The organism is Dyella silvae (assembly GCF_026421305.1).
Taxonomy (GTDB): domain Bacteria; phylum Pseudomonadota; class Gammaproteobacteria; order Xanthomonadales; family Rhodanobacteraceae; genus Dyella; species Dyella silvae.
On sequence record NZ_JAPJBQ010000001.1, the window covers coordinates 56,329 to 113,749 of the forward strand.

Annotated in this window: 49 protein-coding genes, 1 tRNA gene, 2 pseudogenes and 1 riboswitch (2 of these 53 running past the window's edge); of the genes and pseudogenes, 35 read left to right on the plus strand and 17 right to left on the minus strand. The window is 62.7% G+C overall.

What is annotated here, in order from left to right; genetic code table 11:
* The 6 genes from acnD to OQE56_RS00295 form a co-directional block, all read left to right on the plus strand.
* Window positions 1-1,239, plus strand: the 3' portion of a protein-coding gene (gene acnD / locus OQE56_RS00270; RefSeq protein ID WP_267220429.1) for a Fe/S-dependent 2-methylisocitrate dehydratase AcnD. 1,356 nt of this gene lie to the left of the window's left edge; the window shows 1,239 of its 2,595 coding nt (coding positions 1,357-2,595); the start codon falls outside the window, past its left edge; it ends in the stop codon at window positions 1,237-1,239.
* A gap of 64 nt (window positions 1,240-1,303) precedes the next feature.
* Window positions 1,304-2,488, plus strand: coding sequence for a 2-methylaconitate cis-trans isomerase PrpF (gene prpF / locus OQE56_RS00275; protein WP_267220430.1), 1,185 nt, complete (start codon window positions 1,304-1,306; stop codon window positions 2,486-2,488).
* A 140-nt stretch (window positions 2,489-2,628) separates the two neighbouring features.
* Window positions 2,629-4,080, plus strand: coding sequence for a bifunctional 2-methylcitrate dehydratase/aconitate hydratase (locus OQE56_RS00280; protein ID WP_267220432.1), 1,452 nt, complete (start codon window positions 2,629-2,631; stop codon window positions 4,078-4,080).
* Window positions 4,081-4,287: 207 nt separating this feature from the next.
* Window positions 4,288-5,418 carry an OmpA family protein gene (locus OQE56_RS00285; RefSeq protein ID WP_267220434.1) on the plus strand — a complete coding sequence of 377 codons (1,131 nt, stop codon included), beginning with the start codon at window positions 4,288-4,290 and terminating at the stop codon, window positions 5,416-5,418.
* Window positions 5,419-5,956: 538 nt separating this feature from the next.
* Complete coding sequence (locus tag OQE56_RS00290; RefSeq protein ID WP_267220437.1) at window positions 5,957-7,057, plus strand: OmpA family protein; 1,101 nt, start codon at window positions 5,957-5,959, stop codon at window positions 7,055-7,057.
* Window positions 7,058-7,152: 95 nt separating this feature from the next.
* Window positions 7,153-7,920 (plus strand): pseudouridine synthase, encoded by a 768-nt coding sequence (locus OQE56_RS00295; RefSeq protein ID WP_267220439.1) that lies wholly within the window; start codon window positions 7,153-7,155, stop codon window positions 7,918-7,920.
* Between the two features lie 141 nt (window positions 7,921-8,061).
* Here OQE56_RS00295 and kbl read toward each other — a convergent pair whose 3' ends face one another.
* The 3 genes from kbl to tdh all read right to left on the minus strand — a co-directional run bounded on the left by kbl (window position 8,062) and on the right by tdh (window position 14,251).
* Window positions 8,062-9,255, minus strand: coding sequence for a glycine C-acetyltransferase (gene kbl / locus OQE56_RS00300; RefSeq protein WP_267221825.1), 1,194 nt, complete (start codon window positions 9,253-9,255; stop codon window positions 8,062-8,064).
* A 123-nt stretch (window positions 9,256-9,378) separates the two neighbouring features.
* Entirely contained in the window at window positions 9,379-13,071 is a 3,693-nt protein-coding gene (locus tag OQE56_RS00305; RefSeq protein WP_486599062.1) for a DUF748 domain-containing protein, read from the minus strand.
* A gap of 145 nt (window positions 13,072-13,216) precedes the next feature.
* Window positions 13,217-14,251: an L-threonine 3-dehydrogenase gene (gene tdh / locus OQE56_RS00310; RefSeq protein WP_267220443.1), complete on the minus strand. Its 1,035-nt coding sequence runs from the start codon at window positions 14,249-14,251 to the stop codon at window positions 13,217-13,219.
* A gap of 146 nt (window positions 14,252-14,397) precedes the next feature.
* Between tdh and OQE56_RS00315 the strand changes: the two genes are divergently transcribed.
* From OQE56_RS00315 to OQE56_RS00355, 9 genes are all read left to right on the plus strand, one after another.
* Window positions 14,398-16,548 carry a S46 family peptidase gene (locus OQE56_RS00315; protein WP_267220444.1) on the plus strand — a complete coding sequence of 717 codons (2,151 nt, stop codon included), beginning with the start codon at window positions 14,398-14,400 and terminating at the stop codon, window positions 16,546-16,548.
* 183 nt (window positions 16,549-16,731) lie between these two features.
* Entirely contained in the window at window positions 16,732-17,487 is a 756-nt protein-coding gene (locus OQE56_RS00320) for a carbonic anhydrase family protein (RefSeq protein ID WP_267220445.1), read from the plus strand.
* Window positions 17,488-17,536: 49 nt separating this feature from the next.
* Window positions 17,537-18,487: a tRNA (adenosine(37)-N6)-dimethylallyltransferase MiaA gene (miaA, locus tag OQE56_RS00325; RefSeq protein WP_267220448.1), complete on the plus strand. Its 951-nt coding sequence runs from the start codon at window positions 17,537-17,539 to the stop codon at window positions 18,485-18,487.
* A gap of 162 nt (window positions 18,488-18,649) precedes the next feature.
* Window positions 18,650-18,919, plus strand: a complete 270-nt coding sequence (gene hfq, locus OQE56_RS00330) for an RNA chaperone Hfq (protein WP_267220450.1) — start codon at window positions 18,650-18,652, stop codon at window positions 18,917-18,919.
* Between the two features lie 138 nt (window positions 18,920-19,057).
* The gene (gene hflX, locus OQE56_RS00335) at window positions 19,058-20,374 is read left to right on the plus strand and encodes a ribosome rescue GTPase HflX (protein WP_267220452.1); all 1,317 of its coding nucleotides are present in this window, start codon (window positions 19,058-19,060) and stop codon (window positions 20,372-20,374) included.
* 177 nt (window positions 20,375-20,551) lie between these two features.
* Window positions 20,552-21,706 carry an FtsH protease activity modulator HflK gene (gene hflK, locus OQE56_RS00340; protein WP_267220454.1) on the plus strand — a complete coding sequence of 385 codons (1,155 nt, stop codon included), beginning with the start codon at window positions 20,552-20,554 and terminating at the stop codon, window positions 21,704-21,706.
* The gene (hflC, locus tag OQE56_RS00345; RefSeq protein WP_267220455.1) at window positions 21,703-22,572 is read left to right on the plus strand and encodes a protease modulator HflC; all 870 of its coding nucleotides are present in this window, start codon (window positions 21,703-21,705) and stop codon (window positions 22,570-22,572) included. The genes hflK and hflC overlap by 4 nt, the downstream gene beginning before the upstream one ends.
* 13 nt (window positions 22,573-22,585) lie before the next feature.
* Window positions 22,586-22,771 (plus strand): DUF2065 domain-containing protein, encoded by a 186-nt coding sequence (locus OQE56_RS00350; protein ID WP_267220457.1) that lies wholly within the window; start codon window positions 22,586-22,588, stop codon window positions 22,769-22,771.
* Between the two features lie 152 nt (window positions 22,772-22,923).
* Complete coding sequence (locus OQE56_RS00355; RefSeq protein ID WP_267220459.1) at window positions 22,924-24,216, plus strand: adenylosuccinate synthase; 1,293 nt, start codon at window positions 22,924-22,926, stop codon at window positions 24,214-24,216.
* Between the two features lie 114 nt (window positions 24,217-24,330).
* On the opposite strand, the gene OQE56_RS00360 is transcribed toward OQE56_RS00355, so the two are convergent.
* Window positions 24,331-25,917, minus strand: a complete 1,587-nt coding sequence (locus OQE56_RS00360; protein ID WP_267220460.1) for a carbohydrate-binding protein — start codon at window positions 25,915-25,917, stop codon at window positions 24,331-24,333.
* A gap of 478 nt (window positions 25,918-26,395) precedes the next feature.
* Between OQE56_RS00360 and OQE56_RS00365 the strand changes: the two genes are divergently transcribed.
* The gene (locus OQE56_RS00365; protein WP_267220462.1) at window positions 26,396-26,806 is read left to right on the plus strand and encodes a hypothetical protein; all 411 of its coding nucleotides are present in this window, start codon (window positions 26,396-26,398) and stop codon (window positions 26,804-26,806) included.
* Window positions 26,807-26,891: 85 nt separating this feature from the next.
* Here the strand turns inward: OQE56_RS00365 and gcvP are convergent, their stop codons facing one another.
* Window positions 26,892-29,783, minus strand: coding sequence for an aminomethyl-transferring glycine dehydrogenase (gcvP, locus tag OQE56_RS00370; RefSeq protein WP_267220464.1), 2,892 nt, complete (start codon window positions 29,781-29,783; stop codon window positions 26,892-26,894).
* Window positions 29,784-29,821: 38 nt separating this feature from the next.
* A riboswitch (glycine riboswitch) is annotated at window positions 29,822-29,915 on the minus strand.
* A gap of 198 nt (window positions 29,916-30,113) precedes the next feature.
* On the opposite strand from gcvP, the gene OQE56_RS00375 reads away from it, so the two are divergent.
* Window positions 30,114-30,533: a VOC family protein gene (locus tag OQE56_RS00375; RefSeq protein ID WP_267220466.1), complete on the plus strand. Its 420-nt coding sequence runs from the start codon at window positions 30,114-30,116 to the stop codon at window positions 30,531-30,533.
* A gap of 211 nt (window positions 30,534-30,744) precedes the next feature.
* Window positions 30,745-31,038 carry a GYD domain-containing protein gene (locus OQE56_RS00380; protein WP_267220468.1) on the plus strand — a complete coding sequence of 98 codons (294 nt, stop codon included), beginning with the start codon at window positions 30,745-30,747 and terminating at the stop codon, window positions 31,036-31,038.
* 83 nt (window positions 31,039-31,121) lie between these two features.
* Here the strand turns inward: OQE56_RS00380 and OQE56_RS00385 are convergent, their stop codons facing one another.
* From OQE56_RS00385 to OQE56_RS00410, 6 genes are all read right to left on the minus strand, one after another.
* A complete protein-coding gene (locus OQE56_RS00385) occupies window positions 31,122-31,928 on the minus strand; it encodes a hypothetical protein (protein ID WP_267220470.1) in 807 nt (268 codons plus the stop codon).
* Window positions 31,929-32,159: 231 nt separating this feature from the next.
* The gene (locus OQE56_RS00390) at window positions 32,160-32,759 is read right to left on the minus strand and encodes a cytochrome c3 family protein (protein WP_323748545.1); all 600 of its coding nucleotides are present in this window, start codon (window positions 32,757-32,759) and stop codon (window positions 32,160-32,162) included.
* A 2-nt stretch (window positions 32,760-32,761) separates the two neighbouring features.
* Window positions 32,762-33,340 (minus strand): nitrate reductase cytochrome c-type subunit, encoded by a 579-nt coding sequence (locus OQE56_RS00395; protein ID WP_267220472.1) that lies wholly within the window; start codon window positions 33,338-33,340, stop codon window positions 32,762-32,764.
* 12 nt (window positions 33,341-33,352) lie between these two features.
* Window positions 33,353-35,854, minus strand: a complete 2,502-nt coding sequence (napA, locus tag OQE56_RS00400; protein ID WP_267220474.1) for a periplasmic nitrate reductase subunit alpha — start codon at window positions 35,852-35,854, stop codon at window positions 33,353-33,355.
* Window positions 35,851-36,138 (minus strand): chaperone NapD, encoded by a 288-nt coding sequence (locus OQE56_RS00405; protein WP_267220476.1) that lies wholly within the window; start codon window positions 36,136-36,138, stop codon window positions 35,851-35,853. The genes napA and OQE56_RS00405 overlap by 4 nt, the downstream gene beginning before the upstream one ends.
* 27 nt (window positions 36,139-36,165) lie before the next feature.
* Window positions 36,166-36,324, minus strand: a complete 159-nt coding sequence (locus OQE56_RS00410) for a nitrate reductase (protein WP_345781163.1) — start codon at window positions 36,322-36,324, stop codon at window positions 36,166-36,168.
* 212 nt (window positions 36,325-36,536) lie between these two features.
* On the opposite strand from OQE56_RS00410, the gene OQE56_RS00415 reads away from it, so the two are divergent.
* The gene (locus tag OQE56_RS00415; RefSeq protein ID WP_267220478.1) at window positions 36,537-37,073 is read left to right on the plus strand and encodes a molybdopterin-dependent oxidoreductase; all 537 of its coding nucleotides are present in this window, start codon (window positions 36,537-36,539) and stop codon (window positions 37,071-37,073) included.
* Between the two features lie 12 nt (window positions 37,074-37,085).
* Here OQE56_RS00415 and OQE56_RS00420 read toward each other — a convergent pair whose 3' ends face one another.
* The 5 genes from OQE56_RS00420 to OQE56_RS00440 are packed head-to-tail and all read right to left on the minus strand — an operon-like array spanning window position 37,086 to window position 43,103.
* Window positions 37,086-37,316 (minus strand): formate dehydrogenase subunit delta, encoded by a 231-nt coding sequence (locus OQE56_RS00420; RefSeq protein WP_267220480.1) that lies wholly within the window; start codon window positions 37,314-37,316, stop codon window positions 37,086-37,088.
* A complete protein-coding gene (gene fdhD, locus OQE56_RS00425) occupies window positions 37,313-38,155 on the minus strand; it encodes a formate dehydrogenase accessory sulfurtransferase FdhD (RefSeq protein WP_425601584.1) in 843 nt (280 codons plus the stop codon). The genes OQE56_RS00420 and fdhD overlap by 4 nt, the downstream gene beginning before the upstream one ends.
* A complete protein-coding gene (gene fdhF / locus OQE56_RS00430; protein WP_267220482.1) occupies window positions 38,152-41,034 on the minus strand; it encodes a formate dehydrogenase subunit alpha in 2,883 nt (960 codons plus the stop codon). Before fdhF ends, fdhD begins: the two co-directional genes overlap by 4 nt.
* A 15-nt stretch (window positions 41,035-41,049) precedes the next feature.
* Window positions 41,050-42,606 carry a formate dehydrogenase beta subunit gene (locus tag OQE56_RS00435; protein ID WP_267220484.1) on the minus strand — a complete coding sequence of 519 codons (1,557 nt, stop codon included), beginning with the start codon at window positions 42,604-42,606 and terminating at the stop codon, window positions 41,050-41,052.
* Window positions 42,603-43,103, minus strand: a complete 501-nt coding sequence (locus tag OQE56_RS00440) for a formate dehydrogenase subunit gamma (RefSeq protein WP_267220486.1) — start codon at window positions 43,101-43,103, stop codon at window positions 42,603-42,605. The genes OQE56_RS00435 and OQE56_RS00440 overlap by 4 nt, the downstream gene beginning before the upstream one ends.
* A 415-nt stretch (window positions 43,104-43,518) precedes the next feature.
* Here OQE56_RS00440 and OQE56_RS00445 point away from each other — a divergent pair, with 415 nt between their 5' ends.
* The 12 genes and pseudogenes from OQE56_RS00445 to OQE56_RS00500 all read left to right on the plus strand — a co-directional run.
* Window positions 43,519-44,787, plus strand: a complete 1,269-nt coding sequence (locus tag OQE56_RS00445) for a molybdopterin molybdotransferase MoeA (protein WP_267220488.1) — start codon at window positions 43,519-43,521, stop codon at window positions 44,785-44,787.
* Window positions 44,784-45,128, plus strand: coding sequence for a hypothetical protein (locus tag OQE56_RS00450; RefSeq protein WP_267220490.1), 345 nt, complete (start codon window positions 44,784-44,786; stop codon window positions 45,126-45,128). Before OQE56_RS00445 ends, OQE56_RS00450 begins: the two co-directional genes overlap by 4 nt.
* Window positions 45,129-45,198: 70 nt before the next feature.
* Window positions 45,199-45,975, plus strand: coding sequence for a molybdate ABC transporter substrate-binding protein (modA, locus tag OQE56_RS00455; protein WP_267220492.1), 777 nt, complete (start codon window positions 45,199-45,201; stop codon window positions 45,973-45,975).
* A 9-nt stretch (window positions 45,976-45,984) separates the two neighbouring features.
* Complete coding sequence (gene modB / locus OQE56_RS00460) at window positions 45,985-46,668, plus strand: molybdate ABC transporter permease subunit (RefSeq protein WP_267220493.1); 684 nt, start codon at window positions 45,985-45,987, stop codon at window positions 46,666-46,668.
* On the plus strand, window positions 46,661-47,746 hold the full coding sequence (gene modC / locus OQE56_RS00465) for a molybdenum ABC transporter ATP-binding protein (protein ID WP_267220494.1): 1,086 nt from the start codon (window positions 46,661-46,663) through the stop codon (window positions 47,744-47,746). Before modB ends, modC begins: the two co-directional genes overlap by 8 nt.
* Window positions 47,747-47,840: 94 nt before the next feature.
* Entirely contained in the window at window positions 47,841-49,043 is a 1,203-nt protein-coding gene (locus OQE56_RS00470; protein ID WP_267220495.1) for a molybdopterin molybdotransferase MoeA, read from the plus strand.
* A 1-nt stretch (window position 49,044) separates the two neighbouring features.
* Window positions 49,045-50,094, plus strand: a complete 1,050-nt coding sequence (gene moaA, locus OQE56_RS00475) for a GTP 3',8-cyclase MoaA (protein WP_267220497.1) — start codon at window positions 49,045-49,047, stop codon at window positions 50,092-50,094.
* Between the two features lie 88 nt (window positions 50,095-50,182).
* On the plus strand, window positions 50,183-50,677 hold the full coding sequence (gene moaC, locus OQE56_RS00480) for a cyclic pyranopterin monophosphate synthase MoaC (protein ID WP_267220499.1): 495 nt from the start codon (window positions 50,183-50,185) through the stop codon (window positions 50,675-50,677).
* Window positions 50,674-51,273 (plus strand): NTP transferase domain-containing protein, encoded by a 600-nt coding sequence (locus OQE56_RS00485; protein ID WP_267220501.1) that lies wholly within the window; start codon window positions 50,674-50,676, stop codon window positions 51,271-51,273. The genes moaC and OQE56_RS00485 overlap by 4 nt, the downstream gene beginning before the upstream one ends.
* On the plus strand, window positions 51,270-51,512 hold the full coding sequence (locus tag OQE56_RS00490; protein ID WP_267220503.1) for a MoaD/ThiS family protein: 243 nt from the start codon (window positions 51,270-51,272) through the stop codon (window positions 51,510-51,512). The genes OQE56_RS00485 and OQE56_RS00490 overlap by 4 nt, the downstream gene beginning before the upstream one ends.
* Window positions 51,512-51,913, plus strand: a pseudogene (locus OQE56_RS20110) (molybdenum cofactor biosynthesis protein MoaE); the annotation flags it as partial. The gene OQE56_RS00490 and the pseudogene OQE56_RS20110, both read left to right, overlap by 1 nt.
* Before the next feature lie 105 nt (window positions 51,914-52,018).
* Window positions 52,019-53,068 (plus strand): annotated as a pseudogene (locus OQE56_RS00500) (ThiF family adenylyltransferase); the annotation flags it as partial.
* Between the two features lie 81 nt (window positions 53,069-53,149).
* Here OQE56_RS00500 and OQE56_RS00505 read toward each other — a convergent pair.
* Window positions 53,150-53,234 (minus strand) — tRNA-Leu (locus tag OQE56_RS00505).
* Between the two features lie 146 nt (window positions 53,235-53,380).
* Here OQE56_RS00505 and rnr point away from each other — a divergent pair.
* The 4 genes from rnr to sugE form a co-directional block, all read left to right on the plus strand.
* Complete coding sequence (gene rnr, locus OQE56_RS00510) at window positions 53,381-55,945, plus strand: ribonuclease R (protein WP_267220504.1); 2,565 nt, start codon at window positions 53,381-53,383, stop codon at window positions 55,943-55,945.
* Window positions 55,942-56,688, plus strand: coding sequence for a 23S rRNA (guanosine(2251)-2'-O)-methyltransferase RlmB (rlmB, locus tag OQE56_RS00515; protein WP_267220505.1), 747 nt, complete (start codon window positions 55,942-55,944; stop codon window positions 56,686-56,688). Before rnr ends, rlmB begins: the two co-directional genes overlap by 4 nt.
* Entirely contained in the window at window positions 56,685-56,972 is a 288-nt protein-coding gene (locus OQE56_RS00520) for a CBU_0592 family membrane protein (RefSeq protein ID WP_267220507.1), read from the plus strand. The genes rlmB and OQE56_RS00520 overlap by 4 nt, the downstream gene beginning before the upstream one ends.
* Window positions 56,973-57,100: 128 nt before the next feature.
* On the plus strand, window positions 57,101-57,421 hold the 5' portion of the coding sequence (gene sugE, locus OQE56_RS00525) for a quaternary ammonium compound efflux SMR transporter SugE (RefSeq protein ID WP_267220509.1). The gene runs 3 nt beyond the window's last position; the window shows 321 of its 324 coding nt (coding positions 1-321); its start codon is at window positions 57,101-57,103; its stop codon lies off the right edge, out of view.

A 57,421-nucleotide genomic window follows, 5' to 3' on the forward strand; every position in this document is an offset into this window, starting at 1 on the left:
GAGGCGAACCTGCTGCCGGATCTGGAGAAGCTCGGCTTCGGCATCGTCGCGTTCGCATGCACCACCTGCAATGGCATGTCCGGCGCGCTCGATCCGGCGATCCAGCAGGAGATCATCGACCGCGACTTGTATGCCACTGCCGTACTGTCCGGTAATCGCAATTTCGACGGCCGCATCCATCCGTATGCCAAGCAGGCTTTCCTGGCCTCGCCGCCGCTGGTGGTGGCTTACGCCATCGCCGGCACCATCCGGTTCGACATCGAGAAGGACGTGCTTGGCGTTGACGCCAACGGCCAGCCGGTGACGCTCAAGGACATCTGGCCCAGCGACGAAGAGATCGACGCGATCGTGTCCTCCAGCGTGAAGCCGGAGCAGTTCCGCAAGGTCTATGAGCCGATGTTCGCGCGTACCGGCCACGTCGGCACGAGTGCTGCGCCGCTGTACGACTGGCGCGCGCAGAGCACCTACATTCGCCGTCCGCCGTATTGGGAAGGCGCACTTGCGGGCGAGCGCACGCTCAAGGGCATGCGTCCGCTGGCAGTGCTCGGCGACAACATCACCACCGACCATCTGTCGCCGTCGAACGCGATCCTGCTCGATAGTGCCGCGGGCGAGTACCTCGCCAAGATGGGCCTGCCGGAAGAGGACTTCAATTCGTACGCAACGCACCGCGGCGATCACCTCACCGCGCAGCGTGCCACCTTCGCCAATCCCACGCTGCTCAATGAGATGGCGGTGGTCAATGGCGAAGTGAAGAAGGGTTCGCTGGCGCGCGTGGAGCCGGAAGGCAACGTCATGCGCATGTGGGAAGCGATCGAGACCTACATGGATCGCAAGCAGCCGCTGATCGTGATCGCCGGTGCCGACTACGGCCAGGGCTCGTCGCGTGACTGGGCGGCGAAGGGCGTGCGTCTGGCAGGCGTGGAAGCCATCGCAGCCGAAGGCTTCGAGCGCATCCATCGCACCAACCTGATCGGCATGGGCGTGCTGCCGCTGGAGTTCAAGCCAGGCACCAACCGCAAGACGCTCGGCATCGACGGCACCGAAACCTTCGATGTGGTCGGCGCTCGCACACCGCGTGCGGATCTCACGCTGGTCATCCATCGCAAGAATGGCGAGCGGGTGGATGTTCCGGTGACGTGCCGTCTCGATACCGCTGAAGAAGTGTCGATCTACGAAGCGGGCGGCGTGCTGCAACGCTTCGCACAGGACTTCATCGAAGCTTCCCAGGCGGCCTGACTAGAAGCCCCTCTCCGAGAAAAGGAGAGGGGAGGCGACAGCGTTGCACCGATACAGGATTCCCATGAGTCATAAACCCCAGATTCGCATTCCCGCCACTTACATGCGCGGCGGTACCAGCAAGGGCGTGTTTTTCCGCCTTGAGGATCTGCCTGCCGCAGCTCAGGCGCCGGGTGCGGCGCGTGATGCGCTGCTGCTGCGCGTGATCGGCAGCCCCGATCCCTACGCCAAGCAGATCGACGGCATGGGCGGCGCCACCTCCAGCACCAGCAAGACGGTGATCGTGTCCAAGAGCACGCGTCCGGACCACGACGTGGATTACCTGTTCGGTCAAGTGGCCATCGACAAGGCCTTCGTCGACTGGAGCGGCAACTGCGGAAACCTCTCGGCAGCCGTCGGTCCGTTCGCCATCACGGGTGGCCTGATGGATCCCGCGCGGGTGCCTCGCGATGGCATCGCCACCGTGCGCATCTGGCAGGCCAACATCGGCAAGACGATCATCGCCCATGTACCGGTGACTGACGGCGCAGTGCAGGAAACCGGTGATTTCGAACTGGATGGCGTGACGTTTCCTGCGGCCGAAGTGCAGCTGGAGTTCATGGATCCGGCCGCCGAAGAAGAGGGCGCGGGTGGGGCGATGTTCCCGACCGGGAACCTGGTCGACGATCTGGAGGTGCCGGGAGTCGGCACGCTCAAGGCGACCATGATCAATGCCGGCATTCCCACGATCTTTGTCGAGGCTTCCGCCATCGGTTACAACGGCACGGAGCTGCAGGACGCCATCAATAGCGATGCCAAGGCGCTGGCAAAGTTCGAGACCATTCGCGCGCACGGCGCACTGCGGATGGGCCTGATCCGTTCGCTCGACGAAATCGCCACGCGCCAGCACACGCCCAAGGTGGCCTTTGTCGCCAAACCTGCCGATTACCTCGCGTCGAGCGGCAAGCTGGTTGCGGCAGGCGATATCGACTTGCTGGTGCGCGCGATGTCGATGGGCAAGCTGCATCACGCGATGATGGGTACGGCGGCGGTGGCCATCGGCACCGCTGCAGCCATTCCAGGCACGCTGGTGAACATGGCTGCAGGTGGCGGTGAACGTCAGGCCGTGCGCTTTGGCCATCCATCGGGGACGTTGCGGGTGGGGGCCGAGGCGTCGCTTGTTGACGGTACGTGGAGTGTCACCAAGGCGATCATGAGCCGAAGCGCGCGCGTGCTGATGGAAGGCTGGGTGCGTGTGCCTGTGGCGTGAGCCCGCAGAGGAGGGCGCTGACTCTCTTCTGTCGCAGCAGCGTGGTTAGGTAGGTAGCGTCGACAAGGTTTGCGTCATACGACGGGGTTGAGCCATCGCGATGCCATGGCGATTCCCCGTGCCGCCAGGAGACAAGCCTCATGAGTGCGCATGACATCCGCTCCGCCAGGCGCCCTGATCCCGATCAGCCGATGGTCGACGTCGCCAACTACGTCGTCGACTACACCATCAATTCCACCGAGGCGTACGACACCGCGCGCTACATGCTGCTGGACTCGTTGGCCACGGCGATGATGGCCATGAAGTTCCCCGAGTGCGTCAAGCATCTCGGCCCGGTCGTGCCCGGCGCCAACCTGCCGGGTGGCGCCCGCGTGCCGGGCACCAGCCACGAACTGGATCCGGTGCAGGCGGCGTTCGCCATTGGCACCCAGATCCGCTGGCTCGACTTCAACGACACATGGCTGGCTGCCGAGTGGGGTCATCCCTCGGACAATCTCGGCAGCATTTTGGCGGTGGCCGACTACCTGAGCCGCAAGGCGGAGCGCGAGGGCGGCACGCCCCTGACGGTCCGCGACGTGCTGACCTGGGCCATCAAGGCTCATGAGATCCAGGGCTGCTACGCCCTCAAGAACAGCTTTAATCGCGCCGGCCAGGACCACGTGATCCTGGTGCGCCTGGCCTCTACGGCGGTCGCCACGGCCATGCTGGGCGGCACCAAGGAGCAGATCATCACTGCGGTGTCGCACAGCTGGATCGACAACGGCGCCCTGCGTACCTACCGTCATGCCCCGAACACGGGCCCGCGCAAGAGCTGGGCCGCCGGTGACGCCTGCCGCCGCGCCGTCACCCACGCTATTAATGCCGTATACCGGGGCGTCGTCGGGTACCCGTCGGCCCTCAGTGCCCGGACCTGGGGCTATTACGACGCCGCATTCCAGGGCAATGCTTTCCAGTTCGAGCGCCCGTTTGGCAGCTATGTCATGGAAAATGTGCTATTCAAGATCAGTTTCCCGGCCGAATTCCACGCCCAGACGGCGGTGGAGTGCGCCATGACGCTGCACGGCGCCGTGGCTGGCAAGATCGACCAGATCGATAAGGTGGTGATCGAGACCCAGGAAGCGGGCAGGCGCATCATCGACAAGACCGGCCCGCTGGCCAACTACGCCGACCGCGACCACTGCATTCAGTACATGGTGGCCGTACCGCTGATTTTCGGCCGTCTCACCGCCGATGATTACAACGACGAAGTCGCCGCCGACCTCCGTATCGACGCCCTGAGGGAAAAAATGGTGGTCAGCGAGAACCCGCAGTTCACCAAGGACTATTTCGACCCCGAGAAGCGCTACATCGGCAATTCGGTCCAGGTGTTCTTCAGGGATGGCACCCGCACGGAAAAGGTCTCCGTGGACTACCCGATCGGCCACCGCAAGCGCCGCGCCGAGGGTATCCCATTGCTTCTGAAGAAGTTCGAGGGCGCATTGCGCGGCCACTTGCCAGCGCACCGTGTGAAGGCCATTCTCATGGCCACGGCAGACCCGGCTAAGCTGGATGCCACGCCCGTTCAGGATTTTCTGGGTCTCTTCACGCTGTAAAGACGGCGTGAGCAGAAAATGAACGGGCGTTTGGGGTCGATTTGCAATTGCTTAACTTTTGCTAAACTACTCCGCGCCCGTTTCGGGTAAAAAGTTGTTAGGTTCTAAGTCATGTTAGGGGGTTCGTAAGGAGTTGGAGCCCCTGGCTGATTGCTTTTCCCGTCTGGGGTGAACGGACGCGTACACCAATAAACGAGGAGACACCTGATGAAACGTAAGGGCCTGTACATTCTTATTGCCCTCGCCCTGGGCGGCGCCGGCGCCGTTCACGCGCAGGACAACACTGCTTCTGGCAGCTCTGCACCGACCACAACGTCCACGACCACCTTCGACGATCGCTGGTATATCGCACCGACCGTCGGTGGCTACTACAACGACACCGACCGAAACACCAACAGCCGTCAGTTCTACTACGGCCTGGGCTTCGGTAAGTTCTGGACGCCCAACTTCTCGGTGGATGCCTTTGGTGATCGCACCAAGCGCACGGTCGACACCGCCGTCGGCCATGGCCGCTGGTCGAACAACGTCTACGGTCTTGCTGCTCGCTACTACTTCCTTGATTGGAACGCATGGCGTCCGTACATCCTGGGCGGTGTGATGGGAAGCCAGCACATCAGCAGCTATGGAAATAATGGCTGGTCGCCTGCCGCTGAAATCGGCGTGGGTGTATCCAAGACTGTCACCGACAGTGCGGACATCCGCATTGAAGGCGGCTACCGTTACGACTGGGACGACAGCACGCAGCCGGCCCCGGCCAAGAACAACGGTTACGGCGACTGGTTCCTGGGCTTCAGCATCGTGCAGCGCTTCGGTGCACCGCCGGCTGCGCCGGTTGCAGCGGTGGCACCGCCGCCGCCGGACTGCTCCAAGCAGTTCCGCAATGGCGTGAACCTGTGTGACAACAAGTGCCCGGATCTGCCGGAAGGCACGATCGTTGGTCCGGATGGCTGCCCGCAGAAGGTTGTGATCGACCTGCGCGGCGTCAACTTCAAGTTCGATCGTCCGAAGAAGGGCGAGAAGGACATCAAGAAGGCGCTGGCTGAGCCGACCGCTGACTCCTTGGCCGTTCTCGACCAGGCTGTCGACACCCTGCAGCGTTATCCGCAGGTCAAGGTTACCGTCGCTGGCTACACCGACTCGGTGGGTAAGGACGCGTACAACCAGGATCTGTCGGAGCGTCGCGCGAAGATCGTGTACGACTACCTCACCGCGCACGGCATCACCGCCGACCGTCTGGTTGGTCCGATCGGTCACGGCAAGAACGATCCGATCGACTCCAACGACACGGAATCCGGTCGCGCTCGCAACCGTCGTACGGAACTGCAAGTTCAGCAGTAATCGAACTTTGTCAGGTAACACTGAAAAGCCCGGCGTATGCCGGGCTTTTCTTTTTATAAGTGATCACACACAGACAACCTGAGAAACGTGTACGTCGATGCGCGACACGGAATCCGGTCGCGCGCGCAACCGTCGTACGGAACTACAAGTTCAGCAGTAATCGAACTTTGTCAGGTAACACTGAAAAGCCCAGCGTATGCCGGGCTTTCTTTTTGTAAGTGATCACACACAGGCAACCTAAGATTTCAACTGCTAATCGTGTACGTCGATGCGCGACACGTTGCCGCATCTCAAGTGATTGCGTGCAACACACGCATGGTCTGCCTGAACCTTCGTTCACCAAGCTCGTCTCTTAATGCGTGCGATGAACTTAACGGTTTTGCTACACTTCGCGGCGCTTTGGATCTTGTGACACTTTTTAGATCGGGACGCAAAGCAAGGGACGGCAATTGTCCCTGGACGTAGAAGCAGTTTTTATGCGCGTTTTCCGTCTGGGGTGGAACGGACGCGAATACCAATAAAAGTGAGGAGACACCTGATGAATCGTAAGGGCCTGTATTTTGTTATCGCCCTAGCCCTGGGCGGCGTTGGTGCCGCACACGCGCAAGACAACGCTGCCGGTGCGACCACACCGAGCTATGACGGCCGTTGGTACATCGCTCCGACGGTGGGCGGCTACTACAACGACTCCGATCGCAACACCAACAGCCGCCAGGTCTACTACGGTCTGGGCGTTGGTCGTTTCATTAACTCGTACACCTCGATCGACCTGTTCTTCGACCGCACCAAGCGTGACGTCGACAACGCCGTCGGCGGTGGTCGCTGGTCCAACAACAATGCTGGCGTGACCGCTCGCTTCTACTACGGCGACTGGAATGCATGGCGTCCGTACGCCCTCGTTGGCGTGATGGGCAGCTACCACCAGAACCCGGGTGACCACGGCTGGTCGCCGGCTGCTCAGCTGGGCGCTGGTATCTCCAAGACCATCACCGATAGCACCGACTTCCGCGCTGAAGCCGGCTACCGCTACGACTGGGACGACAAGAGCCAGCCGAGCAAGAACGGTTACGGCGACTGGTTCCTGGGCTTCAGCATCGTTGCCCGCTTCGGCGAGCCGGCTGCTGCTCCGGCCCCGGCTCCGGTGGCTCCGGCCGCTCCGGACTGCTCCAAGCAGATCCGCAACGGCGTGAACCTGTGCGACAACAAGTGCCCGGATCTGCCGGAAGGCACGATCGTTGGTCCGGACGGCTGCCCGCAGAAGGTCGTGATCGACCTGCGTGGCGTCAACTTCAAGTTCGACCGTCCGAAGAAGGGCGAGAAGGACATCAAGAAGGCGCTGGCTGAGCCGACCGCTGACTCCGTGGCCATCCTCGACCAGGCTGTCGACACCCTGCAGCGTTACCCGCAGGTCAAGGTCACGGTTGCCGGTTACTCCGACGCTGTCGGTAAGGACCAGTACAACCAGGATCTGTCGGAGCGTCGCGCGAAGATCGTGTACGACTACCTGACCGCTCATGGCATCACCGCCGACCGTCTGGCGGGTCCGTTCGGTCATGGCAAGAACGATCCGATCGGCAGCAACGACACGGAAGCTGGCCGCGCCCAGAACCGTCGTACGGAACTGCAGGTCCAGCAGTAATCGGATCTGTTCGCAGTACCGAAAAGCCCGGCGCAAGCCGGGCTTTTCTTTTTGGCGTGGCGTATGGCGCACGCCGATCATCTACCATCAATCGCATGCGTCCCTCCCGACCTTATCCTCCCAAGCGTCCTGTTGCTGGCGTACCGAAGCACGGCTTGGCTCGCGTGCTTAGCAAGGCGGGCGTGTGCTCACGCAGCCAGGCGGAGAAAGCGATACGCGAAGGGCGCGTGACCGTGGATGGCAAGGTCGTGCTCGATCCTGAGCGGCCGGCCGATGCGCAGCGTCAACGCATTGCACTGGATGGCGTCCCCGTGGCGGAGGCATCGCGTGTCTACATTGTGCTCAACAAACCTCGCGGCATCGTTGTCAGTGCAGCTGACGAGCGTGGACGCGATACGGTGTACGACCTGCTGAAAGACGCGGGCCTGCCGTGGTTGGGGCCAGTGGGCCGCCTCGACAAGGCCAGCGAAGGCTTATTGCTGTTGAGCAATGACAGCGTGTGGGCAGCGCATCTGACCGAACCGAAACACCACGTGGACAAGACGTATCACGTGCAGGTGGACAGTGTGCCCGATCAGACATTGCTCGACGCACTGCTCGGTGGCGTAGTGGAGCAGGGCGAGCGCCTTGCCGCGCGTAAAGCCACGTTGTTGCGGCATGGCGAGAAGAATGCGTGGCTGGAGATTGTGCTCGACGAAGGACGCAACCGGCATATTCGCCGCTTGTTGGCAGCGCACGATGTGGCTGTGCTGCGACTGATACGCGTAGCTATCGGGCCGTTGGCGCTGGGTGAACTGCCCAAGGGGCAGTGGCGGCATTTGTCGCCGGAAGAGGTTCGGTTGCTGGGGCCGAAGCCGCGCTAACAGCTGGAATGGGTTTCTGTAAGAGCGCACGTGTGCGCGACCTGCGACAGGCTGGACGCCACGCTTCGCAGGGTCGCGCACAAGTGCGCTCCTGCAGAGAGGCATCGCCTTGCCGCGGAGGGCAAGGCGATGCGTTGATGCTCAGATCACGCCCAACTTCTTGCCGACCTTGGTGAAGGCAGCAATCGCCTGATCGAGATGCTCACGCGTGTGCGCCGCACTCATCTGCGTACGAATGCGCGCCTGGCCCTGTGGCACCACCGGGTAGAAGAAGCCGGTGACATAGATGCCTTCATCGAGCAGCTCAGTCGCCATCGACTGCGCTTTCTTCGCGTCGTAAATCATCACCGGCACGATCGGATGCACGCCTGGCTTGATGTCGAAGCCGGCCTTGGTCATCTGCTCGCGGAAGTAGCGCGTGTTCTCCTTAACCTGATCGCGCAGGTCACCCGCGGCAGCCAGCATGTCGAACACCTTGATGCCGGCAGCCACGACGTGCGGCGGCAACGAGTTGGAGAACAGATAGGGACGCGAGCGCTGGCGCAGCATTTCGATCACTTCGCGGGGGCCTGTGGTGAAGCCGCCCAAGGCGCCGCCGAGGGCCTTGCCCAGGGTGCCGGTGATGATGTCGATCTTGTTGAGCACGCCGTTGACTTCAGCCGAGCCGCGGCCGGTGTCGCCGAGGAAGCCGGTGCAATGGCATTCGTCGATATGCACGAGGGCGTTGTACTTCTCGGCCAGCGCGGTGATCTTGTCGAGTGGCGCGATGAAGCCGTCCATCGAGAACGCGCCATCGGTGGTGATCAACTTGGTGCGCGCACCGGCGGCATCAGCCGCCTGCAGCTGCTTTTCCAGATCGGCCATGTCGCAATTGGCGTAGCGGAAGCGCTTGGCCTTGCACAGGCGGATGCCGTCGATGATCGAGGCGTGATTGAGCGCGTCGGAGATGATCGCGTCCTCTTCGCCGAGCAGCGGTTCAAACAGGCCACCGTTGGCGTCGAAGCAGGCGGCGTAGAGGATGGTGTCCTCAGTGCCGAAGAAGTCGGCGATCTTCTTCTCCAGCTGCTTGTGCAGATCCTGCGTTCCGCAGATGAAGCGTACCGACGCCATGCCGAAGCCGTGGGTGTCCAGCGCGTCCTTCGCGGCCTGGATCACTTCCGGGTGGTCGGCGAGGCCGAGGTAGTTGTTGGCGCAGAAGTTGAGCACTTCCTTGCCGCTGTCCAGGCGGATCTTTGCCGACTGCGGCGAGGTGATGATGCGCTCGGCCTTGAACAGGCCTTGCTCACGGATCGATTCGAGTTCGCTGGCAAAGCGCGACTGGCCGGGGTAGCTCATGGGGATATTCCAGCTGGGCAAAGCCATATTTTGATCCCTCTGGGCGGTGCTGTGAAGAAAGCACAACGAAAAAGGGCGCCCGATGTATCCGGGCGCCCTTGGGGATGGAGAGAGTGAATGCGGTCAGCCCTGATGCAGACCGAACTCCGCCCTCGTGGTCTTGCCCTTGTCGTCAATGCCTTCGGTATTGAGCTTGGGATCCTTGATGGCGACGCGCTTGTCGTCCAGCTTGCCCTTCAGCCAGGCCTGTACGGCGGCGGCACGCCGGCTGGCCAGGTCACGCATGGCCTGGTCATCGACCGAGACGTTAGTTTCCATCAGGCTGCGCATTTCGTCGGGTTCGAGGGACTTTTTCAGGCCCAGAACGTTCTTGGGCTTGCCCTTGAAGTCGTCGTCTTTGTAAGCGCGCTTGAGGTACTTCTCGTACTCGTCGGGCGTCACGTTCACCTCGGCCAGGGCGGCGTCCGAGGTATCGGCGTTCTTGCCCGACTGGTCCAGCACCTTCTGGCGGCGAACCAGGTTGTCGACGGTGACCTTGCGCAAGCCATCCTGGTCCTTGCTCGGGTCGACACGGCCGATGATGTCGAGATTCAGGGCGGTCTTCTGATTCAGCATAGTCACGATCTTGCCGAGCCTTTCCTGCGCACCCTTGTCGAGCACGGCCGAGCCCGGGTCGAATTCGACGTAGCCCAGATCCTCATGACTGCCACCGCCGAAGGCTGCACCGAGGAGGCGGAACGGGGCAGTGGCCGCCTTGGCGATCAGATTGCCGATGGCGCGCCAGATCAAGCCGCCCATGCTGAATTGCGGATCGTCCAGTGATCCGGAAACCGGCACGTTCACATCGATGTTGCCCTGCGTGTCCTTCAGCAAGGCAACCGCCAGTTTCACCGGCAGATGCTGGACACCCGGGCTTTCGTCGCGCTCGCCAAAGGTCAACTGGGTGATGAAGATGTGGTTTTCAGCGTTGAGCTTGCGCTGGTCCAGCATGTAGTGGACGTCCACCGTCAACTTGCCGGCCGTAATCGGATAGCCGGTGTACTTGGTGGAGTAGGCGGTAAGGTTGGTCAGCTCGACCTCGTTCGCCTTGCCCTTGATGTCGAGGAATGCCACCGGCTGCAGCGGATTGATGGTGCCGTCGATGTCGACGGGCGAGTTGTCATCGAGTGCAGCCTGCACCGATAGGTCGGCAGGCGGATCGCCGGGTGTGGTGCCAAAACCGCCGATCTTGCCGGTGAGCTTGGTCAGGTTGGCGGTGTAGTTGGGCTTGATGAAGTTATCGGTGTAATTGAGCTGGCCGTTCAGCAGTGTGATGCCACCAATGTGGATGTCGGCGGCGGGCGCTGCGGGTGCGCTCGGGGCTGCTGCTACAGTCGTGGCTGGCGTCGTCGCTGCCGGAGCAGGTGCTTGCGGCTTGGGCGCCGTCGCCGCAGCAGCAGGCTGATTGTTCTCGGTACGCGTCACCGAGACCGGCGCCTCCTCGGGCTTGGCCACCACATCCGATAGATTCAGCTTGCCGCTCGGGTTGACGATCATGCGCGCATAGAACGAGCTCAGTACCAGAGCACCCACGTGCATGCGCGGCGTGCCAGGCCCGTACACCACATCAAGGTTGGACCCGCTGAGCGTGCGCCAGCGCAGAAAGTCGTCGCCAGTGAGCTTGTCCTGAATTCGCACCTGCTCCAGTGCGGCATTGCCTTTGTACGTGAACGCCAGTTCGGCGCCGCGGCCGTCGTAATGCACCTTACCGTTGCTGCTGATGCGTGCGCTGGAGATGGTGACGTTGAGCGGTACGCTGATATACGGCTGGAAGTTGGAGATATCGAGCTGCTTGGTGGTCAACTGGATGTCGGCCAGCATGGGCATTGGCTGCAGCTTGCCCGTGGCAGAAAAGCTGCCCTTGCCGATGTTGCCGTCGAACTTGAGATCACGCGGCTCATTGAGCTTGTCGCTCAGGTTGTCCATGCCGCCGCTGAGCGAGTCCACCTTGATCTTCACTGGCTTGTCGCCAACGGCCATATCAGTGAATGCGACGGCGGCTTTCTCAAAGCCAAGGTGAGCAATGCTCCAGTGCCAGGGTGGGCTGTTGGCCGCGGGTTTCTTGTTCTTGGCGTCCTTGGCCGCGAACAGCTGAAGCAGGCTGATGTACTTTTTACTGTCACGTTGCACGTCGAGGCTGAGGCCAGTGGCCGTGACTTTGCCCAACTCGGCTTGCTGGGTGGTCATGTCGACCTGATGGATCTCGGCCTCCAGCGTGTTCCAGGCCACCGGCGAACCCTGGCCTTTGAACTGGGGCTCCATCGCGAAGTCCGTCACGGTCGCATGCGCATTGCTAAGGTGCACATTGACGGTTTTGGCCCAGTCGACCTGAAGTTGCCCCGTGGCATCCAGCTTGCCCTTGGTGAGGCGGGCTGCCAGGCCCTGATAGGCGGCAGCCTGCAGGGAGGCCAGGTCGACATGCTTCTGATCCAATGTCGCTGCCAATTTGCTCGCCGCCAGATCCACCGTTCCGCGCATGGCGAGTTCGCCACCAAAGAACGTCGCCGCCGTGTCGAGTTTTGCTGGCGGTGCAGGCAGCATGCTCAGCCCCTGCATGCTGCCATGCACGTTGCTCAGGTCGATCTTGTTCTGATCGGCATTGGTGTAGTGGATGGCGCTGCCAGCGAGCACCATCGAGGCAATGCGCATATCGGTAGGCGTCGCCTTCTTGTTGGCTTCCGCGGGCGCGGAAGGCGCCAGCAGCGTGTCGAAGTTGCTGTGGCCGCCTTCGCCGGACGTGTAGTGCAGCTGGGCCTGATCGAGCTTCAGCGCACCAAGGTAATAGCGTGAAATCAGCGGCTGCACATCGGTCAGTTCAGCCGTGCCGTGACCGAGGTTGAGAATGGCCTCACCCTTGCTGCTGTTGAGCGTGAACTCATCGAGCTGCAAGTTGCCGGTGAGTTTCAGCTCAGGGGTGGGCTTGGCCTGCACGAAGTGCAGTGCCAGTGCGCCGCTCAGGAAACCCTTGGGAATAGCCACCGGGAGCTGGGTGGGCACGTAGCCCATGTAGCGCCCCAGATCCAGTCGGTTGAGTTGAAAGTCGATGGTTGATTCGCGATTGTCAGCGAAGGGTTTGGTGCGGCCCTCGATGCGCAGCGGACTGCCATCCACATTCATGGAAAGCAGCGGTTGCACAAAGATGTCGGTATCGCTGGGCAAGTTGGCGATAAATGGAATGCCCAGCTCCAGTTGCTGCACGTGGTGGCTGGCTTTCAGTGCCTCGTCGTCAAACTGAATGTCGCCGTTGTGTACGTGAATGTTTGACAACGCATAGCGTGTGGGCGGCGCGTTCGGATCCGAGGTGGCGGCGAAGCGATCGACGATGTCGCTGAAGTTGAAGCGCTGATCCCCGGTGCGCACGATGCGGATGCGCGGGTGTTGCAGGGCAAGCTCGTCCAGTACCGGTTTCAGGCGGAACACGGATGACCATGACGCATTGATGACGGTCTGGTCGATATCCACGAAAGCGGATTTGCCATCGCGATCGGCAATGTGCAGCTGGTCCAGCTGTAGCCGCAGCGTGTATGGATTGAGATGCACGCCGCCCAATGTCACCGGGCGCTGCAATGCAGCGCTGGCGCGCGTTTCAATTTGACTTCGAATCAGTGAGGGGGCGGCGAAAAAGCCGATCAGGCCAAAGATCACCAGCACAATGGCGGTGATCAACAGCCATTTGCGCATCCGATGTGATCGGTATATGGCCAGGGCGCGGTCGCGTCCCGCGGCCAGGTGAGGGTTGCTGAGTAAGTCAGCCATCCGACGATGCTCCCATGACATCGCGCGCCGACCGTGCACGGCCCTCGGGCCCTACACCTTCACAATCCCAGCGATTCTGTCGGCCGCCCTGGCAGAAGTGTACTAGGGCGGCCGAGATTTCAGCATGGCATTCCGTGTGAATATGCCAAGGTGTGACAGGTTACGCTCAGGTCCAGGAGCAGACGACCTTGCCGCACTTGCCGGCGTCCATCAGGTCGAAGCCCTTCTGGAAATCGTCGATATGGATTTGGTGCGTGAGCACCTTCTGCAGCGGGAAGCCGGTCAACACCATCTGGGTCATCTTGTACCAGGTCTCGTACATGCGGCGGCCATAGATGCCCTGCATGGTGAGGCCCTTGAAGATCACCTTGTCCCAGTCGATGCCGGCGCCCTTGGGCAGGATGCCGAGCAGGGCGATCTTGCCGCCGTGGTACATGCAGTCGAGCATGTCGTTGAAGGCGCGCGGGTTGCCGCTCATCTCCAGGCCCACGTCGAAGCCTTCCATGTGCAGATCTTTCATCACGTCCTTCAGCGACTGGTTGGCCACGTTCACCACGCGTGTGGCGCCCATGTCCGCCGCCAGCTTGAGGCGGTAATCGTTGATATCGGTGACCACCACGTTGCGGGCACCCACGTGCTTGGCGATGCCGGCGGCGATGATGCCGATCGGGCCGGCGCCGGTGATCAGCACGTCTTCGCCGATCAGGTCGAACTCCAGCGCGCAATGCGCGGCATTGCCGTAAGGGTCGAAGAACGCAGCCAGCTCCGACGGGATCTGGTCGGGAATCGGCCACAGGTTCGAGGCCGGCATCGTCATGTATTCGGCGAACGCACCATTGCGGTTCACGCCGATGCCGACGGTGTTGGGGCACAAATGCTGGCGGCCGGCGCGACAGTTGCGGCAGTGGCCGCAGACGATATGGCCTTCGGCCGAAACGCGGTCGCCGATCTTGTAGCCGGTCACGCCCGGGCCGATCTCCACGATGCGTCCGACGAACTCGTGGCCGATGGTCAGGCCCGGCTTGATGGTGCGCTGGGACCAGTCGTCCCACTTATAGATATGCAGGTCGGTACCGCAGATCGCGGTCTTTTCCATCTTGATCAGCACCTCATTGGGGCCGACCTCGGGAACAGGCACTTCTTCCATCCAGATGCCCTGTTCGGGGTTGCGCTTGACCAGGGCTTTCATCATCTGAGGCATGGGATTTCCGTGGGGAAGGGCGGGAAAACATTCATTATAGGACGCCGCGCGAGACTGACCTCTTGCACTGCAGCGTTGCCCGGGGAGCCGTCAGGGATTATGGTCGCAATTTTTTGCGATGGCCCGAGGGCAAGACGATGCGAGCAATGAACAAACTGCTGGCTGCAGCGATAGGACTGGCCATGGCGACCGCCGCGCAAGCCGATGAAGGTATGTGGATGCCCTCGCAGTTGCCGGCCATTGGCAAGCAGCTGCGTGCGGCTGGCTACCAGGGCAACCCTGCCGATCTGGCCGACCTGACCAAGGCGCCGCTGAACGCGGTGGTGAAAGTGGGCGGCGCCACGGGTGCCTTTGTCAGCAGCGATGGCCTGGTGCTTACCAATCACCACGTGGCGTTCGGGGTCATTCAGTACAACAGCAATGCGCAGCGCGACCTGATCCAGAACGGCTTCGTGTCGCACGAGCGCGCGGAAGAGCTGCCCGCCAATCCGGATTTCCGTCTGCGCGTCACCACCGGTTTCGACAAGGTCACCGACAAGGTGCTGGCCACCTCCAGAGGCAAGAGCGGGCGGGCCTATTTCGATGCGGTCGACGCCAGCAGCAAGGCGCTGGTGGCCGAGTGCGAGCGTGAGCCGGGCATGCGCTGCAGCGTGGTCAACATGTTCTACGGGCGCGACTTCTATCTGGTCAAACAGCTCGAGCTGCGGGACGTGCGACTGGTCTATGCGCCGCCGCGTGCCATCGGCAACTACGGCGACGAGGTCGACAACTTCGTTTGGCCGCGTCATGCCGGCGACTTCACTCTGCTGCGTGCCTACGTCGGACCCGACGGCAAGCCGGCGGATTACGCCAAGGACAACGTGCCTTATCACCCTCCGGCCCATCTGCAGGTGGCCACGCAGGGCGTCCGCGAAGGGGATTTCGTGATGCTGGCCGGCTACCCGGGCATCACCTATCGCCACCGTACGGCCGCCGAGTTCGCAGATCAGGTGCAATGGCGCTTGCCGACGACGGTCCAGGTGATGCAGCAACTGCAGGCGGTGATCGAGGACACCGGGCGGGAGGACCGTCAGGCAGCTATCCGCTACGCCTCTCAACTGCAATCGCTGAAGAACGGCATTAAGCGTTTCATCGGTGAACTGGATGGCCTTAAGCGCAGTGATGCTGTCGCTATCCGGCGCAAGGACGAGGATGCGATGCTGGCCTGGCTTGCGTCGCAGCAAGAGGCAAGTACCTTGCGTCCGCAGATTGACCAGATGAATCAGCTCATCGCAACGGCCAATGCCATGCGCGAACGCGATTTGTTGCTGGGGCTGCTGCAATCGCAGACGCAGCTGATGCGCTCGGCGCTGACCTTGCAGCGGCTCGCCCACGAGCGCGGCAAGCCGGATGCGCAACGCGAAGCGGGTTATCAGCAACGTGACGAGGATCTGATCGCCGGCATGTTGCGTCAGGTGCAGCGTCGCTACGATTCGGCGGTCGAAAAGCAGCTGCTGAGCGCTTTGCTCATTCGCTACCAGAAGCTGCCCGATGCACAGCGGGTGCCCGAATTCGACGCCGCCTTCGGGCGCACGCCTGCCGAGCTGAAAGCGAAACTGGATCATGTGTACGCAGCCACTCGACTGGGTGACGAGGCACAGCGGCTGCAATGGTTGAAGGCCGATGCGATGGCGTTCCATCAGTCGGACGATGCGCTGTTGGAGCTGGCCGCACAGCTGCAGCCGGCACTGCTGCGCATGGACGATGAGCGCAAAGCGCGCGAAGGCGATCTGCTGCGTCTGCGACCGGCTTACATGGAGGCGTTGATCGCGTATCGTGAAAAGCAGGGGCGCGCGGTGTATCCGGACGCGAACGCCACGCTGCGCGTGAGCTACGGCAAGGTGACGCCGCTGAAGGCGCGTGATGGCGTTTCGTACGAACCGCTGACCACCACCCGGGGCATCGTTGAAAAGAACACCGGCGCCGAGCCGTTCGACGCACCCAAGCCGTTGCTGGACGCCATTGCGAAGGGCGATTACCGGGGCTATGCCGACGCCGGGAGCGGCGTCATGCCGGTGGACTTCCTCAGCAACCTCGACACGACGGGCGGCAACTCCGGTTCGCCCGTGCTCAATGCCAAGGGCGAACTGGTGGGCCTCAACTTTGACAGCAACTGGGAAGCGGTCAGCGCCAGCTGGATGTTCGACCCCCGCTACAAGCGCGCCATCCACGTTGACCTGCGCTACATGCGCTGGCTGATGGACAAGGTCTACCCGGCGCCGCGGCTGCTTGAAGAGTTGGGCGTGCCCGCGCACTGAGCAGAACGTAACTCCCTTAGGTAAGGGCGCACTTGTGCGCGACCGGTGCGTAATGGTCTGCCCCGGTCGCGCACACGTGCGCTCCTGCAAGCGGAAGGATTGGCAGGAGTTCACACCGGTTTCATCGCTGGAGGCGTCCAGTTAACGTCTCTTTTGGGGGCCATACAGGCCTTTGGGGGCGTTATGAATCTCCACGAGAATGACTGCTGTACGACACAGGCAGACGCCGGGCGCCGCACGCTTTTGAAATCCGCTCTAGGCCTCACTGCCTTAGGGCTCCTGGGAGGCGTACCCGCGCTTATCCCGGGTGTGGCGGAAGCGGCTGCGTTGACCAAGGAGCAACGCGACCGTCTGTCGCCTGATCAGATCATCGCGCTGATGAAGGAAGGCAACGAGCGCTTCCGTACCGGCAAAATGCAGTCGCACGACTATCTTGCACAGAAGCGCGCGAGCGCCGCTGGCCAATATCCCGCCGCCGTCATCCTCAGTTGCATCGATTCGCGTGCGCCTGCCGAGATCATTCTGGACGCAGGTATAGGCGATACATTCAATGCCCGCGTGGCCGGCAACATCATCAATGACGATCTGCTGGGCAGCCTGGAATTTGCGTGTGCACTGGCGGGCGCCAAGGTCGTACTGGTGATGGGGCATACGGCCTGCGGTGCTATCAAAGGTGCCATTGATAGCGCCAAGCTCGGCAACCTCACTGGTTTGCTCGACAAGATCAAGCCGGCCGTCGAAGCCACGCAGTTCACTGGCGAGCGAAGCAGCAAGAATGACGCTTTTGTCGATGCCGTAGCCGCTACCAATGTACGTCGGACCATCGATGAGATGCGCCGCCGCAGCGAGGTGCTCGCGGGGCTGGAGAAGGACGGCAAGATCAAGATCGTCGGCTCGATGTATCAGCTCGTCGGCGGCAAGGTGGAGTTCTACGCCTGAGCCTTCGCGCTCCTGCTGGAATCGGCAGATTCGCCGGTAGAATGGGCGGATGCCGATCGATCAGCGCCCGCTTGCCGTGTTTCTGATGGGCCCGACCGCGTCGGGCAAGACCGCGCTTGCGTGCGAATTGAGCGAACAATTTCCGGTAGAACTGATCAGCGTCGATTCCGCGCTGGTCTATCGCGGCATGGATATCGGTACCGCGAAGCCGGATGCCGCCACGCTCGCGCGCTATCCTCACCGCCTCATCGATATCCGCGATCCCGCCGAGCCTTACTCGGCAGCGGACTTTCGGCAGGATGCCGTCGCAGCCATGCAGGGCATCACGGCCAAGGGCAAGGTGCCATTGCTGGTTGGCGGAACGGGTCTGTACTTCCGCGCTTTGCAACAGGGCTTGTCTCAGCTGCCGGTAGCGGACCCCGCCATTCGCGAACGGCTCACGAGCGAAGCCACGGCGCTGGGTTGGTCTGCGCTGCATGAACGACTGCGACAAAAGGATCCCGCTGCCGCTGGCCGCATCGGCCCCAATGATGCGCAGCGCATACAACGCGCGCTGGAAGTGATCGAGCTCACCGGGCGCCCTTTGTCTGACCAGCAGCAAGGCGGCAACGGCCTGCGCTTCCCCTGGCGTGTGCTCAAGCTTGCTTTGTTGCCTGCGGATCGTGCGCCGCTACACGTCCGGATCGCCCAGCGCTTCGACGCCATGGTCGCTGCGAATTTTCTGGATGAAGTTCGCGCACTGCGCACGCGTGGCGACCTGCATGAGGATCTCCCGGCGATCCGGGCCGTCGGTTATCGCCAGGCCTGGGAATATCTGGACGGCCAGTCGGATGCGGCAACGTTTCGCGATCGCGGCATTTTTGCGACGCGCCAACTTGCCAAGCGGCAGATCACCTGGTTGCGCAGCGAGCTGGATGCTCGCGTGCTTGATCCGGACCGACCGCTTCTGAGAGAGCGGGCGCGGGACGCCCTGCAACTGTTTCTCGGCGAGCCGATGTAGCCATCGGTGAGACGCCATCTGAACGTCTTTTTCACACCTCGTAGATGGAAGCATTTTCTCTTTCATCAACGGTTTAAAAGTGGTTAATATTCATAAGTCTTGGGCCGGGGCGCCTTGCGCGTCTTTTCTCCGGCCCGTCCGTTTGCAAGGGGAGAACAAGAAATGTCCAAAGGGCAATCGTTGCAAGATCCATTTCTCAATGCACTGCGCCGGGAGCGCGTTCCGGTCGCCATCTACCTGGTCAACGGCATCAAGCTTCAGGGCACCATCGAATCTTTCGATCAGTTCGTCGTGCTGTTGCGCAACCAGGTGAGCCAGATGGTCTACAAGCACGCCATCTCCACCGTGGTGCCGAGCCGCAACGTGCGTGTCGGCAATGGTCATGAGGGTCATCCCGACACGGCCATGGCGGCCGGCGACACGGAAGGTTGATTCAGCGAGGCGGGCAACCCATCTGAGTAGGGACGGCGCCTGGCTAGTCCGGCGTCGACATACACTCTCCACTCCAGCCAACGCTGCGGGCGATCGTGCCCGCGGCGTGGCATCGCTGATATAGGTCTATCCGCCCTCGTGTTTGATCGTCAAAAGAAAGGCGAACGCGCCGTACTGGTTCTCCCGCACTCGCGCGGCATGGGTGATGCGGAGCGACGCGCCGAAGAGTTCGCCGAGCTGGCCGGGTCGGCTGGTGCCGAGATTCTCGGCAGCATCACTGCACGCGTCGACGTTCCCAATCCCCGCTATTACATCGGCACCGGCAAGGCCGATGAGGTGGCCGAGGCCGCGCGCGCTCTCGAAGCGGATCTGGTGCTGATCGACCACCTCCTGACGCCCGTGCAGGAGCGCAACCTCGAAAAGCTGCTCAATATCCGTGTGGTGGACCGCGCTGGCCTGATCCTGGACATCTTTGCCCAGCGTGCCCGCTCGCACGAAGGCAAGCTGGAAGTAGAACTGGCTCAGCTCAAGCACCTTGCTACCCGTTTGGTGCGTGGCTGGACCCATCTGGATGCCCAGCGTGGCGGTGCCATCGGCAACCGCGGTCCGGGCGAAACTCAGCTTGAAACCGATCGCCGCCTGCTCGCCGAGCGGGTGAAGATGCTCAGCAAGCGGCTGGAGAAGGTGCAGACCCAGCGTGTGCAGCAGCGCCGCGCCCGTCTGCGCAACACTGTGCCCAGGGTGGCGCTGGTGGGTTACACCAACGCCGGCAAGTCCACGCTGTTCAATGTGCTCACCGAAGGTGAGGTGTTTGCCGCTGATCTGCTGTTCGCCACGCTGGACCCGACGGTGCGCAAGCTCGATGGTCTGTCCTGCGGGCCGGCGGTGCTGGCCGATACCGTCGGTTTCATCCGCGAACTGCCGCACGACCTGGTGGCCGCTTTCCGCGGCACCCTGGCCGAGGCGCGCGACGCCGACTTGTTGCTGCACGTCAGCGATGCCGCCGACGAGGAGCGCGAGCGGCTGGCGCGGGTGGTCGACACCGTGCTCGAAGAGATCGACGCGGGCGACCTGCCGCAGCTGCGCGTCATGAACAAGATCGACCTGGCGGGGATGGAGCCGCGCATCGATCGCGATGGCGATGGCCGGCCGACCACGGTCTGGCTGTCGGCGGCGACCGGACAGGGGCTGGATCTGTTGCGTCAGGCGCTGGGCGAGCTGCTGGGCGGGGAGCGCGTGCAATCGGAGTTGCGTCTGCCACATTCCGCTGGCCGTCTGCATGCCCGCCTCAAGGCGGCTGGCGCCATTGCCGGCGAAGAGGTGGACGAAGAAGGCTGGCGCCTGAGCATCGACGCTCCGCGCAGCGTCATCGCCCCGCTCAGTGGTGGCAGCGCCGCTGAGGCCGCGCTGCTGCGCAGCCTGCTCGGCACCGCAGAAGAGCCTGAAACCCTGTAGGAGCGGGACGAGGAGGGAATCCCTGTCCGGCTCTGATAGAATGCCCAGTGTTTGTGCGGCCATCCGTGCCTCGGCGGCACACTTGCCACGACAAGCCCCCGACACCATGCCCAAACCCGCTCAACGCGCTTTCCGGCTAATGCTGCCGGCCTCCCAGCGGCCTCAAGGAGACTGACCATGGCCTGGAACGAACCCGGCAACAACGGGCAACGTGATCCCTGGGGCAAGAACCGCCAGCCCGGCAACAAGCCGGGTCTGGAGGACATGCTCAAGCAAATCCGCGACCGCCTCGGCAAACTGGGTGGCGGTGCCGGTGGCGTGTTCACCATCCTGCTGGCCTTTCTGCTGGTGTGGCTGGTGATGAGCAGCTACACCATTGTCGATGCCCGTCAGGCTGGCGTGGTACTGCGTTTCGGCAAGTACTCCCGTACGTTGCCGCCGGGTTTCCACTTCAAGTTACCGGGTCCGGTGGAGACGGTGACCAAGGTCGGTACCACCGAAGTGCGTTCGGTGTCCGACAAAGTGCGCATGCTGACCAGCGACGAGAACATCATCTCGGTCGATTTCAACGTGCAGTACCAGGTGTCCGATGCCCGCAAGTACCTGTTCTCGCTGAGCGGTCCGCCGGAGGACACGCTGCGCCAGGCAGCTGAGGCCGCCGTGCGCACGGTGGTGGGCGCCAACATCATGGACAACATTCTTACCAGTCAGGGTACGGAGCCGGTCGCCGCGCCTGCATCGGCCAGCAGCACGACGGCCCCCGCCGCGCCAGCCGCTACGGCAGTCAATGCGCAGACGCGCGACACGCTGCAGCAGCAGACTCGCGAGATCCTCCAGGCCACTCTGAACGAATACGACGCCGGCCTGGTGGTCACTGACGTGAGCTTCCAGAACGTGGCGCCGCCGCAGGAAGTGAAGGACGCCTTCGACGACGTCAACGCCGCCCGCGAAGACAAGCAAGGTACCGAGAATAACGCGCGCGCCTACGCCAGCCAGGTGGTGCCGGTGGCTCGCGGCGATGCCTCGCGCATCTCCGCCGAAGCCCAGGGCTATTCCGCGCAACGCGTGGCAACGGCCACGGGCGATGCCTCCCGCTTCAATCTGATTCTCAAGGAATACAAGGCTGCGCCGGACGTGACCCGCCGCCGCCTGTGGCTCGAAACCGTCGAGGACGTGATGTCCAACAACCCGAAGGTGCTGGATGGTTCCGGTGGCCGCAACATGATTTATCTGCCGCTCGATCGCGCGGCGGGTAAGGAAGTGCAGGGCGTGGGCGCGGTGATGCAGTCCGCTGCCAGCGACAGCCTGACTGGCAAGGAGAAGCAGCCATGAAATTCGCCGTCGGCATTATCGCCGTGCTGATCGCGCTGCTCGGCTTCAACAGCCTGTTCGTGGTGCACGAAGGCCAGACTGCGCTCGTGTTGCAGTTCGGCCGCATCGTGCGCACCGGCGACCAGCCGGGCCTGCATGCCAAGCTGCCCTTCATCCAGCAGGTGATGACCTTCGATAACCGCATCCTCACGCTGGAAGCGCAGCCCGAGCGTTATTTCACCTCCGAGAAGAAGAGCGTCAACGTCGACTTCTACGTGAAGTGGCGCATCGCCGACAACGCCGCGTATTACCGCGCGACCGCCGGCGACGAGTTGCAGGCAGCCAACCGCCTGTCTCCCATCGTGAAGGACGCGCTGCGCTTTGAGTTCAATGGCCGCACCCTGCAGGAACTGGTTGCCGCCGGCCGCAAGGACGTTACCGAACGCGTGCGCAAGCAGACCGATGCAGCCTCGCGCAAGAATCTCGGAATCGCCGTGGTTGATGTGCGCATCAAGCGTATCGACCTGCCGGACGAAGTGAGCGAGTCGGTGTACAAGCGTATGCGTGCCGAGCGCGCGCAGCTGGCCAACGAGCTGCGCTTCACCGGCCAGCAGGCCGCCGAAACCATCAAGGCTGATGCCGATCGCCAGTCGCAGGTCATCAAGGCCGAAGCCGAGCGTGACGCGGCCAAGGTGCGCGGTGAGGGCGATGCCCAGGCGGCTGCCATCTACGCCCAGGCCTACGGCCAGGACCCGGAGTTCTTCGCGTTTTATCGAAGCCTCTCCGCGTACCGTACGTCGTTCAAGGACGGCAAGGGTGTGCTGGTGCTCAAGCCGGATTCGGAGTTCTTGCGGTATTTCAACGACGGCGCGTCGTCACGGCACTGAGTGGTGACGGGCGATGCCGCGTGAGCTGGTGGTTGCATTGTGTCTGGTGCTGGTGATCGAAGGGCTGGTGCTGTTCGCCGCGCCGCGTGGCTGGCAAGCCACCATGCGCGAAGCGGTGAAACTCAGCCCGCGCATGCTGCGCTTGTTTGGCGCAGCGGCTATCGGCGTCGGATTGATAGCGCTGCAGCTGGTGCATTGAGTTAATACGGCGGATGGGCCGTTCAACCCATCGGGATTCCAACGAAACCTCGCCGTTGTCCCAGGCAGCCTGGGGCCCAGTGACGAGAGGTTTCGAACAGTTCGCGCCCTTCGGGGCACCCGATTCTTCAAATTGACGAGAGCAAGATCATCATGGGCAAGTCAGTAGTCATCCTTGGTGCGCAGTGGGGCGACGAAGGCAAAGGCAAGATCGTCGACCTGCTGACCGAACGGGTCGGCGCGGTGGCACGTTTCCAGGGCGGCCATAACGCCGGCCACACGCTGGTCATTGGCGGCAAGAAGACCGTGCTGCATCTGATTCCCTCGGGCATTCTGCGTGACGATGCGCTGTGCCTGATCGGCAATGGCGTGGTGCTGTCGCCGCAGGCGCTCAAGCAGGAAATCGAAGAGCTGGAAGCGCAGGGTGTGGAAGTGCGCTCGCGCCTGAAGATCAGCCCTGCCACGCCGCTCATCATGCCGTACCACATTGCCGTCGATAAGGCGCGCGAAATCGCCGCCGGCAAGAGCGCCATCGGCACCACCGGCCGCGGTATTGGCCCGGCGTACGAAGACAAGGTGGCCCGCCGCAGCGTGCGCGTCGCCGACCTGATGTACCCGCATGAGCTGCCGGAGAAGATCAAGGCCGCCGTGGAGTACCACAACTTCATCCTGACCCAGTGGCTGAAGGCTGAGCCGGTGGATTACCAGACCGTGCTCGACGATGCGCTGGCTTACGGCGAATTCATCCGCCCGATGGTCGATGACGTCGCCACCATCCTGCACGACGTGCGCAAGGAAGGTGGTCACATCCTGTACGAAGGCGCGCAGGGCGCGCTGCTCGACATCGATCACGGCACCTACCCGTATGTGACCTCGTCCAACACCACCGTCGGCGGCGCACTGGCCGGCACCGGCGTGGGCGCTGGCGACATCGACTACGTGCTGGGCATCTGCAAGGCCTACGCCACGCGCGTCGGCGGCGGTCCGTTCCCGACCGAGCTCGAAGACGAGATGGGCGAGCGCCTGCGCAAGGTCGGCAATGAGTTTGGTGCCAGCACCGGCCGTCCGCGCCGTTGCGGCTGGATCGACCTGGTTGCACTCAAGCGCGCTGTGCAGATCAACGGCATCAACGGCCTGGCCATCACCAAGCTCGACGTGCTCGACGGCCTGCCGACCATCAAGGTCTGCATCGCGTACGAATACCGTGGTAAGCGCCGTGAGCTGGCTCCGCTCGACGCCGATGGTTGGGCCGAGTGCAAGCCGGTGTACCTGGAATTCCCGGGCTGGGACGAATCCACCGCTGGCATCCGCGAGTGGGACAAGCTGCCCGCCGCTGCCCGTGCCTACCTGCGCGCCGTGGAAGAGCTGTCGGGCTGCAAGCTCTCCCTCGTCGCCACCGGCGCCGACCGCGACGACACCATCGTGCTGGACGATCCGTTCGCCTGATCGTTGCCACGCATGGATGACAAAAAGCCCCGCCATGTGCGGGGCTTTTTGTTTCCCTATGCAACGAGGAGGGGATCGCGAGCCGGATGATGAGCCCGGCTCGCGTGGTGTCAATCAACGCCCCAGATCGCTGAGGAACCGTTTCGTGTACTGCAGCGGCGTGCTGCTCGGCACCGAGTTGCAGGTTGCCGAGGCGGTGGTCTGGCTGCACGGGTTGTCGCGGTCCAGCGACCAGAAGTGAAGGCCGGCAAGTCCGTTGGACACCGCGTAGCTGGTGATGGTGTCGGCGTTGGCGACGCTGAAGTTCTCGCTCGACACATCGTTGACACCGATCATCGGAGTCAGCTCGATCTTGTTGGGCGAGATGCCGTAGGTGTGTTCCAGATTGACGGCGGCCTGGATAGCGCTCTGGCCCATATCGCACACGCTCCCCGAGACCACGCAGACGCTGGCGCTTGGGCCGCCGAAGTCCATCACCATCAGGTTGATGGTGTAGTTGGTGAGCGAGGAAGCCTTGATGGCCTTCACCACCATATCGCCCAGGCTGTTCACGCCGCCGTAGCTGCCGTCGGATGCGCCGAGCGTGGCGATGGTGAAGGAGAAGCGCAGAGTGGGATACAGCGACTGGCCGTAGGCGGCGGCAGCGACAAGGTTGTTGATGTCGGTTTGCGATTGGCCACCTTCGATGTCGAAGTCCACGCCCACCATTTGCGGCGACATGTAGCGCGACAGGAACGTAGCGAAGTTGGCGGTACTGCCGCAGGTGAAGGTGCCTGCTTCGCCGCCGGTGGAGACCACGTAGGGCAGGCCAGCACTGGAAAGTGCAGAGATGTTTGCGCTGGCGAAGCTTGCGCCCGGTACGCCGCCCCAGTTTTCGCTGCCGCATTCGCCCGTAGCGAAGGCAAGGGTGAGTGCACTGAGGTTGGTCACGTAGTTCGACTTGAGGCTGCCGGCGCCGACGACGGGAATGGCCGAGCCCGTTGCGGTCGCCGTCTGCATGGCATTGGTGTTCCAGTTGAGATTGACCGTGACGTCCTTGTACGGGCTGAACAGCAGGTTGGCGCCGGTACCCGGCGGATTGGTTGTGCCACCACCACCGGTGCCGCCACCTGTGCCACCGCCCGTTCCTCCACCGGTGCCGCCACCCGTGCCACCACCACTGCTACCAGTACAGGAGCCTTGCGAGGTCCACGGCTGGCCGGAGCCCGAGGGGCCACTACTGGTGGCGGGATCGTTGCCCTGGGTCCACCAATTGGCGACGTAGTTGGTGCTGTTTTCGCTCACGACGGCGCCGCCGTTGTAAGCGGTGGTCGATGTCCATGCAGCGGCGCAGGTGCCCGATGAACCGCCACCGCCACCGCCGCCGCCGCTACCCGTGCCACCACCGGAGCTTCCGCTGCCGCCGCAGGCGCCTTGCGAGGTCCATGGTTGTCCGGAGCCGGTCACGCCATGGTTGGTGGCTGGGTCATTGCCCTGGGTCCACCAGTTGGCGACGTAGTTGATGCCGCTCTCGCTGACGACGGCGCCGCCGCTGTAGGCGGTACTCGCACTCCACGCTGCAGCACAGGCGGGCGCGCTTTGCGCATGCGCCGTTTGTACGGGAGCCATCGTCATCAAACTCATCGCCATCGCGCCACCTGCGGCAGTGCCGATGGCATGGAGTGCCGTGCGTAGCCAAACAACCGACTTCTTCAAGCGCATGGGAGGGCCTCCTGGTTGTGTTGCGTGACTAAAGCGGAAGGTGTCAGTGGCGAACGGCTGCGGGTCTCTGGCCTTGTGACCCCTTGGGATTGGCCAACCCTGCGTGCCGTGGCCGGCCAGGGCCGGAGACGTGTCGTCTTCGCGCCCTGCAATGACAACGTTGTCTTCAACGGGTTTGGCAAACTGTGATGTCTCGCGTGAAATCAAATAGGCAGGAATTTGCGACAAAAATTCGACGATGTGCATCGCCTTTCTATTGCGATGCAGCAGTCTTTCGGCAGGGACTGGGTCACTACTGGTCGAGAACCATCCATGCGCTGACAACGTTGTCTATCTGGCAAGGAGGCGATGAATCACGTAGGCCATACCGCCGGCTCTGTCGAGTCGCTAGCATGCGTTCGACCACGGTGCGGAGGGCGCCGGCGGCACTCAACGTGACAGGGGACATCACGTGGCAAGGAGCAGCAAACCAGATCGTATGTATTGGCCCGAGATCGGCAATCTTGCCGACGCGGAGCAGGCCTCGAATCAAGGATTTTGGGCAGCAGTGGTCTGTGCGGTGATAACGGCGCTTTTTGCGACCATCGCCGCGACGTCCGGCAATGCAGTGGCGGGCATCGGCCCGGTGGCCTACGCGGACGCGGCAGTGTTCGCGGTGATCGCCTGGCGTATTCGCGCGCGCTCAAAGAGTTTTGCTGTCATTGGCCTGGTGCTGTTCGTGATCGAGAAGATCTTTCAGCTCGCTACGCAGCCGTTGAGTCTAGGGTTCGGCATTCTTGTCGCGATAGCACTGCTGCTGGCTTTCATCACTGGCGTTCGCGGCACGTTTGCCTATCACCGAATCAAGGAAGCCCAGTCGCTGGAGCAGGCAGCGACTCAGGACGCCTGAGGGCGCGATGTGAAATACCACTAAGGCTTGCAAACAAAAAAGGGCTCCGCATGCGGAGCCCTTTTCGTTCACAGCGCGAGCGCGATTACGCCACGTTCGGTTCGCTGAAGGCTTCGATCTCGCCCTTGAACGCTTCCACCGGCACGCAGCTGCAGAACACGTTCTTGTCGCCGTAGACGTTGTCCACGCGCGCCACCGGCGACCAGTACTTCTGGAATCGCAGGCTGGGCAGCGGGAAGGCAGCCAGTTCGCGCGGGTAGGCGTGGGTCCACTCGGAAGCCGACACCATGACAGCGGTGTGCGGTGCGTGCTTGAGCGGGTTGTCCTCGCGGTCGAGCTTGCCTTCGTCCACGGCGCGAATCTCGTCGCGGATCTGGATCATGGCGTCGATGAAGCGATCCAGCTCGTACTGCGATTCGCTTTCGGTCGGCTCGACCATCAGCGTGCCGGCCACCGGGAAGCTGAGCGTCGGGGCGTGGAAGCCGAAGTCGATAAGGCGCTTGGCCACGTCTTCGGCGCCAATGCCGGTGGCGTCCTTCAGCGGGCGCAGGTCGAGGATGCACTCATGCGCCACCAGGCCGTTGCGGCCGGTGTAGAGCGTCTCGTAGTGCGGCGCCAGGCGCTTGGCGATGTAGTTGGCGTTGAGCAGGGCCACCTGGGTGGCGCGGCGCAGGCCGGCGGCGCCCATCATGGTGATGTACATCCAGCTGATCGGCAGGATCGATGCCGAGCCGAAGCTCGCCGCCGACACCATGCCCACGTCACCTTCGCCGCCAAACGTGCGCGGCAGGAACGGAGCCAGATGCGACTTCACTGCGCACGGGCCCACGCCCGGGCCGCCGCCGCCGTGCGGGATGCAGAAGGTCTTGTGCAGGTTGAGGTGCGAAACGTCCGATCCCCACTTGCCCGGCTTGGCCACGCCGACCAGCGCGTTCATGTTGGCGCCGTCGGTGTAAACCTGGCCGCCGTGCTCATGCACGATTTCGCAGATCTTGACGATGTCTTCCTCGAACACGCCGTGCGTGGACGGGTAGGTGATCATCAGCGCGGCAAGGCGGTCGCTGAATTTTTCGGCGGCGCGCTGGATGTCAGCCACGTCCACGTTGCCGTTCGCGTCGCACTTGGTCACCACCACCTGCATGCCGCACATCTGGGCGGAGGCGGGGTTGGTGCCGTGGGCGGATTCCGGAATCAGGCAGATATCGCGATGGCCCTGGCCGCGCGAGCGGTGGTAGGCGCGAATGGCCAGCAGGCCGGCGTATTCACCCTGTGCGCCGGAGTTCGGCTGCAGGCTGACGGCGTCGTAGCCGGTGCACTCCACCAGCATCGCTTCCAGCTCGTCGATGAGCTGCTTGTAACCGGTGGCCTGATCGGCCGGAGCCAACGGATGGATGTTGGCGAACTCCGGCCACGTCACCGGAATCATCTCCGCGGTGGCGTTGAGCTTCATGGTGCAGCTGCCCAGCGGGATCATGGTGCGATCCATCGCCAGGTCTTTGTCGGCCAGCGAACGCATATAGCGCAGCAGCTCGTGCTCGCTGTGGTGCGTGTTGAAGGCCGGGTGGGTCAGGAACTTGGTCTTGCGCAGTAGCTGCGGCGGCAGGGCGTCGTGCACGCTGGCATCGAGTGCATCGATGTCGGCAATCGACGCGCCGAACACGGCGGCCAGCGCGATGACGTCGGCGCGCGTGGTGGTTTCGTCAAGCGCGATACCGACGCTGTTCGCATCGATCGGGCGCAGGTTGATACCGGCGGCACGTGCCTTGGCATGCAGCGCGGCGGCATCGACGCCGGTGATGTGCAGCGTGTCGAAGAAGTGCGTGCCGGCGGCAACGCCAGCCTGACGCAGCGCCACGAACAGGATCGAGGCCAGGCGATGCACGCGGCGGGCGATGCGGGTCAGCCCCTCCGGACCGTGATACACGGCGTACATGCTTGCCATCACGGCCAGCAGCACCTGCGCGGTACAGATGTTGGAGGTGGCCTTCTCACGGCGGATGTGCTGTTCGCGCGTCTGCAGCGTGAGGCGGTAGGCCGGCTTGCCTTCGGCGTCGATGGACACGCCGATCAGGCGGCCCGGCATCGAACGCTTGTAGCTGTCGCGGCAGGCCATGAAGGCGGCGTGCGGGCCACCGAAGCCGAACGGCACGCCGAAGCGCTGGGTGTTGCCGACCACGATGTCAGCGCCCCATTCGCCCGGCGAAGCGATCAGGGTGAGGGCGAGCAGGTCGGTGGCCACGCAGACCACGCCGTGGCGCGCGTGAACGGTGTCAGCGAGGGCCTTGTAATCGTTGATCTGGCCGAAGGTGTTGGGGTACTGCAGCAGCACGCCGTAGCTTTCGACCTTGGTGGCTTCGCTGTCGTCGCCGATATGCAGATCGATGCCCATCGCCTCGGCGCGGGTCTTGAGCACTTCCAGCGTCTGCGGATGCACGGCGCTGGAAACAAAGAAGGTGTTGGACTTGGACTTGGCTGAGCGCTTGGCCAGCGTCATCGCTTCCGCGGCGGCGGTGCCTTCATCGAGCAGGGACGCGTTGGCGATCTCCATGCCGGTGAGGTCGGCGCACATGGTCTGGAAGTTGATCAGCGCTTCCATGCGGCCCTGCGAGATTTCCGCCTGGTACGGCGTATAGGCCGTGTACCACGCCGGGTTCTCCAGGATGTTGCGCAGGATGACGTTCGGGGTCAGCGTGCCGTAGTAGCCCTGGCCGATGAAGCTCCTGAACACCTGGTTCTTGTCGGCAATGGCGCGGATTTTGGCGATCGCTTCCACTTCGGTGATCGGCGCCGGCAGGGTCAACGGGGCCGGCGACTTGATCTTGCCCGGCACGATGGCGTCGGTCATCGCTTCCAGCGAGTCGTAGCCCAGCAGCGCCAGCATGGTGGCGATTTCCGCGTCGTTGGGGCCGATGTGACGCTCGATGAAGGCGTCGTGGTGCTCAAGATCACGCAGGGAAGGGTTGGCGTTCTGACTCATGGCAGGGGCGTCCGTAAGAAACGTGCAAGCCGCACGCGAAGCGCCCCTCTGTCCTTTTGCCTGAGAGTTTGGAAGCTTGCGCTTCGTGCCCCTTCGGCGCCGGATTCAACCGGTCTCTCCAGAGTTTTGCGCGTGTGATGGTCTGGGGCCTGAGCGATTACGGGCGTTGCGCCTTCGGCAGCGGTTCGCACCGCTTCTCCCACCACACGCTAAACAGCGATTATAGATTGCCTTGGCCTCGTTTGCCTCCCCGGTCGGCTGGGCTTCACCTGCGGTGCGGCCCGGGTCTCAAACGGCATTAAGATGGAAGGCCCCCTTGGAGCCTTCCCCATGCCCCAGCCTCCGTTTCAATTGGCCAGAATCGATCACGTGGTGCTGCGTGTTACCGACACCGCCGCCATGCAGCGTTTTTACTGCGAAGTGTTGGGGTGCCGGGAAGAGCGCCGCCAGGATGAGATCGGCCTGGTTCAGTTGCGCGCCGGCGATTCGCTGATCGACCTGGTGGCGCTGGACAGCAAGCTGGGCCGCATGGGCGGCGCGGGCCCGGGCGAGGAAGGGCACAACATGGATCACCTGTGCCTGCAGGTGGAGGGCTATGACGAGGCCGCCATCGTGGCGCATCTCAAGGCCCATGGCGTGCGCATGGGCGAGACCGGCTCGCGCTACGGCGCCAAGGGCGAGGGTCCGTCCATCTACCTGTATGACCCGCAGGGCAACATGGTCGAGCTGAAGGGGCCGCCGGACGCCTGAACGGCCCTCGCCATCCTGCGGCACCACTTTCACCTGGCGGTCGCAAAATCTTGCCTATAGTCGCCCCCCGTTGGTCCCGGTGGCGTGGATGTCATGCCACCGGAGGTGCCCCGTCCCTGGCAAGCCGCGGTCCGGCGCCACGGGACAAGCGCAATGTCTGATGCCGCCCAGCGTCCCATTGTCACGTTGGATCCAACACGGGAGAACGAGCATGGCGACATACATCGCGCTTACGCACATAACCGAGCAGGGTATGCGATCGATCAAGGACACCACCAAGCGGGGCGAGGCGGTGAAAGCCGCGGCGGGAAAGTTCGGTGCCAAGGTCAAAGATCTGTACTGGACGCTCGGGCAATATGACCTGGTGGCCATTATCGAGGCACCAGACGAGGTGTCAGCAACCGCTTTCGGCTTGACCATCAGTGCATCCGGAAATACGCGCTCCGAAACGTTGCGGGCATTCTCTGGCGAGGAGATGCAGGCGGTGCTCGTCAAGATGGGGTAGGACGTTCCAACCGGGACGGACCGAACCCGTCACGATGGGTTTGGTCCTTCTCGCTGAAAGACCTGTGCATGTTCCGCAAGCCGCTAGAACTGATAGATGGTGCCGAATCCGCCGCCGTTGGTGTTGAGTTTGATCTGGTTGCCGTCCTCGTGGCTGCTCTCGTCTTGTGAGTAGTAGCGATGGAACAGATAGGCCGACAGTTTCCAATGAGGCGACAGGGTGTATTCCAGACCAAATACGGCCTCCCAGTTGGTCTGCGCCGTTTTCACCTCACCGCCTTCGGTGCGAAAGCTGTTGACCCATGGCAGGCGGCCCCAGGTGCCATCGGCAGTGAACCTGAGTGAGTCGGTCAGCGGATAGCGCAGGTGCAGGCCGAAGATGGGCACGGGCATTTCCTGCACGTAAAAGTCTTCCTTCAGCTCATTGCCCACACTGTCAGCGGCGATGGTGCCGCTGACCTTGAAGTTGAGCATCACGTAGGTAGCGCCGACGCTGCCCCAGAGCTGACCGTCGCCCCCGAAGGTCATCAGCTGATGCCAATACGAAGCGTCGAAGGCAATGAAGTCCTGAAAGTGCGTGGTGGTGTCGAGCCGCCCCGGCGCGATGGTGGTGCCGTTGAAGTACACCGGCACGTCGGTGCTTGAATGGCCGTCCAGTTGGCTCGTGGAAAACCCGAAATGCAGCTCACTGACATCCGAAAACGGCTTCCAGGCCAGTAGCCGGATGGTCTCCATGTCGTTGACGTTGAGGTCGCTGCCGAAATGCAGCCGGGTGCCCTGAATGGCGTTTTCGCGCACCTGCACCCAACCGTTGGGGGAGCTCAGCTCACCCGCAAGCTCAAGGTGCCAGGAGGTGTCGTTGTCAGCGCGCGCTGGTAAGGCCAGCAGCATCCCCACGATCGGCAGCAGGATCAGCCCGCTCCGAGCACTTGAAGCATGCCGCATTGTCGCTGGCGTAAACGCGATCATGGTCATCAAGGCGGCGACATGTCATGCGCCATCCCTTGCTAGCGATGCCAGTCGCTGTGCCTCAATCCGTTAGCCTACTCTCCCGGCGTCATCCGGCAATGCGCGTTATGTGAAAGCGGAGTGATCCGGAGACGCCGGTGGACAAGCCCAGGATCATCCCTGAGGGATTCCCGTCATGTCAGGCAAATGATGGGCGATGCCCTTGTGGCAGTCGATACAGGTTTTCTCGCCCGTACCCAACCAACGCTTATGGATTTCCGCCGCGCGCGTTGATTGCCGGGTGAGGTCCATCGACGTGTAGTTGTGGCAGTTGCGGCACTCGAGCGAATCGTTCGCTTTCAGGCGTGCCCACTCGTGCTCTGCCAATTCCAGCCGATGGTCGAGAAATTTCTCGCGTGTGTCGACGGTGCCAAAAATCTTGCCCCACACTTCCTTGGAAGCCTGCATCTTTCGGGCGATCTTGTCGGTCCAGTTGTGGGGCACATGACAGTCGGGGCAGGTGGCGCGTACGCCCGAGCGATTGGTGTAGTGGATGGTGGTCTTCAGCTCCTGAAACACGTTGTCGCGCATTTCGTGGCAGCCGGTGCAGAACGCCTCGGTATTGGTGGTCTCAAGAGCGGTATTGAACGCCCCCCAGAACATGACGCCGGCGATAAAACCTCCCAGCGTCAAAAAGCCCAGGCTGTAATGAACGCTGGGCCGGCGCAGCGTGCGCCAGACGCTGGCGCCCCACGACTTCATTCGCGACCACATGGTCAGTTCGCCTTCTGCTGTGGCTGTTCGGACAGCACCGTGTCGATGTCCTTGAAGTTGTTTGCAACAAGGGGTTTGGCATCGGTTTGCACAACGTGGCACTGATTACAGAAGTAGCGTCGCGGCGAGATGGTGGCAAGAAACTGATCGTCACGATCCATGTAGTGAGTGACGCTGACCGGTGGTGCCTGGAATTTGTCGGCATTGGCACGCGCGTGACACAGCAGGCAGCGATTGGAGTTCTTGTCGATCTGGTAATTGTCGATGGTGTGCGGAATGGTCGGCGGCTGCATGGGGTAGGCGCGATTACGCTTGATGTCCGCGTTTTCGACGCGCGCCATGAGCGGCGGTGTGCCTTCCTGGTCGATCGGTGTGCCGCGACGGATCCCGTCGATCTGATTGCCACGAGGCGCTGCTTCCGTGGTGGATGGTGCGGCCGGTGTCTGCGATGCCGTGGCTGCGGTTGCCACGACGGGATGCGGTGACGGTTCGCCGCCCGACTTGCGGCCTGCCATGAAGGCAATGGCAGCCACGACCAGGACAACCAGCGTGCCGATGGCAATAAGCGGTTTGTCGCGCATAGGGATGTCCTCTTAAACAGCCACTACTTTGACGGCGCACTTCTTGTAATCGGTTTGCTTGGAGATGGGGTCGGTGGCATCAAGCGTCACCTTGTTGATCAACTGGCCGGCATCGAACCAGGGTACGAACACTACTCCGGGCGGCATGTGGTTGCGTCCACGCGTTTCGATGCGCGAGCGCATCTCGCCACGGCGCGACACCACTTTGACCTGATCGCCGCGCTTGAATCCGCGAGACCTGGCGTCATCGGGGTTCATGAACACGACCGCCTCGGGGAAGCTGCGATACAGCTCAGGCACACGCATCGTCATCGAGCCGGAATGCCAGTGCTCAAGTACGCGGCCAGTCACCAGCCACAGGTTGAATTCATCATCCGGTATTTCGGCGGGCGGTTCGTAGGGCAACGCCCAGATCACCGCGCGCCCATCGGGGTTGCCATAGAACTGGAAGCCGGTACCCGCCTTGACGTAAGGGTCGCTGCCCTCGCGATAGCGCCAGCGCGTCTCCTTGCCATCGACCACCGGCCAACGCAGACCGCGCGCCTGGTGATAAGCGTCGAAGGGCGCGAGGTCGTGACCATGGCCGCGGCCGAACTCGGCGTACTCTTCGAACAAACCCTTCTGTACATAGAAGCCGAAAGCAGCTGATTCGTCGTTGTCGTAACCGGCTTCGATGTCCGAAACGGGGAAGCGATCCACCTTGCCGTTCTTGAACAGCACGTCGAACAAGGCCTTGCCCTTGAACTGCGGGTTGGCGGCGAGAATATCCGCAGGCCAGCATTCGTCGGTGGTGAAGCGTTTGGAGAATTCCATCAGTTGCCACAGGTCTGAGCGCGCCTGGCCCGGTGCTTTCACCAACTGATGCCAGAACTGGGTGCGGCGTTCGGCGTTGCCATAAGCGCCTTCCTTCTCCACCCACATCGCGGCGGGAAGAATCAAATCAGCAGCCTGCGCCGTGACGGTGGGGTAGGCATCGGAAACGACGATGAAATTCCGGGGGTCGCGATAACCCGGATACGTTTCCTGCATCAGGTTGGCACCCGCCTGCATATTGTTGTTCACCTGCACCCAGTAGGCATTGAGCAGGCCATCCTTGAGCGCGCGGTTCTGCTGGACGGCGTGAAAACCGGGCTTGGGCTGAATGATGCCGTGCGGGATCTTCCAGATGTCCTCCGCATGTTTGCGATGTTCGGGATTGGCGACCAGCATGTCGGCCGGCAGGCGATGGCTGAACGTGCCGACTTCGCGCGCTGTGCCACACGCAGAGGGCTGGCCAGTCAACGAGAACGGACTGTTGCCCGGCGTGGAGATCTTGCCGGTGAGCAAATGGATGTTGTAGACCATGTTGTTGGCCCACACACCGCGTGTGTGCTGATTGAAGCCCATGGTCCAGAACGACACGACCTTGGTTTTCGGGTCCGCATAGAGTTCGGCCAGCTGCTCCAGCCAACCCTTCTCCACGCCAGTCATTTCCACCGCTTTTTCCAGCGTGTATGGCGCGACAAAGGCGGCAAACTGGTCAAAGTCGATCGCTTCGCTCGCGTTAGGATCCTTCGCGTTCTTCGCTTTCAGTTCCAGCGGATTGTCAGGCCGCAAGCCATAGCCAATGTCCGTGACGCCGCGCTTGAAGGTCGTGTGCTGGTTGACGAAATCCTTGTTGACCCGCCCTGTCTTGATGATGTGGTTGGCGATGTAGTTGAGCATGACCAGATCGGTCTGCGGCGTGAACACGATGGGAATGTCCGCCAGCTCGAAACTTCGATGCTCGAAGGTCGATAGCACCGCCACCTTGACGTGCGGATTGGAGAGGCGGCGGTCGGTCACACGCGTCCACAGAATGGGATGCATCTCCGCCATGTTCGAACCCCATAGCACGAACGCATCGGCGGCCTCGATGTCGTCGTAGCAACCCATCGGCTCGTCCATGCCGAAGGAGCGCATGAAACCCATGACGGCCGAGGCCATGCAATGGCGAGCGTTGGGATCGAGGTTGTTGGTGCGGAACCCCGCCTTGAACAGTTTGTTGGCGGCGTAACCCTCCCATACCGTCCACTGGCCGGAGCCGAACATGCCGACGGCGCCGGGGCCTTTCTCTTTCAGCACGCGCTTGAATTGCGCTGCCATCACATCGAAGGCTTCATCCCACGATACGGGCGTGAACTCGCCGTCTTTGGCATAAGCACCATCCTTTTTGCGCAGCATGGGCTGCGTCAAACGGTCGGCGCCATACATGATCTTGGAAAGGAAATAGCCCTTGACGCAGTTGATGCCGCGATTGACCTCGGCGAGCTGGTCGCCATGCGTCGCCACCACGCGGCCATCCTTCACGGCAACATTGACACCGCAGCCGGTGCCGCAGAAGCGGCACGGAGCTTTGCTCCATTTGAGCTTGGTCATGTCCCCTTCCAGCAGGACATTGGTCGCGCTTGCCGGCAAGGCCAGACCGGCCACGTTGGCCGCCACCGCGATGGCGGTGTTGCGGATAAAGTCCCGTCGCGTCATGGTCAGCGTCATATGCCTGCTCCTTGAAGCGGGGATACCCGTTCGTCCATAGCGGCCTGGGGCTCCACGTGGTGGTAGATCAGCGATACGTTGATGATGCCGGGCAGCGCTTCCAGTGCGTCGATGAGATCCATCACGGCTCGCTGACTGTCGGTTTCGCACACCATCACGCAGCGGCAATCGCCCCGCACGGCGATGTCCAGCGCGGGGTACTGATCAACGAAGGCTTTCAGTCTGTCAGCGGCATCGGGGCGATGCAGGACGACAAGGCTGGAGATGTGGTGATCGTCTTTCATGGTATTCCCCGGCGGCATGAGGGAACTTCAGACATGGGGTGGGCCACTCACGAACATCTGCCAAAACCACACCGCGAAGCCGAAGGCTGCAATGAACATCACCGACAACACGGGAAACAGCACTAGCAGCAATAGAAACGTCGTTCGTTCCAGCTTGCGGGTGCCGATAGAGGTCGATGGTTCCACGCGCACCTCCTTTCAGTAGGGCGGCTCTAACCAGATCTACGCGTCAAGCTGAATCAGTGGCTTCCCTGGGCTGCTGACCTGAATCAGATCGACACGCTGGTGTTGGCAATGGTCTGCAAAGCATGCTTGGGTGCGAGCCTGATGCAGTGTACGCGGCGCGGTTTTTCCATACTATGAAAACCGCGTGAATTCCCTTGATAAAGGAGCAAGGCGTGACAAAACCGGTGGGTACGTGGTTTTACTTAAGTAGCTTCTTTCTTGGTGCCTGCCTGGTGTTTGCGGCTCATGCAAACGATGCGCCCACGGCCGTAACACCGGCGGGAGTGCAGGTGCTGGCGGCGGGCAAGTCCCCGTTGACGCTGGACGCGAAAACCTTGGCCGGCATGCCGCACGAGGAAGTCACGGCGTCGTCGCATGACGAGCCTGCCAGTCAATGGCGGGGCGTGAAGCTGGTCGATGTGCTGGCGAAGGCGGGCGTGTCGCTTGAAAAGCCACTACACGGAAGGTCATTGGCCTCGTTCGTTCGCGTCACGGCGGCGGATCGGTATCAAGTCGTGTTTGCTCTTTCCGACCTCGATCCTACGTTAGGCAACACGCGGGTGCTGTTGGTCGACATGCGCGATGGCAAGCCGCTGGAAAAAGATGGCCCATTCCGGTTGTTGGTGCCGGGTGACAAACGACCGGCGCGCTGGGTGCGCAATGTCACGGTGATAGAAGTGGTGGACGGCAGCTCATCAGACGCGCGTTGATGAGGGGTTCGCTCAGGGTGCGTCTGCCGGTGGCGCATCCAATCCGGTAACCGCTTCTCTGGCAAGCGGAAGCAACCCCTCGCCACCTTCGGCGAGATAGGTTTTTAGCTGGCGGCGCATCACCGGATCCCAGAACCGCTTGAGGTGATCGCGCACGCCACCCACGGCTGCGGCATGGTCAGGCTCGACCGCGAAGTAGGTCGCGATGTCGTTGGCCATGGTGATGAGTCGTTCGATTCTCATGGCCGCTCCTGTTGTGCCGCGGGTAGCAGGCGTTGAGAGTGGGTGTAGACATTGTGGCTGCCGGGGCGCGCAAAGCCCACCAGGGTCATGCCTGCGCTGCGTGCCAATTCGATGGCCAGCGCGGTTGGGGCGGAGATGGCCGCCAGCAGGGGAATGCCTGCACTGGCGGCCTTGGTGACCATTTCGTAGCTTGCCCGGCTGGTGACGAGCGCCATGCCATCGTTCGAAGGGATACCCGCGCGGCGCATCGCGCCAATCAGCTTGTCCAGTGCGTTGTGCCGGCCCACGTCTTCACGCACAAGTACGATGTGCCCGGTCCTGTCAGCCCATGCCGCAGCGTGAACGGCGCCGGTGGCGCTATTCATCGGCTGCAAGGTTTGGAGTTGGTGCAAGGCAATCTCGAGCGCATCGCGCGTCAAGGTCACACCGGCGGCCACGGAACCGCTTTGGCGAATGGCGTGCTCCAGGTCGCGGGTACCGCAGATGCCACAACCGCTACGGCCCGGCATCAAGCGCTGCTGTTCGATACGCGCCCCCGGGGCATCGTCGGTTACGCGCATGGTCAACTCGATGCCTTCGAGCAGCGCATGGCTTTTCACTTCCAGCAACTGAGCGGCATCGTTGATCAACCCTTCGCTCAGCGAGAAGCCAAGCGCAAAGTCGTCAAGGTCATGCGGTGTCGCCATCATCACCGCAAAACTGCTGCCGTTGTAGACCATGGCTACGGGCACCTCTTCGGCAACGAAGTCGTCCTCATGCACGGGCTTGCCGTGACGCCAGCGGTCGATCGCGCGGCGCACGAATCCTTTAGAGGTGCCTTCTTGCTCGGGCGTGCTCAAGCGGGTTTCACCGACTGTTCCAGCAGCGCCTCCTGCGCCTCGGTAAACGCCCGATGGCGCCGTTGCCATTCGGATGGCTGGGTGACACGCGTGACCTGTACGGCCGTGACCTTGTACTCCGGACAGTTGGTGGCCCAGTCCGAGTTCTCCGTGGTGATCACGTTGGCGCCAGAGCCGGGAAAGTGGAAGGTGGTATAGACAACGCCCGGTTGCATGCGTTCGGAGAGGGTCGCGCGCAGCACGGTTTCGCCGGCGCGGCTTGCGATGCCGACCCAGTCGCCTTCAAGAATGCCGCGTTCTTCCGCATCGTGCGGGTGAATTTCCAGCCGGTCCTCGTCGTGCCACATCACGTTGGCGGTACGCCGTGTCTGTGCGCCGACGTTGTACTGGCTGAGGATGCGCCCGGTAGTAAGAATCAGTGGATGCTCGGCAGTGACCTTTTCTGAGGTGGGCACGTACTCGGTGAGCATGAAGCGCCCCTTGCCGCGCACGAACTCGCCGACGTGCATGACCGGCGTGCCGGAGGGGTGCTCTTCGTTACATGGCCACTGGATGGAGCCCAGCTGATCGATCTTTTCGAAGCTCACGCCATGGAAGGTGGGTGTGAGTCGCGCAATCTCATCCATGATTTGCGAGGTATGCGTGTAGTTCATGGGATAGCCCATCGCCTGTGCGAGCAGCTGCGTGACCTCCCAGTCCGCGTAGCCGCCTTTGGGTTCCATCACCTTGCGCACGCGGGAGATGCGTCGCTCGGCATTGGTGAACGTGCCGTCTTTCTCCAGGAACGAGCTGCCGGGCAGGAACACGTGAGCGAACTTGGCGGTCTCGTTGAGAAACAGATCCTGCACCACGATGCATTCCATGGCGGTGAGAGCGGCGGTCACGTGCTGGGTATCCGGATCGGACTGGGCGATGTCCTCGCCCTCGATGTAGAGCCCTTTGAAACTGCCGTCCAAAGCCGCTTCGAACATGTTGGGAATGCGCAGGCCCGGTTCGGCCAGCAGCGGCACGCCCCAGGCTTCCTCGAAGGAATGACGCACGGCGTCGTCGCTGACGTGGCGATAGCCCGGAAACTCGTGCGGGAACGAGCCCATGTCGCACGAGCCCTGCACATTGTTCTGTCCTCGCAGCGGATTCACGCCCACGCCTTCGCGGCCGATATTGCCGGTGGCCATGGCGAGGTTGGCGATGGCCATCACCGCCGTGGAGCCTTGCGCGTGCTCAGTGACACCCAGGCCGTAATAAATGGCACCGTTGCCACCGGTTGCGTACAAACGCGCCGCGGCGCGTGCCGACGCTGCCGGCACGCCAGTGACGTTTTCCATGGCCTCGGGGCTGTATTTCTCCTGCGCGACGAAAGCCCGCCATTTCGCGAAGGCTTCCGTCTCGCAACGACTGGCAACAAACGTCTCGTTCACCAGATCCTCGGTCACGATGACATGGGCCAGCGTATTGAGGAGCGCGACGTTGGTGCCGGGGCGAAGACGCAGGTGGTGGTCGGCCTTGATATGCGGTGTACGCACCAGGTCGATCCGGCGCGGATCGATGACGATCAGGCGCGCGCCGGCGCGCAGGCGCTGTTTCATCTGCGAGCCGAATACGGGGTGCGCATCCGTCGGGTTGGCACCGATGACCAACACGACGTCGGTGGATGCGATGGAATCGAAATCCTGCGTGCCGGCGGATTCGCCCAGCGTCGCCTTGAGTCCATAGCCGGTGGGCGAGTGGCAAACGCGGGCGCAGGTATCGACGTTGTTATTGCCGAAACCCGCGCGCACCAGCTTTTGCACGAGGTACGTTTCCTCGTTCGTGCAGCGCGAGGAGGTGATGCCGCCAATGGCATGGTTGCCGTAAGCGGCCTGCAGTCGCCTGAACTCGCTGGCGACATGAGCGATGGCTTCGTCCCAGCTGACGGCACGCCACGGGTCGGAGATCTTCGAGCGGACCATGGGCGTGGTTATGCGATCCGGGTGCGTGGCATAGCCCATGGCGAAGCGGCCTTTTACGCACGAATGACCGTGATTGGCGTGGCCGTCTTTGTTCGGGACCATGCGCACCAGATCCTGGCCCTTCATTTCCGCGCGGAAGCTGCAGCCCACGCCGCAATAGGCGCAGGTGGTGACAACGCTGTGCTCCGCCTGGCCTTTGTCTATCAATGAGGTTTCTGAAAGCGTCGCCGTGGGACAGGCCTGCACGCAGGCGCCGCAGGACACACACTCCGATTCAAGAAAACGATTGTCCTGGCTGGCCGATACCTTGGATTCAAAACCGCGCCCCTGGATGGTCAGCGCGAACGTTCCCTGGATTTCGTCGCAGGCGCGCACGCAGCGCGAACAGGCAATGCACTTGGAGGGGTCGAACGTGAAGTACGGGTTGGATTCGTCCTTGGCCGCGAACAGCGGATTGGCCGTGCCGTCCTTTTGCTTCGCATAGACGTGGTTGGCGCCGTCGTAGCCGTAACGTACTTCGCGCAGGCCAACCACGCCGGCCATATCTTGCAGTTCGCAATGGCCGTTGGCGGGGCAGGTAAGGCAGTCCAGTGGGTGATCGGAGATGTAAAGCTCCATCACGCCGCGGCGGATCTGAGCCAGCTTGGGCGTCTGCGTGGCGATCTTCATGCCTGCGCTGACGGGCGTGGTGCAGGAGGCGGGATAGCCCTTGCGGCCCTCGATCTCTACCAGGCACAGGCGGCACGATCCGAACGCTTCCAGCATCTCCGTTGCGCACAACTTGGGGATGCTGATGCCAGCTTGTGCCGCCGCACGCATGACCGAGGTCCCTTCGGGCACTTCGATGCGCTGGCCGTCAATCTCCAGCGCAACCATGGTTTCTGACCGGGACTTGGGCGTGCCGTAGTCGATCTCGACGATGGAAAGCATGTCAGTGTTACCTCGTCAGACCACGGTCTTGCCGTGGCCCAGGAAATCGTCGTGGAAATGATCGAGCGCGCTGAGCACGGGGAAGGGTGTCATGCCGCCCAGGGCACACAGCGATCCGGCCACCATGGTTTCGCACAGGTCGCGCAGCAGTGTCTCGTGGCGTTCCCGTTCGGCGCGGTCACCGGCAAGCATGCGGTCGATCACTTCCACGCCGCGCGTGGAGCCGATACGGCACGGGGTGCATTTGCCGCAGGATTCAATCGCGCAGAAAGCCATCGCATAACGCGCCTGTGCCGCCATGTTGACCGTGTCGTCGAACACGACCACGCCGCCATGGCCCAGCATGCCGCCGATGGCGGCAAGGGCTTCGTAATCGATCGGCGTATCCCATTGCGACGCGGGAATATAAGCGCCCAACGGGCCGCCCACCTGCACCGCACGCACCGGTCGCCCACTCGCGGTACCTCCGCCATAGCCCTCGATGAGTTCGCGCAGCGTCAGGCCAAAGGCGCGTTCTACCAGACCCGGCCGCTTGACGTTACCGGCCAGCTGCAGGGGCAGGGTGCCGCGCGATTTACCCGTTCCATAGTCGCGGTAATACGCAGCGCCCTTGTCGAGTATCAGCGGCACGCAGGCGAAGGTCACCACGTTGTTGATTACCGTGGGTTTGCCGAACAAGCCGCTTATGGCTGGCAGCGGTGGCTTCACGCGAACCTGACCACGCTTGCCCTCGATGGATTCGAGCATCGAGGTCTCCTCGCCACAAATATAGGCACCACCACCCATGCGAACTTCGAGGTGAAAGGCCTTGCCGCTGCCGCGCACATCATCCCCCAGATAACCTTGGGCCTTCGCCACGGCGATGGCTGCCTCCATGGCACGCTGCGCGTGGGGATACTCGACGCGTAGATAGACGTAACCGTGGGTGGCGCCCACGGTAAGGCCGGCAATGGTCATGCCTTCGATCAACATGAAGGGATCGCCTTCCATGATCATGCGGTCGGCAAAGGTGCCCGAATCGCCTTCGTCGGCATTGCACACCACGTATTTGCGATCGGCCTGGGCGTCCAGGCAGGTTTTCCACTTGACGCCGGTGGGAAAGGCCGCGCCGCCCCGGCCACGCAGGCCGGACTCTGTGACCGCCTGCACGATCTCCGTGCCGCTCATGCGCAAGCAGGCTTCCAGGCCGCGGTAGCCGCCGTGCGCCAGATAGTCGTCCAGGCTGCGCGGATCGACCACGCCGACACGTGCGAATGTGAGTCGCTGCTGGTTCTTCAGATACGGAATCGATTCCGTAGGCCCCCATGCCAATGCGTGGCCGCCGCCATGCAGGAAATCGGCTTCAAACAAGCCAGGCACGTCTTCCGACTGCACTGGGCCATAAGCGATACGCCCTTGCGCCGTTTCGACTTCCACCAGCGGTTCCAGCCAGTACAAACCGCGTGAGCCGTTGCGCACGATGCGTACATCGATATCACGCCGCTTTGCCTCGTTGGCGATCGACTCAGCCACCGCCTTGGCCCCCAGCGAAAGAGCGCCCGCATCACGCGGTACATAAACGGTGATGCTCATGGCGCCTCCGCAGCGAGCCACGCGTCGAAGCGTTCGGGTGTGATTCGGCCTTTCAGTTCGCCGTCGACCATCATCGCCGGCGAGCAGGCGCAGTTACCCAGGCAGTAGACGGGTTCCAGCGTATAGGCGCCGTCGGCGGTGGTCTCGTGAAAGCCGATACCGAGTCCTTGCTTCACATGCTGCTCAAGCCGTGCCGCGCCCATCGCCTGACAGGATTCCGCCCGGCACAGATGAATGACGTGCCGCCCGGACGGCTTCTGGCGGAAGTAGTGATAGAAACTGATGACACCGTGCACGTCGGCGCGCGAGAGGTTCAGCTCGCGAGCGATGAGCGATACGGCTTGATCCGGCACATAGCCAAGCAAGTCCTGCACCCCGTGAAGTACGGGCAGCAGGGCGCCGGGCGTGTCTTTCAGCCTTTCCGTGACGTCGAGCACGACGGCTCGGATGGGTTCGGGAATGTCCGGCAGCGTGGTGCCGTTGGCCGTGCGTTTCATGTTTCCACCATCCAGATATCTTTCACAGCAGGCCTGCCACCGTAGTCATCGTTACCCATACACCGATCGGTCAATGAATGCCAAGGAGCCTCCGGCTACCCAATGGGTGCCATCCAGGGCCGGCCCAGCCGCTTTGAACGAGCGGACAGGGATAGTCGCAGCCTCATGTTGCACAGCGTGCTTACGTTCCGGTTCCCTGTATGCCACCGAAGCCCTGATGCATCCGCAAACCGCACTCATGATCGAGCGCCGTGGGCGATGGATGCCGACAATACCGGGACTGTAGGAGGGTGCGTTGTTGCGCCGCAGCGAGCGATATTCACAAAATGACCAGAACCCTTGCGCGGCGCCGTGTGTCCGCCGAGCATGTCGGTGGTTCTGCTTTCTCTTTCAGTAACAAACCCTTCAAGGCCCCATGATCGGTTACGAACAGGCACTCGAACGACTCATGGCGCACGCTCGTCAGCTACCCGCTGAGCGGTGCGCGAGGTCTGCAGCACTCGGACGTGTGTTGGCGAGCGACGTGATCAGCCCCATGGCGTTGCCCTCGTTCGACCATGCGGCGATGGACGGCTATGCGCTCAACGCCAGTCAGCCTTGCGAGGCGGGCTCCGAGCATGTGGTGATCGGCTCGCAGGCCGCGGGCGACAAAGCGCAGTCATCGTCTGGCATGGCGTGGGAAATCATGACCGGGGCGCATTTGCCGGATGGCCTGAACGCGGTGGTGCCGGTCGAGCGAACCCAACTGCTGGAGACGCGCGCCGATGGCGCGCCCCAACGCATTCGTTTGCTCGACAGGTTGGAGCAGGGCGCCAACGTGCGCTATGCGGGCAGCGATGTGGCGGAAGGGCGTACCGTGATCACGGCCGGTACCCGCATCGAACCGGCGCATGTCATGTTGCTCGCCGCGCTCGGTGTGGCGACCGTTGCGGTGGTGCGTGCGCCGCGCGTGGCGGTGATAGCGACGGGTAAGGAATTGCAGCCGGATCCCACCCAGCCACTCGTGCCCGGTCAAATTTACGGATCCAACGGCCCTTATCTGGTTGCGGCATTGGCGGCTGCCGGCGCGCAAGTGCTGTCGTGCGACACCGTGGACGACACGGCTGACACCTATGCCGATGCCATACAGCGCGCCCATCGCGCGGGTGCCGATGTGATCATCAGCACCGGCGCTGTCTCGATGGGGCGTTACGACTTTGTGCCCGATACCTTGCGCGCGCTAGGCGCCGAGCTGTTGTTTCACAAGGTCGCCATGCGTCCCGGCAAGCCACTGCTGGCCGCCAGGCTCGCTAACGGCACGTTGGTGATGGCCCTGCCGGGCACACCGATGGCGGTGGCGGTGGGATTCCGGTTTTTCGTGGTGCCCGTGCTGCGGGCCATGCGTGGTCAGGCGACCGAGCGGCCGCTTTACGCGGTACTCGATGCCCCGCAGCAGTCCAAGCCGGGTCTTTGCCATTTCCTGCGTGCCACGGTGACCCAGGATAGGGAAGGGCGTTTGCACGCCCATGTACTCAGTCGTCCGCAGCCATTTCGGATGGAGCCGTTCGTCCAGGCCGATGTCTGGGTGGTGCTGCCCGAGAATGCCGGTGAATGCCTGGCGGGCAGCATGGTGCTCATTGCTGGCTTGCAACCCGGTGCACTGTTTGCCGAGATGAGTCAGATGCCGCAGGAGGCAGCTTCATGAAACTTCAGATTGAAGGACAGCATTTGCGCGTGCGCATCGGTGAGGATGAGCTGGCCCAATTGCTGGCGGGCGAGCCGGTGCGTGCCAGCACGCAGTTTGCGCAGGCGTTTGCCATGACTTGCACGTTGCGCCTCGCTGCGGGCAGTGAAGCCCGGTTTGCCGGGCAGCCCGGGGCCTGGATCATCGACATGCCTGAAGCTGCCGTGCGAGAGCATACGGCACGACTGCCTACGCGTGAGGGGCTCACCTTCATCCTGGCTGGCAACGATGCTGGCGAAGCGCTCGAGTTATTGTTCGACGTCGATGTGCGGGACAGCGTGCGTCAGCGCCTATCTCGTTAAAACACATGCACCAGGACCCGATTCGGCTACTCTCGGGGTATCGCCGACATGAGCGCGAAGGAATAGCCGAATGAACCGTGGGATATGGCGTGGACTGTTGTTGCTCGGCGTCGCACTCGTGCCCTGGTCGATGGCTTCGGCGGCCGATGATCACATCACCGTCGCAGCGGCCGCCGACCTGCACCACGCCATGGACCAGGTCGTCGAGGCCTATCGGCATGACCATCCAGGCAGCCGCATCGAGGTGGTCTACGGTTCCTCCGGCAATCTGCTGACCCAAATAGAGCAAGGCGCGCCATTCGAGCTGTTTTTTTCCGCCGACAGCGACTACCCGCAGCAGCTGGTGGCACATGGCAAGGCGGGTGGAACGCCGGTGCCTTACGCGCTCGGTCATCTCGTGCTGTGGAGCGCCAGCCTCGACATGACCAACGTGCAGGTCGCCGACCTTGCCCAGCCGCGCTTCGGCCGCATTGCCATCGCCAATCCGCAGCACGCGCCGTATGGCAAGCGTGCCGAGCAGGCGCTGCGCAAAGCGGGCGTATGGGACAAAGTGCAGGACCGGCTCGTATTCGGAGACAACATTGCGCAGACGGCGCAGTTCACACAGAGCGGCAATGCCCAGGTCGGCCTGGTTGCCGAGTCGCTGGTGCTCGCCTCCCCCGGTAAGGGTAGTTACGTACCCGTACCGCAGGCGTTGTATGAACCGTTGCGCCAGAGTTTCGTGGTGACCCAGCGTGGTGCTCAAAACGCGCTGGCGCAGGACTTTTCGCATTATGTGCAGGGCGCACAGGCAAGGGCGATTTTGAGCCGTTTCGGATTCAGCCTGCCTGACAACACGGTGCCCTAAGCGACGAACATGACGCTGCTGTCCGACCAGGATCTGCAAGCACTCGGGCTGACGTTGCGGCTGGCCACAACGGTCACCGCGCTGCTGCTTTTGCTCGGCACGCCGTTGGCGTGGTGGCTGGCGCACACGCATTCTCGCTGGCGGCGCCCGGTAGCGGCGGTGGTGGCATTGCCGCTGGTGTTGCCGCCGACCGTGCTGGGTTTCTATCTGCTGATGTTATTGGGCCCTGATGGCGCCGTTGGACGGCTTATCGCTGCACTGGGTTTGTCGGCGCTGCCGTTCACCTTCAAGGGTCTGATGGTGGCCTCGATGCTGTATTCGTTGCCGTTCGTGGTGCAGCCGCTCAACAACGCTTTCGAAGCCATCGGCAACCGGCCGATGGAAGTGGCTTCATGCCTGGGTGCCGGTCCGTTGGACCGCTTTCTCACGGTAGCGCTTCCGCTGGCGTTGCCTGGCATCCTGACCGCCACCGTGCTGGGTTTCGCACACACCGTGGGTGAGTTTGGCGTGGTGCTCATGATCGGCGGCAACATCCCGGGGCAGACGCGCGTGCTGTCGATGCGTATCTACGATCACGTGCAGGCGGGCGAATATCACCAGGCGAACGTGTTGTCGTTGTGCCTGCTGGTGGTGTCGTTCACCGCGCTGTTGGCGATGTCGTTGTTACGCACTCGCAGGTATCCGCGTGACTGAGGCGCTGCACGGTCTGGATGCCCGGCTTTCCTGGCGGCGAGGAGATCTCGCGCTGGATATCGATATTGCCTTGCCGCCGCGCGGTATCACCGCCTTGTTCGGGCCCTCTGGTGCAGGCAAAACCAGCTGCCTGCGCGCCATCGCAGGCCTGGAACGAGCGGAGGGGCGCGTCTCGTTTGGTCACCAGATGTGGCAGGACAGCGCAAGCCGCGTATTCGTGCCGCCGCACCGGCGGAAACTGGGCTACGTGTTTCAGGAAGCCAGCCTGTTCAGCCATCACACGGTGGAAGGTAATCTCGATTATGGCTATCGGCGTGCGGGCAGACCGGCACATCTCGATCGCGAAGGGCTGATTGATCGCTTCGGCGTGCGGCCCCTGTTGAAGCGGCGCGTCAGCGGGCTCTCAGGCGGCGAGCGCCAGCGGGTATCCATGGCGCGGGCGCTGCTATCGGATCCCGCGTTATTGCTGTTTGACGAACCGTTGTCGGCGCTTGATGGAACGGCACGATCGGACCTCCTCGGCTGCCTGGAAGATCTGCACGCCACGCTGCAGGTACCCATGATCTACGTAAGCCACAACGTCGATGAAGTGTCGCGGCTGGCCGATCATCTGGTGCTGATGGAGGCGGGCCATGTCGTGGCGCAGGGACCGCTGCAAGCCACGCTGACCCGCCTCGATCTGCCGCCGGCGCTGGGGGAGGCGGTGGGCGCGGTGATTGAAGGCGAGGTGGTCGGTTATGACGCCCACGACCAGCTGATCGGGCTTGCCTTTGCCGGAGGCCACCTGTGGCTGCCCTACCGTCACGAGGTGGTGGGGCAGACCTTGCGCTGTCGCATCGGCGCACGCGATGTGGTGCTGACCCATGCGCCCCAGGAGGGGAGCAGCGCGCTGAACCAGATCCCGTGCCGCATCGTTGCCATGGCTGATGCGGATCATCCCTCGCAATGTCTGGTGCAGCTCGATGCCGGAGGCTGCACGCTGCTTGCACGCATCACGCGGCGGTCGTGGCACGCGCTGGGGCTTGAGCCGGGCGGCGAGGTTTGGGCTCAAGTCAAGGCTGTGGCATTAGGCCCCTGACGCAAACCCCTTTCGTGGTTGCGAGCAGGCACTACCGTGACCATGATGGTCGGCAGCACCCCGTCTATCGGTATCCACCCCACTAGTCATGTCCATGACCGAGCTGATCAGCGTTGCCCAGGCCGAAGCCCTGATAGCCGAACACATGCCATCCTTTGGCAGTGAGCGGATTCCCCTGGAGCAAGCGGCGGGCCGCGTTTTGCGCCAGGTAGTGCAGGCCGAGCACGATCATCCGCCATTTGACCGCGTGATGATGGACGGCATTGCGTTGCGCTGGAGCGAGCCGCTGCCCCGAGAGTTTGCCTTCGCCGGTACGCAAGTGGCCGGCATGGTCAGGCAGGCGCTGCAAGCCGGCGACACCTGCATCGAAGTAACCACGGGCGCCATGCTGCCGGCCGGCTGTGATTGCGTCGTTCCGGTAGAGCAGCTTCGTCGCGACGGTTCGCACTATCAGCTGGTCGACGGCTATCAGCCCGCCCGGGGACAATTCATTCATCCGCGTGGCTCGGACTGCCTCGCAGGGGCGAAATTGCTGGCCCCTGGTACGCGCATTGGTCCGCCAGAGGCAGCGTTGCTCGCGGCAAACGGTGTCGCGGCCGTCGAAGTCGCGTGCATTCCATCGATCGCCATCGTCTCGACCGGCGATGAGTTGGTGGACGTCGAGGCCGCGCTCGGGGAGGGGCAAATCCGCCGCTCCAACGACATGGCCATTGCCACCGCATTGCGTCTGGATGGCTTCGACCGCGTGACGATGGAACATATCCCCGACGACGCGTCCCTGACCCAGGATAAGCTGGCCCAGCTGCTGGAAAGGCATGACGTGCTGGTGCTCTCCGGTGGCGTCTCGATGGGGCAGCGTGATTTCGTGCCAGGGGCGCTTGATGCGCTGGGTGTGCGCCGCGTTTTCCACCGCATCGCCCAGAAGCCCGGCAAACCCATGTGGTTTGGCATGGGTTCGCGCCGGCAGGCCGTGTTCGCCTTGCCGGGTAACCCTCTGTCTGCCTTGGTTTGCGCCAGCCGATACGTAAGGCAAGCCCTACGGTTATCCCTGGGTATCCCGACATCACCGCCGGAATTTGCCTGCTTGGACGCCGCCGTAGATACCAGCACCATGTTGACCTGTTTCGTACCCGCCCATGTCCAGACCGATCCGCAGGGCCGGTTCATCGCCTATCCGGTTCCTTCACGCACCTCGGGTGATTTTTCTACCCTGCCGCGTACGCAGGGGGTGGTGCAGTTGCCACCCGGCGAGAGCCGCGCGGCGGCGGGTACCGTTGTAGCGTTCTACCGGTGGTGACATGAGTGCAATCGATGCCGTTTCCGAACTGACCGAGGCGCTGCCCCGCGACCAGCGAGGCCGGCCGCTGCACGACCTGCGCATCTCGGTGATGGATCGCTGCAACTTTCGCTGCCCCTACTGCATGCCCGAGGCCACCTACGGCGAGCACTTCACCTTTCTGCGCAACGACGAGCGGTTGAGCTTTGACGAAATCGAGCGCTTGTGCCGCCTGGCCGCTTCGCTGGGAGTGAGCAAGCTGCGTCTGACCGGCGGCGAGCCTTTGCTGCGCCCGCAGTTGGCCGAACTGGTGGCGCGGCTGCGTCGACTGAATGGCATCACCGATCTGGCGCTCACCACCAACGGCGTATTGCTGGCACGGCACGCCACCGAACTGCGCGAGGCCGGCCTGGATCGCGTCACCATCAGCCTGGATACGCTCGACCCCGCGTTGTTCCATCGCATGAGTGGCGGGCGTGGCGCGCTGGACGATGTACTGGCTGGCGTTGAAGCGGCGCAGGCCGCCGGCTTCCCTAATGGCGTGAAGCTCAACACCGTCGTGCAGCGCGGCGTCAACGAACACACCGTCACCGATCTGGTGGAGCGCTTTCGCGGCACCGGTATCGTGGTGCGTTTCATCGAATATATGGACGTTGGTAACCGCAATGACTGGCGCCGGGAGGCAGTGGTGCCATCGCAGGAGTTGGTGCAGCGGATTCATGATCGCTGGCCGCTGCGAGCCGTGCCGCCCAAATACCCCGGTGAGGTGGCCACGCGGTATCGCTTCGAGGATGGTGCCGGCGAGATTGGCATGATTTCCTCGATCAGCCAGCCGTTCTGCGGCGGCTGCTCGCGAGCCCGGTTGTCCTCGGAGGGCATGCTTTACACCTGCCTGTTCGCCGATCACGGCACCGACCTGCGCCATCCGTTGCGTCAGGGAGCCAGCGACGACGAACTGACCCGGTTGCTCCGTGATGTCTGGCTGCGCCGCAACGACCGCTACAGCGAAGAACGCGCGGAGCGCCATAGCAAACCCAGCCACAAGATCGAGATGCATTACATCGGCGGTTAGAGGGTTTCCTCTAGACAGTTTCTTAATGTCTGTGCTGCCCACCGGGAAGATAATCGTAAATGCCGACACCATTCATTCGGAGCACGCCGTGACCGTCACGTCTGCCACGCTGTCCCACGTCGACGAGGCGCAGCAGCCGCGCATGGTCGATGTTGGCGCCAAGCCGGTCACGCATCGCACCGCGCAGGCGCGGGCGCGGGTGACTTTTCCGCACGACGTTGCCCAGACGTTGCACGCTGCCGGCTATGTCACGCCGAAGGGCGCCGTGCTTACCGTGGCGCAGATTGCCGGCGTGATGGGTGCCAAGGCGACGCCGCAGCTGATTCCGCTGTGCCATCCGCTCAGCATCGACCGATGCGATATCGCCATCCACATGGACGGCGACGATGCGTTGATCGACTGCACCGTGTCCTGCCGTGGCAGCACGGGCGTGGAGATGGAAGCGCTGACGGGCGCTTCCATCGCGGCACTGACCATCTATGACATGTGCAAGGCGATGTCGCATGACATCGTGATTGCCGAGATCCGCCTGGTGAAGAAGACCGGCGGCAAGCACGATTTTGGTGCGCAGGAGCAGGCATGAACGCATCACGTCCGCCACTTTATGGCCTGTTGCTTAGCGGTGGCGCCAGCCAGCGCATGCGGCAGGACAAGGCGGCGCTCGCTTATCGCGGGGAGCCGCAACTGTTGCGTGCGTGGCATCTACTGGAGGCAGTGACCGAACGCTGCTTCCTTTCGGTGCGCGAGAGTCAGCGCGACGACACCTTACGCGCAGGCTTACCGCAGATCGTGGATAGCTACGACGCGATCGGCCCTGCTGCCGGCATCCTCTCCGCACAGGAGCGTTACCCCGAAGCCGCCTGGTTGGTGCTCGCCTGCGATCTTCCCTTGCTCGGTGCCGATACGCTGCGCTCGTTAATTGCGGCACGCGACGCCGGCGTCGATGCCACGGCTTTTACCAGCCGCCACGATGGCCTGCCCGAGCCGCTGTGCGCTATCTGGGAGCCATCTACCCATGCGCTGCTGAAGCAACGGTATGACGCAGGCAGTTATTGTCCGCGAAAGACATTGATTCAATCCCGCACCGTTTTGCTGCCAGCGCCCGGCGAGGCGCTGGATAACGTCAACACACCCGAAGAAAGAGAAGCCATGCAACATCGGTTGGAGTCGCTGGCATGACCGTGGTGAATTTGCAGTATTACGCACAGCTGCGCGAGCAAGCCGGCACCAGCAGCGAGCAGGTGACGACAACGGCCGCGTCCCTGCAGGAACTGTATGAAGAATTACGCGTACGTCGCGGCTTCTCGCTGACGGCTGAAGCGCTGAAGGTTGCCGTCAACGCTCAGTTCAGCGCCTGGGATCGCCCGCTACGCGATGGCGACACGATTGTTTTCATTCCGCCGGTGGCAGGTGGCTGATGCGTTTTCGTCTTTCCAGCGAGGCCGTGGATTCGGCGCAGCTGCGCGATGCGCTGCGGCATCCTGCAAGTGGTGGCTTCTGCGCCTTCGAGGGCTGGGTGCGCAACAGCAATGAGGGGCAGGAGGTCGACGGGCTCTCCTATGAGGCTTATGCCGATCTTGCGATGGCGGAAGGCGAGCGCATCGTTGCCGAGGCGATCGAGCGTTATGGCGTCACCGATGCGTGCTGCCTGCATCGCACGGGTGATCTGAAGATTGGTGACATGGCCGTGTGGGTCGGTGCGTCCGCCCCGCATCGCGACGAAGCGTTTCGTGCCTGCCGCTACATCATCGACGAAATCAAACACCGGCTGCCGATCTGGAAGAAGGAGCACTACGTTACCGGTGAATCCGACTGGGTTGCCTGCACGCACGTGTATCGCGAGCACGAACACGAGCGGCATCACCATCATGGGCACGCGCACCACACCCATGCGGAAGCCTTCGTTCCGGATTACTCACGACAGGTGCGGCTGCGCGAAGTGGGCGAGGCGGGGCAGGCGAAACTGGCGGCCGCACGGGTCCTGGTAATTGGTGCGGGTGGCCTGGGGTGTCCCGTCATCAGCTATCTGGCGGGAGCAGGGGTGGGAACGCTCGGCTTGGTCGACGGCGATCGCCTCGATGCCAGCAATCTGCATCGGCAGACGATGTACCACGCCCGCGACATCGGTGAGCTTAAGGTGGATCTGGCGGCTCGGCGCGTCGCTGAGCTCAATCCCACCGTTACCGTGCAGACGTGGACGGAGCCGCTGGACGTTGCGAATGCGGTCGACGTGTTCGGTCAGTTCGATCTGGTGGTGGAGTGCACCGACGACATGCGTAGCCGCTATCTGAGCAGCGACGCAGCGGTGGTCAGCGGTACGCCGCTGATACTCGCCAGCATCTACCAGTACGAAGGGCAGCTTCAGTTTGTGTCGGCACAGCCCGGTCAGCCTTGCCTGCGCTGCCTGTGGCCGGATGAGCCGGCGCCGCATGCTGTGGGCAGTTGCGCGCAATCGGGCGTGCTGGGTCCCGTGCCGGGCGTGCTCGGCGCAATGCAGGCGACGGAGGCGTTGAAAGTGCTGCTGGGGTTGCCGCAGCCGAGCGGATCATCATTGGTATTGGTGAATCTGCTCGATTTCACTATCCAGCATCTGCCGATCGATTCCGCCCAGGGCTGTGCTCTTCACGGTGGCTGCGTCGAGGTAGCGCGTCGCGCGTTGTCTGAGGCAGAAGATGAGGCAGGGATCGATCTCGCGTTCGGGCGATTGGAAGACGCCATGGCCCAGGGTTTCACCATCGTGGATTTGCGCGATGCAGATGAGATCGCCCTGGAGCCGATGCCGGTAACGGTTGCGCGATGGATTCCTTCCGCACAGGTCATGGCTCGCTCTTGCGAACTGACCGCGGGGAGGCAGTTGCTGGTGTGCGCCAGCGGTCGCCGTAGTGCGCATGCGGCGCGTCAGTTGCGCGCCAGGGGGATGCGAGAGGTGTATTCGTTGGCAGGCGGCTTGGCTGCGCTGCGCCTGACGATCTGAGCATGAGCTGCGGAAACGCAGCTCGAAAACCCGATCTCCAGAAACGAAAAAGCCCGCATCGCTGCGGGCTTCTTCTATAATTGGTGCCCAGGAGAGGACTCGAACCTCCACGGTTTTACCCGCTAGTACCTGAAACTAGTGCGTCTACCAATTCCGCCACCTGGGCAGGTGTCACGCTTCGCTAAGTGGTCTGCGTGAGCCGCGTAGATTAGGCATGTGCCGGTGAGTTGTCAACTATTCTTTCACTGATTTTTCATTGGAACGCCTCACCCGCGCTCCCACGCCCTCAGAAAACCAAATAAAGGCAAGGATGTGACCAGAAAAAAAGAACCGCGCAACGGCAAGCAGGAGGCCAAGCACGGCCCGCAGGCGCCGAAGAAAGGCGCTGGCCGTATTAAGCGCTCGGCGGTCGATCCGTCGCGCCGCCAGGTGGGTGTCGTCAGTGACCCGCAGGCCGAGCGCGAGGCGCAGCGGTATGAGCGCCCCATCCCCAGCCGTGAGGCCATCCTCGCGTTGCTCGAACAACGCGGCGAACTGCTGACCGAGGCGCGCATCGCCGAGGCGCTTTCGCTTCTCGACGAATACGAACTCAACGCCCTGCGCAAGCGCCTCGGTGCCATGGTGCGCGATGGTCAGTTGTTGCTGGGCCGCCGGGGCGGTTATGCGCCGGCCAGCAAGCTGGATCTGCTCCAGGGCGTGGTGCTGGCTAACGCCGAGGGCTACGGGTTTCTGCGGCCGGATGACGGCAGCGAGGATCTGTACCTCTCGCCACAACAGATGCGCAGCGTGCTGCATGGCGATCGCGTGCTGGGCAGCGTGGTCGGTCTCGACCGGCGCGGCCGCCGGCAGGGCGCCATTGTGGAGGTGCTTCAGCGCCGTTCGCCGCGTCTGGTGGGGCGGGTGGTCATCGAGAACGGCGTGACGCTGGTCGCGCCCGACGATCGCCGTCTGCACCAGGATGTGATGATCGTGCCCGGGCAGGATATGGGTGCGCGCTCCGGTCAGATCGTCGTGGCCGAGATCACCGATCCGCCGACGCCGCATCGTGGTCCGATGGGTGCGATCCGCGCCGTACTGGGTGAGCGCCTGCAGCCGTCTTTGTTGGTCGAGATGGCCATTGCCAGCCACGACCTGCCGCACGATTGGCCCGATGCAGTAACGCGCGACGCGGCTCAGGTCGAACCGCAGGTGACCGCGGCCGAACGCGAGGGCAGGGTGGATCTGCGCTCGCTGCCGTTGGTCACCATCGATGGCGCCGATGCGCGCGACTTCGACGATGCGGTTTACGCCGAGCCCAAGCGAGGCGGCGGTTACCGGCTTGTGGTGGCCATTGCCGATGTCTCCCATTACGTCAAGGTCGGCTCAGCGCTGGACAAGGAAGCCTACGAGCGCAGCACCTCCACTTATTTCCCGGGCTTCGTGGTGCCGATGCTGCCGGAGACGCTCTCCAACGGCATCTGCTCGCTCAATCCCAAGGTCGAACGCCTGTGCATGGTGTGCGACATGCACGTCAATACCGAAGGCGAAGTCACCCGCTCGAAGTTCTACGACGCGGTGATGCGCTCGCACGCCCGGCTTACTTACGATCGTGTGTGGCAGGCCATCGGCCTCAATGATGCGGATGCACGCCACGAACTGGCCGACGTCATGCCGCAGATCGAGCACCTGCACGGCCTCTACAAGCTGATGGCTGCGCAGCGCAAACGACGTGGTGCCATTGATTTCGAAACACCGGAAGTGAAGTTCCGTCTCGATCAGCGAGGCGAGGTCGAGCAAGCAAGCGCCACGGAGCGCAACGATGCGCACAAGCTGATCGAGGAATGCATGATCGCCGCCAACGTGCAGGCGGCGTTGTTCCTCGACAAGAAAAAGATTCCCGCCTTGTTCCGCGCGCACGAGCCGCCGCCGGCGGAGAAGTACGAAGATCTGCAGCAGTTTTTGCGCGAGTTCAAACTGCGCATGCCACCGGTGGAGGAAGTAACGCCCGGCGATTATGCCGATGTGCTGCGCCTGGTGCAGGATCGCCCTGAGCGTGAGCTGATCCAGTCCGTATTGCTGCGCTCGCAGAGCATGGCAGCCTATCAGCCTGACAATCGCGGCCACTTTGGCCTGGCGCTGGAGGCTTACGCCCATTTCACCTCGCCCATTCGGCGGTATCCGGATCTGCTGGTCCACCGCGCGATTCGCTATGCCATCGCCGGTGGCAAGCCCTCCGGCTATAGCTACAGCCCGGGTGAAATGGCAGCCATGGCCGTGCATTGCTCGCAGCGCGAGCGCCGCGCCGAAGAAGCCGAGCGCGATGTGGACGAGCGCTTCAAGTGTGCATGGATGTCCAAGCACGTGGGCAGCGAATTCGACGGTACTGTCACCGGCGTCACCTCGTTCGGCCTGTTTGTCGAACTGGACGAATCGAAGGTGTCGGGTCTGGTGCATATCAGCCAGCTTTCCAACGACTACTACCACTTCGATCCGGTACGCCACCTGCTGAAGGGCGAGCGGTCGGGCATGCAGTTCCGCCTTGGCGATCACGTGCGCATCCAGGTACTGCGCGCCAGTCTGGAGGATCGAAAGATCGATTTCCGGCTGGTGTCGCCCCGCAAGGAGAAAGCGACGGTACCGCCACCGCGTACCGAGCGGCGCTACGACTATGCCGCAGCCGGCGAACGCTACTCGCTGCCGCCGGGCAGGGGGACGCCGCGCCCCGCGCCGCGCGATAATGCGCAACCGGTGTCGTCGCGCAAGACGGCAGAGGGCAAGCCGACCAGCAGCCAGGGTGTGTTCGGCAAGGTCAAGTCGGCCGCCAAGGGCAAGTTGAAGGCGGCCAAGGACGCGGTAACCAAAGCCCGCAACGCAGGCAAGAAGAAAGGCAAACGATGAGTGAGAGCTGGATTGTCGGAATCAACCCGGTCGAGGGTGCGCTGACCAACGATGCGTCGCGCGTGCGCGAAGTACTGGTGGAGCAGGGTCAGCGCAACGCGCGTGTACAGGAGCTGGCAACGCGGGCCAAAGCGTTGAACATTCCAGTACACCATCGCCCACGCGAGCAGCTCGACAAGCTGGCCGGTGAAGCCCGGCATCAGGGTGTGGTGGCGCTGTATGAGGCGCCGCCGATGGGCAACGAAAACGATATCTTGGGTCTGGTGGAAGCGGCAGGACAGGATGCTTTGGTGCTGGTGCTGGATGGCGTGACCGATCCGCACAACCTGGGTGCCTGTCTGCGCAGCGCAGCGGCAGCCCGTGCGACGGCCGTGATCGTGCCGAAGGATCGCGCAGTGGGCCTGACGCCCGTGGTGCGTCGTGCGTCTGCTGGTGGCGCCGATCGTGTGCCATTGATCGCGGCTACCAATCTTGCGCGCGCCCTGCGAACGCTCAAGGATGCCGGTGTTTGGATCACGGGTCTCGCCGGAGATACCGACACAAGCATTTACAGCATCGACATGAAGGGACCTGTCGCATTGGTACTCGGCAGCGAAGGCGAGGGCATGCGCCGCCTCACGCGCGAGACCTGCGACTTCGTAGCAAAGATTCCCATGCCGGGCACTATGGAAAGCCTCAATGTATCGGTGGCTACCGGCGTCGTCCTGTTTGAAGCACTGCGTCAAAGGAGTGAAAAGCGATGACCTTCTTATGGCACGACTGGGCGGGTTACATCGGCGTGGTACTAGTGCTGCTGGCGTTCCTGCTGCTACAGGCTCACAAACTGCATGGCAACGGGCTTGTCTATCAGTTGATGAACGTGCTCGGTGCTCTGGGCGTGATCCTGTCACTGGTGTTCGGCACGGCCATGAATTGGCCGGCCTTCCTGATGCAGGTCGCGTGGGTCGTCATCGGCGTGTACGGCATCATGCATTCGGCGCGCGCGCGGCGCGAAGCACGTGAGCTGGGCGACAAGATCGCTTCCTGAATAAGGAATTCAGGCGGCTTGTGTAAAATGGAGCGACTGGTCCCGCAATGGGGCCAGTCTGCGGGGACGACTCCGCAAGCATGTGTTATCGCAGGGACGGCCCTGCGCTTCATCCAGAGGAGCACATCATGCCCTGGATTTATCTTGCTCTTGCCGGCCTGTTCGAAGTGATCTGGGCCATCGGGCTCAAATACACCGAAGGCTTCAGCCGCCTGTGGCCCAGTGCTATTACCGTGTCCGCCATGACGGTCAGCATCATCCTGCTCGCGATGGCGGTGAAGACATTGCCAATCGGTACTGCTTATGCGATCTGGACCGGCATTGGTGCAGTGGGTGCCGTTATTCTCGGCATGGTGCTGTTCGGTGACTCGGCCTCGCCATTGCGTTTGGCCTGTGTGGGTCTGGTGCTGGCTGGCATCGTCGGTCTGAAGCTCACCAGCGGTCAGACC

Excerpts from the sequence above, each read along its gene's own strand:
- miaA (WP_267220448.1), top strand. The coding sequence starts at position 17,537 with ATGCCGATCGATCAGCGCCCGCTTGCCGTGTTTCTGATGGGCCCGACC.
- fdhF (WP_267220482.1), bottom strand. The coding sequence starts at position 41,034 with ATGCTTTCCATCGTCGAGATCGACTACGGCACGCCCAAGTCCCGGTCA.
- OQE56_RS00385 (WP_267220470.1), bottom strand. The coding sequence starts at position 31,928 with ATGCTGCTGGCCTTACCAGCGCGCGCTGACAACGACACCTCCTGGCAC.
- OQE56_RS00360 (WP_267220460.1), bottom strand. The coding sequence starts at position 25,917 with ATGCGCTTGAAGAAGTCGGTTGTTTGGCTACGCACGGCACTCCATGCC.
- OQE56_RS00315 (WP_267220444.1), top strand. The coding sequence starts at position 14,398 with ATGAACAAACTGCTGGCTGCAGCGATAGGACTGGCCATGGCGACCGCC.
- OQE56_RS00390 (WP_323748545.1), bottom strand. The coding sequence starts at position 32,759 with ATGTGGTCGCGAATGAAGTCGTGGGGCGCCAGCGTCTGGCGCACGCTG.
- modB (WP_267220493.1), top strand. The coding sequence starts at position 45,985 with ATGACGCTGCTGTCCGACCAGGATCTGCAAGCACTCGGGCTGACGTTG.
- OQE56_RS00290 (WP_267220437.1), top strand. The coding sequence starts at position 5,957 with ATGAATCGTAAGGGCCTGTATTTTGTTATCGCCCTAGCCCTGGGCGGC.
- OQE56_RS00405 (WP_267220476.1), bottom strand. The coding sequence starts at position 36,138 with ATGAAAGACGATCACCACATCTCCAGCCTTGTCGTCCTGCATCGCCCC.
- kbl (WP_267221825.1), bottom strand. The coding sequence starts at position 9,255 with ATGAGCTACCCCGGCCAGTCGCGCTTTGCCAGCGAACTCGAATCGATC.
- hflC (WP_267220455.1), top strand. The coding sequence starts at position 21,703 with ATGAAATTCGCCGTCGGCATTATCGCCGTGCTGATCGCGCTGCTCGGC.
- OQE56_RS00365 (WP_267220462.1), top strand. The coding sequence starts at position 26,396 with ATGTATTGGCCCGAGATCGGCAATCTTGCCGACGCGGAGCAGGCCTCG.
- OQE56_RS00490 (WP_267220503.1), top strand. The coding sequence starts at position 51,270 with ATGACCGTGGTGAATTTGCAGTATTACGCACAGCTGCGCGAGCAAGCC.
- OQE56_RS00395 (WP_267220472.1), bottom strand. The coding sequence starts at position 33,340 with ATGCGCGACAAACCGCTTATTGCCATCGGCACGCTGGTTGTCCTGGTC.
- OQE56_RS00355 (WP_267220459.1), top strand. The coding sequence starts at position 22,924 with ATGGGCAAGTCAGTAGTCATCCTTGGTGCGCAGTGGGGCGACGAAGGC.
- OQE56_RS00285 (WP_267220434.1), top strand. The coding sequence starts at position 4,288 with ATGAAACGTAAGGGCCTGTACATTCTTATTGCCCTCGCCCTGGGCGGC.
- tdh (WP_267220443.1), bottom strand. The coding sequence starts at position 14,251 with ATGCCTCAGATGATGAAAGCCCTGGTCAAGCGCAACCCCGAACAGGGC.
- moaA (WP_267220497.1), top strand. The coding sequence starts at position 49,045 with ATGAGTGCAATCGATGCCGTTTCCGAACTGACCGAGGCGCTGCCCCGC.
- prpF (WP_267220430.1), top strand. The coding sequence starts at position 1,304 with ATGAGTCATAAACCCCAGATTCGCATTCCCGCCACTTACATGCGCGGC.
- gcvP (WP_267220464.1), bottom strand. The coding sequence starts at position 29,783 with ATGAGTCAGAACGCCAACCCTTCCCTGCGTGATCTTGAGCACCACGAC.
- OQE56_RS00440 (WP_267220486.1), bottom strand. The coding sequence starts at position 43,103 with ATGAAACGCACGGCCAACGGCACCACGCTGCCGGACATTCCCGAACCC.
- OQE56_RS00350 (WP_267220457.1), top strand. The coding sequence starts at position 22,586 with ATGCCGCGTGAGCTGGTGGTTGCATTGTGTCTGGTGCTGGTGATCGAA.
- OQE56_RS00470 (WP_267220495.1), top strand. The coding sequence starts at position 47,841 with ATGACCGAGCTGATCAGCGTTGCCCAGGCCGAAGCCCTGATAGCCGAA.
- OQE56_RS00380 (WP_267220468.1), top strand. The coding sequence starts at position 30,745 with ATGGCGACATACATCGCGCTTACGCACATAACCGAGCAGGGTATGCGA.
- OQE56_RS00435 (WP_267220484.1), bottom strand. The coding sequence starts at position 42,606 with ATGAGCATCACCGTTTATGTACCGCGTGATGCGGGCGCTCTTTCGCTG.
- OQE56_RS00520 (WP_267220507.1), top strand. The coding sequence starts at position 56,685 with ATGACCTTCTTATGGCACGACTGGGCGGGTTACATCGGCGTGGTACTA.
- hflK (WP_267220454.1), top strand. The coding sequence starts at position 20,552 with ATGGCCTGGAACGAACCCGGCAACAACGGGCAACGTGATCCCTGGGGC.
- OQE56_RS00450 (WP_267220490.1), top strand. The coding sequence starts at position 44,784 with ATGAAACTTCAGATTGAAGGACAGCATTTGCGCGTGCGCATCGGTGAG.
- OQE56_RS00485 (WP_267220501.1), top strand. The coding sequence starts at position 50,674 with ATGAACGCATCACGTCCGCCACTTTATGGCCTGTTGCTTAGCGGTGGC.
- OQE56_RS00445 (WP_267220488.1), top strand. The coding sequence starts at position 43,519 with ATGATCGGTTACGAACAGGCACTCGAACGACTCATGGCGCACGCTCGT.
- modA (WP_267220492.1), top strand. The coding sequence starts at position 45,199 with ATGAACCGTGGGATATGGCGTGGACTGTTGTTGCTCGGCGTCGCACTC.
- hfq (WP_267220450.1), top strand. The coding sequence starts at position 18,650 with ATGTCCAAAGGGCAATCGTTGCAAGATCCATTTCTCAATGCACTGCGC.
- rlmB (WP_267220505.1), top strand. The coding sequence starts at position 55,942 with ATGAGTGAGAGCTGGATTGTCGGAATCAACCCGGTCGAGGGTGCGCTG.
- OQE56_RS00295 (WP_267220439.1), top strand. The coding sequence starts at position 7,153 with ATGCGTCCCTCCCGACCTTATCCTCCCAAGCGTCCTGTTGCTGGCGTA.
- napA (WP_267220474.1), bottom strand. The coding sequence starts at position 35,854 with ATGACGCTGACCATGACGCGACGGGACTTTATCCGCAACACCGCCATC.
- OQE56_RS00375 (WP_267220466.1), top strand. The coding sequence starts at position 30,114 with ATGCCCCAGCCTCCGTTTCAATTGGCCAGAATCGATCACGTGGTGCTG.
- OQE56_RS00420 (WP_267220480.1), bottom strand. The coding sequence starts at position 37,316 with ATGAGAATCGAACGACTCATCACCATGGCCAACGACATCGCGACCTAC.
- OQE56_RS00305 (WP_486599062.1), bottom strand. The coding sequence starts at position 13,071 with ATGTCATGGGAGCATCGTCGGATGGCTGACTTACTCAGCAACCCTCAC.
- OQE56_RS00320 (WP_267220445.1), top strand. The coding sequence starts at position 16,732 with ATGAATCTCCACGAGAATGACTGCTGTACGACACAGGCAGACGCCGGG.
- OQE56_RS00280 (WP_267220432.1), top strand. The coding sequence starts at position 2,629 with ATGAGTGCGCATGACATCCGCTCCGCCAGGCGCCCTGATCCCGATCAG.